We start from the raw sequence: 44,357 nt of genomic DNA, 5'->3' as shown, positions 1-44,357 counted from the left end.
TAGGTCTATCGCCAAGCGGTAAGGCAGCGGCTTTTGATGCCGCCATTCCCTGGTTCGAATCCAGGTAGACCTGCCATATTCAACGTTACTGATGTTTTACCAATTACATCAATAACTACAGATCAAGTTGCGGAAGTGGCGGAATTGGTAGACGCACCAGATTTAGGTTCTGGCGCCGCAAGGTGTGAGAGTTCAAGTCTCTCCTTCCGCACCATACTTGATTAAAGAATATAGAATGGCTACGTAGCTCAGCTGGTTAGAGCACATCACTCATAATGATGGGGTCACAGGTTCGAATCCCGTCGTAGCCACCATTAATATAGATTTTAGATGCGGAAGTGGCGGAATTGGTAGACGCACCAGATTTAGGTTCTGGCGCCGCAAGGTGTGAGAGTTCAAGTCTCTCCTTCCGCACCATCTAAAAATAATCTATACTTTGCGGAAATGGCGGAATTGGTAGACGCACCAGATTTAGGTTCTGGCGCCGCAAGGTGTGAGAGTTCAAGTCTCTCTTTCCGCACCATACTTTCCTTTATAGGAAAGCACTTAGTTGAAAGGCTAAGATTAGTAGGCTATCGCCAAGCGGTAAGGCAGCGGCTTTTGATGCCGCCATTCCCTGGTTCGAATCCAGGTAGCCCTGCCATTACACAACGTTGTTGAGGTTTTACCAATTACCTTGATAACTACAGAATAAGTTGCGGAAGTGGCGGAATTGGTAGACGCACCAGATTTAGGTTCTGGCGCCGCAAGGTGTGAGAGTTCAAGTCTCTCCTTCCGCACCATTCTTAAGAAACCCAGCATTGATTTGCTGGGTTTTTTCTTTTTTCTGATTCTGGACTCGGTAGATCTCTGATTTATCGAATTAAAAAAGCGAGCTCATGGCTCGCTTTTTTTCTATCTATTGCTTTTCTATCGACTGCTTTCTATGTGCTCAGAAGTCTTTTACATACCTAGCGCATACTTTAATACTTGGGCTTTGATCGGTCCTGAGTTTTCCGCCAGCTTCAATGCTGCATTACGAGCGAACTTCAATGGCCCTAAATCATTGCTAAAGCCTTTGTAGAACACATCCATGCCCGTTTGCATTAACAAGTTATCTGGTCGACGGGCGCGCTCATATTTGGCAAGCAATGCATCGTTAAGTTGCTCTTGCTGATCGGTAACCGCAAGCAGAACATCAGCATCTTTAAAGCCGAGATTCACGCCTTGCCCAGCTAGAGGGTTAATCGTATGAGCAGAGTCACCCACTAATACGCAATTCTTGTTTGAATAACTTTGAGCATGGCGACGAGTGAGTGGGAATGAGCCAAATTGTAGAACTTCAATATCACCCAACTCGGCAGGAAAATGACGTAGGACCTCTTCTCTTAACTGAGGTTTCGTCATCGCGCATAATTGTTTAATGCGTTTTGGCGAGTCATACCAAACCAACGAACCCTGCCCGACTTCTTTACCATCTTCAGTTAATGAGCATAACGGCAAGAATGAGCGTGGACCTGACGGAGTAAATTGTTGCCAAGTGATGTCTTGTTGCGGCAGTTCAGTTTTCACGTTGATCAGCATACAGTGTTGACGGTAGTCCCATGCGGTTACACCAATACCCGCCAATTGACGAACTTTTGAGTTCGCGCCATCGGCACCAATCACCCAATTTGCTTCAAACTGCTCGCCGCTTTCTAGCGTTACACGGTTTACCTCGGCAAACTCTATATCTTTCAATCGCTCAGGGCACATCACCGTTAAGTTGTCGTGTTGTGCGAAAGCTTGCCAAAGACCAAGTTGGATTAGTCGGTTTTCAACGATATAGCCTAACTGCTCCAACGAAAGCTCATCAGAGTGAAAACGTGTACGGCACTCAGGATGTTCCCACGTTTCCAAACGACGATAAGGGCACACTCGCATGCTTTCAATCGCAGACCATGCGCCTAATGAATCAAGTAGCTTCACCGACTGATGGGAAATTGCAGATACACGAATATCCAACGCTTGAGAAACCTCAAACGCCTTTGGTTCTGCACCTTCTACTACTACAACGCTTCTGCCTTGCTTGGCAAACCCAACAGCCACGGCGGCCCCGACCATGCCGCCACCGATTACGGCGATGTCATACTTGTTCATTTTTTGCTCTTCATCGTATTGATTAATTGGCGTTTTTTAATTGTACGTTCCATGGGTATTTTTACAAAATTCTTTAACAAAAAACCTTGCTGTATATAGGGCAAAAAACTAGATTTCATCAGGGTTTGCAGAGAATTCGTCAGATCACTAGTCAGGTGCTTTTTAAAGCAGTACAATACGCCGCTTACCGCCGTGATGGCGGCTATAATTTGAGCAATAGCTCTCCGATTTAAGTACAACTGAACGAGCGAAAGTGAGATGAGTAAGAAACTGCTAATTAAAACCTGGGGCTGCCAGATGAACGAATACGATTCATCAAAAATGGCCGACCTGCTTAATGCTGCAAACGGCTATGAGCTGACCGAAGAGCCAGAGGAAGCAGATGTACTTCTACTTAACACCTGTTCGATCCGTGAAAAAGCGCAAGAGAAAGTTTTCCACCAACTTGGTCGTTGGAAAACACTTAAAGATAAAAAGCCTGGCGTTGTTATCGGTGTAGGTGGTTGTGTTGCAACTCAAGAAGGCGATCACATTCGTCAACGTGCGCCATATGTAGATGTAATCTTTGGCCCACAAACGCTTCACCGTCTTCCTGAGATGATTAAACAATCTCAATCGGATGAAGCACCAGTAATGGACATTTCATTCCCAGAGATCGAAAAGTTTGACCGCCTACCTGAGCCTCGTGCAGAAGGTGCGACAGCATTCGTTTCTATCATGGAAGGTTGTTCTAAATACTGTACTTACTGTGTAGTACCGTACACTCGTGGTGAAGAAGTAAGCCGTCCAATGGATGACGTACTGTTCGAAATCGCACAGCTAGCAGAGCAAGGTGTACGTGAAGTAAACCTACTAGGTCAAAACGTAAACGCATACCGTGGCCCTATGCACGATGGTGAGATCTGTTCATTCGCAGAACTGCTTCGTTTAGTTGCGTCTATCGATGGTATCGATCGTATCCGCTTTACTACAAGCCACCCATTAGAGTTTACTGATGACATCATCGCAGTATACGAAGATACGCCTGAACTAGTGAGCTTCCTCCACCTACCAGTACAAAGTGGTAGCGACCGCGTGCTGACTATGATGAAACGTCCTCACACTGCGATTGAGTACAAGTCGATCATCCGTAAACTACGTAAAGCACGTCCTGATATTCAAATCAGTTCAGACTTTATCGTTGGTTTCCCTGGTGAAACAGACAAAGATTTCCAAGACACAATGAAGCTAATCAAAGACGTAGACTTTGACATGAGCTTCAGCTTCATCTTCTCTCCACGTCCAGGTACGCCAGCGGCAGATTACCCTTGTGACCTATCAGAGCAAGTTAAGAAAGAGCGTCTATACGAGCTACAACAAACAGTAAACACGCAAGCAATGCGCTACTCTCGTCAAATGCTAGACACTGAGCAACGCGTTCTGGTTGAAGGTCCTTCTAAGAAGAACCTAATGGAGCTACGCGCTCGTACAGAAAACAACCGTGTAGTAAACTTTGAAGGTAGCGCAGACCTAATTGGTCAATTCGTTGACGTGAAGATTACGGACGTATTTGCTAACTCACTACGTGGTGAGCTAGTACGTACAGAAAAAGACATGGACCTTCGTAGTGTGATTTCACCAACGCAAATGATGGCGAAAACACGTCGCGAAGATGAGCTAGGTGTAGCTACTTTTACGCCATAAGCTCGTACAAATAGCCATTGAGAGCCTGGTCGTTATCAGGCTCTCGTTAAGTGGCATAAAATGAGAGGCAACATTGAGCAATAAAATCGTAACGCTAGAAATCAATCTAGAACCTTCAGACAACCGCCGACTAGCAAGCCTGTGCGGTCCATTCGATGACAACATCAAGCATTTAGAACGTCGTCTAGGCGTTGAAATTAACCACCGTAGCGACCTTTTCACCATTGTCGGTAAACCTCATACCGCAGCGGCTGCGCTGGATATTCTGAAAACCCTTTACGTAGACACCGCTCCTGTCCGCGGCGAAACCCCTGATATCGAACCAGAGCAGATCCACCTGGCAATCAAAGAATCGGGTGTACTGGAGCAGAATACCGAATCGAACTTCGAACACGGTAAAGAAGTCTTCGTTAAAACGAAAAAAGGTGTGATCAAGCCTCGTACACCAAATCAGGGTCAATACCTGATGAACATGGTGACGCACGATATTACCTTTGGTATCGGTCCTGCTGGTACTGGTAAAACTTACCTAGCGGTTGCAGCAGCCGTTGACGCACTAGAGCGCCAAGAAATCCGTCGTATTCTATTAACTCGTCCTGCGGTTGAAGCAGGTGAGAAACTGGGCTTCCTACCTGGCGATTTGAGCCAGAAAGTCGACCCATACCTACGCCCTCTCTACGATGCCCTATTTGAAATGCTGGGCTTTGAGCGCGTAGAAAAGCTGATTGAACGTAACGTGATTGAGGTAGCACCTCTTGCTTACATGCGTGGTCGTACTCTAAACGACGCCTTCATCATTCTTGATGAGAGCCAAAACACCACTGTAGAGCAGATGAAGATGTTCCTTACGCGTATCGGCTTCAACTCTCGTGCAGTTATCACCGGTGACGTCACTCAAATTGACTTACCTCGCGGTGCAAAATCGGGGCTTCGTCATGCGATTGAAGTGCTAAGCGAAGTCGACGACATCAGCTTTAACTTCTTCCAAGCTGACGACGTAGTGCGCCACCCAGTTGTAGCGCGCATCGTTAACGCTTACGAGAAGTGGGAAGCACAAGACCAGAAAGAACGTAAAGAGTTCGAAAAACGCCGTCGTGAAGAACGTGATGCCAAATTGCTAGAAGCAGCCAAAGCTGAACTGAACGCACAAGTTGCGGCAACTAAGGAATAACCATGGCAATTGAACTTGATTTGCAACTGGCAGTCGAAAATGAAGAAGGCTTACCTTCTGAGCAAGATTTCCAATTGTGGCTAGATAAGACTATCCCTCTTTTCCAACCACAAGCGGAACTGACAATTCGTATTGTCGACGAGCAAGAAAGTCACGAGCTAAACCACGAATACCGTGGTAAAGATAAGCCGACCAATGTGCTGTCTTTCCCATTCGAAGTACCACCGGGTATGGAAATGGACCTACTAGGCGATTTGATCATCTGTCGCCAAGTTGTTGAAAAAGAGGCAGTAGAGCAGAACAAGCCTCTACTAGCACATTGGGCGCATATGGTTGTACATGGCAGCTTGCATCTGCTAGGTTATGACCATATCGAGGATGATGAAGCTGAAGAGATGGAATCCCTCGAAACAGAAATCATGCAAGGTATGGGTTATGAAGACCCGTATATTGCTGAAAAAGAGTAACTTTGGTTGCTCGACAGGGAAAGGCGAACCACCCAGATAACCATCTCGTGCTCGTCTTTCTATGTGAGCTATCACACATCTGATAGCGTTACTTAATTGAGAAACAATGAACGAAGATAATTCTCCCTCTTCTAATGAAGGCAAGAAAGAAAAGGCAGAAGGTCCGAGTAGAAAGTCCTTCTTTGAACGTCTAGGTCAACTATTTCAAGGCGAACCAAAAGACCGCCAAGAGCTTGTGGATGTAATCCGTGACTCTGAAATCAATGACCTGATTGACCACGACACCCGCGACATGCTTGAAGGTGTTATGGAAATCTCCGAAATGCGCGTGCGTGACATCATGATCCCGCGTTCGCAAATGGTTACTGTTGAGCGCACAGACGATCTTGATACTTTGATCGCACTAATCACTGACGCTCAACACTCTCGCTACCCAGTGATCAGCGAAGATAAAGACCATGTGGAAGGCATTCTACTAGCGAAGGACTTACTCAAATACTTGGGCTCAGGCAGTAACCCATTTGATATCGAAGAAGTAATTCGACCAGCAGTCGTGGTACCGGAAAGTAAACGTGTCGACCGCCTGCTAAAAGAGTTCCGTGAAGAACGTTATCACATGGCAATTGTTGTCGATGAATTCGGCGGTGTTTCTGGTCTCGTAACCATCGAAGATATCCTTGAAGAAATCGTAGGGGATATTGAAGATGAGTTCGATGACGATGAAGAAACCGATATCCGTAAACTAAGCAAGCACACGTTTGCTGTCAGAGCTCTGACAACCATTGAAGAGTTTAATGAGACATTCGGTACCGACTTCAGCGATGAAGAAGTAGATACCGTTGGCGGCATGGTAATGACTGCTTTTGGTCACTTACCATCGCGCGGCGAAGTAGTTGAAATCGAAGCGTACAGCTTCAAAGTAACTGCAGCGATAACCGTCGTGTCATTCAACTTCAGGTGACGATTCCAGACGAAGAAAAGCTGGTTGAAGCCACTCAAGAGTAACGCGATACCCTAACATCGGGAATATCAGAAAAATAAAATGATGAATGTACTCTTTCATCGCCTCAAGCGGCCCTTAGTGGCCGCTTTTGTTGGCGCCTCCACTACCCTAGCATTTGCCCCTTACCAGTTATGGCCAATCGCCATACTTAGCCCTGCTATCCTGCTTATTCTTCTTGCAAACCAATCGCCTAAGCGCGCGCTTTGGATAGGTTATGCCTGGGGGCTAGGTCAATTTGCAACGGGTGTAAGCTGGGTTTACGTCAGCATTGCTGGCTTTGGCGGCATGCCGCTGATTGCAAACGTCTTCCTCATGGGCTTATTGATCGCTTACTTGTCGGTTTACACTGGCCTGTTTGCATGGCTCAGCAACAAGTTCTTCCCAGAGTTTACCCTAAGCAAAGCGCTGCTTGCTGCCCCTGCATTATGGCTAGTCACCGACTGGTTACGTGGCTGGGTAATGACAGGCTTCCCGTGGCTATGGCTTGGCTACAGCCAAATTGACGCGCCATTCGCTAGCTTTGCGCCTATTGGTGGTGTAGAACTACTAACCCTGTTCATCATGATCAGCGCTGGCGCGCTAGCGTATGCTTGGATTAACAAACAGTGGTTGGTGGTCATCATCCCTGCCGTGTTGTTAAGTACTGGCTTTGGTATTCGCCAATACGATTGGGTAACACCGCGCGTAGGAGACTCCACTAAAGTAGCTCTTATCCAAGGCAACGTTGACCAAAAACTAAAATGGCTACCAAGCCAACGCTGGCCAACCATCATGAAATACGCAGACCTCACTCGCGAGAACTGGGATGCTGACATCATTGTATGGCCAGAAGCTGCGATTCCTGCGTTTGAAATCGAAGTACCATCTTTCCTAAGGAACATTGATGCAGCTGCAAAGATAAATAACAGTGCCATCATCACTGGTGTCGTTAACCAAGGTGAAGACGGCCAGTTCTACAACAGCATTTTATCTTTAGGTGTAACTCCATACGGCGACTACAGCTTTGATATGGACAAACGCTACCACAAACATCACTTACTTCCGTTTGGTGAGTTTGTACCGTTTGAGGATGTACTGCGCCCATTGGCACCATTCTTTAACTTACCAATGTCTTCCTTCAGCCGTGGCGATTTCATTCAACCAAACATTGTGGCGAATGGTAAGCATATGGATCCTGCGCTGTGTTACGAGATCATTTTCAGTGAGCAAGTGCGTCAGAACGTCACTGACGATACCGACTTCATCCTAACCCTGTCTAATGACGCGTGGTTTGGTCATTCGATTGGTCCACTGCAACACATGGAAATCGCTCGTATGCGTGCATTAGAGCTTGGTAAACCGCTGATTCGCTCTACCAATAATGGTTTAACCGCCGTAACTGACCATAAAGGTAAGATCATCGAACAAATTCCTCAGTTTGAGACCGCAGTACTACGCGCAGAACTTGTTCCTACAGATGGACAAACGCCATATCGAGTCGTGGGAACTTGGCCGCTGTATATTTGGGCTGGATTGAGTTTGATGCTCGCTTGGTGGTTACCAAGAAAGAAAAAGTCATAAACAAAAAAAGAGGCTCTTGAGCCTCTTTTTTATTTCGTTTGCTAACGTCCACTATGGCTTAAGAGATTGACGACTAAAGCCCGTATGATTGCACTTAATACATGGGATGATGATGGTTGGATGGTTGTACGTCGTTTTGTGACCACATTCGTCACAGACTAAAGTACCAAGACCAATCACCTCGCCCGCTTCATAAAGTCCTTGATGCTCTAGATCATCAAATAATTCTACCCACTCCACTTTGGTTCGGTCGGTAATATCGAGCAGACCCTGCCAGATTGAATCAGCAATCGTGAGGTAGAAAGGTCCGCTCTTTCCTTCTTCATAGCTGTCTGAAAACTCTTTCAAATCCGCTTTGACATAAGCAGAGATCAACGAGAGTTCATCTTTGGTCATGTCGTTGGCTGCATCCACCACTTTGCCCGACGTTTCGAACACTTTGTTAACTTCATCCGGACTGTGCTTCAAGGTTTCAATCACATCCTCGAGCATTTCCTCATAACCTGCTTTGCGTTTAGGCATAACTGACCTCCATCTTTCTACTGCCAGCACCAATTCAAGGTACATGGGTATAGATTGGCTATTGTTGTGATCCCTAGCTTTAGGTATTCTATGATGATCTATTAAAGTCTGTTCTAACCGAACTCACAAATTCCAAGATAACCGGATACCATCGATGCAAGAACAATACAATCCACAAGACCTTGAACAGAAAGTTCAAAAGCACTGGGATGACAACAAGACCTTTGTTGTAAGTGAAGACCCAAATAAAGAAAAATTCTACTGTCTATCCATGTTCCCATACCCAAGTGGTCGACTGCACATGGGTCACGTGCGTAACTACACCATCGGTGACGTAGTATCTCGTTTCCAACGCCTACAAGGCAAAAACGTAATGCAACCAATTGGTTGGGATGCGTTTGGTCTACCTGCAGAGAACGCTGCAGTTAAAAACAACACTGCGCCTGCACCATGGACTTACGAAAACATTGAGTACATGAAGAACCAACTTAAGCTTCTAGGCTTTGGTTACGACTGGAACCGTGAATTCGCAACGTGTACTCCTGAGTACTACCGTTGGGAACAAGAGTTCTTCACTAAGCTTTACAATAAAGGCCTAGTGTACAAGAAGACTTCTTCTGTTAACTGGTGTCCAAACGACCAAACTGTTCTTGCAAACGAACAGGTTGAAGACGGCTGCTGCTGGCGTTGTGACACGCCTGTAGAGCAAAAAGAAATTCCACAGTGGTTCATCAAGATCACTGAATACGCTCAAGAGCTACTAGACGATCTAGATAACCTAGACGGTTGGCCTGAAATGGTTAAAACCATGCAGCGCAACTGGATCGGTCGCTCTGAAGGTGTTGAGCTTAAGTTTGAAGTTAAGGGTCAACAAGACCTAGAAGTTTACACAACACGTCCAGACACACTAATGGGTGTGACTTACGTGGGTATCGCAGCAGGTCACCCTCTGGCAGCAGTAGCAGCAGAGAACAATCCTGAGCTTGCAGCGTTCATCGACGAGTGTAAGAACAACAAAGTAGCGGAAGCTGAGCTTGCGACAATGGAGAAGAAAGGTATGGCGACTGGCCTTACTGCTATTCACCCATTGAACGGCCGTGAAGTTCCTGTTTACGTAGCAAACTTCGTACTGATGGACTACGGTACAGGCGCTGTAATGGCAGTACCTGCACACGACCAACGTGACTTCGAGTTCGCAACTAAGTACGGTCTAGACATCGTGCCTGTTATCAAGCCAGTTGATGGCAGCGAGCTAGACATCTCTGAAGCAGCATACACAGAGAAAGGTGTACTGTTCGATTCAGGTGAATTCGACGGCCTAGAGTTCCAAGCGGCGTTCGATGCAATCGCAGCGAAGCTAGAAGCAGAAGGCAAAGGCACTAAGACAGTTAACTTCCGTCTACGTGACTGGGGTGTATCTCGTCAACGTTACTGGGGTGCACCAATCCCAATGGTAACCACTGAAGACGGTGAAGTTCACCCAGTACCAGCAGACCAACTACCAGTAATCCTTCCAGAGGACGTGGTAATGGACGGCGTAACGAGCCCAATCAAAGCAGACAAAGAATGGGCGAAGACAACCTTTAACGGCGAACCTGCTCTACGTGAGACAGATACGTTCGACACGTTCATGGAATCTTCTTGGTACTACGCGCGTTACTGTTCACCACAAGCTGACGACATCCTAGATCCAGAAAAAGCAAACTACTGGCTACCAGTAGACCAGTACATCGGTGGTATCGAGCACGCTTGTATGCACCTACTGTACTCTCGCTTCTTCCACAAACTACTACGTGATGCAGGCTACGTAACGTCTGACGAACCGTTCAAGCAACTACTGTGTCAAGGCATGGTACTAGCAGACGCGTTCTACTTCGAGAACGAGAAAGGCGGTAAAGAGTGGGTTGCACCAACAGATGTTGCTGTTGAGCGTGACGGTAAAGGCCGTATTACTTCAGCTAAAGACACTGAAGGCCGCGATGTTACGCACTCAGGCATGATCAAAATGTCTAAGTCGAAAAACAACGGCATCGACCCTCAAGAGATGGTAGATAAGTACGGTGCAGACACAGTGCGTCTATTCATGATGTTCGCATCTCCTGCAGACATGACACTTGAATGGCAAGAGTCTGGCGTAGAAGGTGCTAACCGCTTCCTAAAACGTGTTTGGAAACTAGTGAACGAGCACACATCAAAAGGCGCAGCAGAAGCAGTAGATGCAGCAGCACTTTCTGGTGACCAAAAAGCACTTCGCCGTGACGTTCATAAGACTATCGCGAAAGTGACTGACGATATCGCTCGTCGTCAAACGTTCAACACAGCAATCGCTGCGATCATGGAACTGATGAACAAGCTAGCGAAAGCACCTCAAGAATCTGCACAAGATCGTGCAATCCTTGATGAAGCGCTAAAAGCTGTAGTTGCAATGCTTTACCCAATCACTCCGCACATCTCATACGAGCTATGGGCTGCGCTAGGTGAAGCCGACATCGATAACGCTGTATGGCCAACGTTCGACGAGAAAGCACTGGTTGAAGACGAGAAAACTATCGTTGTTCAAGTAAACGGTAAGCTACGTGCGAAACTGACTGTTGCAGCAGACGCAACAAAAGAACAAGTGGAAGAGCTTGGTCTAAACGATGAAAACGTTACTAAGTTCACAGATGGCCTAACTATCCGTAAAGTAATTTACGTACCAGGTAAACTGCTGAACATCGTTGCAAACTAGTCTTTCGCTAAAAACGAAACACAGCTTGCAATAACTCAAAGCAACGCGAACCAATTCGCATGCTAGGAGTCATTAAACAGGGTAGTTCGCTACCCTGTTTATTTACCTTAAACCATTCACGCCGAGTGGTTTAAGGTAAATAACCCCTTCAATTTAGGATGAATACAATCAATGCGCTTTTTCTCTTTGATTAAACTACCAGTGGTATTGGTATTAGCGGGGCTTCTTTCTGCCTGTGGTTTTCACCTTCGTGGCGAGTATTCCGTTCCGGAAGAACTGCACACCATGTCATTTACAAGTTACGACAAATACAGTCCTCTGACACGATACGTGTACGCTCAACTAGAGCTCAATAAAGTAAACCTAGTAATGCCATCTTCTAAAATCCCCAACCTAACTCTTATTTCAGAAAGCATAGGAGAGCGTACACTTTCTCTGTATCAAAACAGCCGCGCGGCAGAAAAAGAACTTACTTATAACGTTGTTTATCGTGTGACAATTCCTGAAGTCGGTGCAAAAACCTTCACAACAACCGTTAACCGTAACTACCTCGATAACCCGCTAACCGCACTGGCAAAATCAGTAGAGCGTGACGTAATTGAAGATGAAATGCGCCAACAAGCAGCATCACAAATGATGCGCCAGTTAGGTCGTATCAAGGCTGAATATAACTCAGATGAAATCGTACTCAAGCCAGAAGTAAATAAGTCATAACTTATGCGAATTTTTGCCGATAAACTGGCCGAGCACCTAGCTAAGCATATCAAGCAAGTTTACCTAATTTTTGGTAATGAACCGCTGTTGATTCAGGAAAGCCGCCAAGCGATTCAGGATATGGCTCGCCAACAAGGCTTCGAAGAAAGGCATCGTTTTTCAGTTGATACCAGCTTAGATTGGAATCAAGTGTACGACTGTTGCCAAGCGCTAAGCCTATTCTCAAGCCGTCAGTTGATTGAGCTTGAGCTGCCAGAGAGTGGCGTGACCACAACGGTTAGCAAAGAGCTGCAAACTTTGTGTGACATGCTACATGAAGACATCATGCTGGTAATCGTCGGTAGCAAACTGACCAAAGCACAAGAGAACGCGAAATGGTTCAAAGCACTTAGTGCAAAAGGTGACTGGGTCAGCTGCCTAACACCCGATTTGCAACGCTTGCCGATGTTTGTGCAAGCACGCTGCCGAACCTTGGGATTAAAAGCTGATCAGCAATCACTGCAAATGTTGGCCCAGTGGCACGAGGGTAATTTGTTCGCACTATCGCAAAGTTTAGAGAAACTCGCTTTGCTCTATCCAGATGGCGAACTGACGGTTGTGCGACTCGAAGAATCACTTAGCCGCCACAACCACTTTACGACATTCCACTGGATTGATGCCCTACTTGCAGGTAAAGCCAACCGTGCACAACGCATCCTGCGTCAGCTGGAAGCAGAAGGTATAGAAGCCGTTATTCTGATCCGCAGTGTACAGAAAGAGTTCAACCAACTACTCAACATGCACCGAGATCTTACCCAAATGGGCATGATTCAGGTGTTTGAAAAACATCGAGTGTGGCAAAACAAACGTCCATTTTACAATGCTGCGCTGACTCGTCTGTCAGCCTCCCGAATTTGCGCGCTTTTATCTCTATTGGCACACGCCGAGATAAAAGCCAAAACCCAATATGATGAATCTGTGTGGCCAACTATCCATCAATTGAGCCTAGAAACCTGTTCGCCTGATATTAAGCTGGCAATTTAACTTTCAAAGCGTGATATAGTGCGCAACCAGTTTTAGCTCAGTTAAGTTAAAACACCCACAGATAGAAACGAAAATACCGAGGAAAACCGAGTGCTTCGCGAAGAACTTAAAGACTTTTTAGCCGATAAAGCCGACGACATGAAAGCGGAACAGATTGTTATTCTAGATGTAGAAGGCAAATCAAGCGTGACAGATTACATGATCATTTGTACTGGTACGTCTAAGCGTCACGTTTCATCTATCGCTGATCACGTCGCATCTGAAGTGAAGAAAGCGGGTCTAGAGCCACTAGGTATGGAAGGCGAAAATGAAGGTGAATGGGTTGTCCTAGACATGGGCGACGCCATGCTTCACGTGATGCAAGAAGAACACCGTGAGCTGTACCAACTAGAAAAACTCTGGGGTTAATCTTTTGAAAATTCAACTAATTGCCGTTGGCACAAAAATGCCCAAATGGGTCGAAGAAGGTTTTCAGGAATACCGCCGTCGCTTCCCACATGATATGCCACTCGAGTTGGTTGAAATCCCCGCAGGCAAACGCGGTAAAAACGCAGATATCGCACGCATTCTACAAAAAGAAGGCGAAGCAATGTTGGCTGCAGTACCAAAAGGTAGCCGCATCGTCACGCTCGATATTCCGGGTAAAAAATGGGATACCCCACAACTAGCAGAACAGCTAGAAGCGTGGAAACTTGATGGCCGCGATGTGTCGATTCTAATCGGTGGCCCAGAGGGTCTAGCACCAGCATGTAAAGCTGCCGCTGATCAAAGCTGGTCACTTTCGGCACTGACATTACCACACCCACTGGTTCGTATCGTAATGGCTGAGAGCTTATATCGAGCGTGGAGCATTACAGCTAACCACCCTTACCACCGCGAATAATAGCGACTTAGCAGTAGAGATAAGCGTTAATGATTCGTAGACGCCGCAGTCAAATTCGAGATTACCAAGCAGAAGCACGCCTGTTCGCCAGTCGTGCTGTTTTTGCATTTCTTGGTATTGTTGTCTTGATGGGCCTGTTAGTTGCTAATATGTACAACATTCAGGTCAACCAATTTCAAGACTATCAAACCCGTTCCAACGATAACCGCATTAAAGTGGTACCTATCGCACCTAACCGCGGCCTTATCTACGACCGCAACGGAGTGCTACTTGCTGAAAACCGTCCCGTTTATAACCTGGAGTTAACCCCAGAAAAGATTAAAAACATTGACGAGACAATCCAAGGGTTACAAACCATTCTGGAAATTACCCCAGAACAAATAGAACGCTTTCAACGTGAGCGTAAGCGTACACGTCGCTTCAAGTCTGTACCACTTTTGACCCAATTAAATGAAAAGCAAGTAGCCGTATTTTCTGTCAATCAATACCGTTTCCCTGGTGTTGAGATCAGTGCGACCTTGAAACGTTACTACCCATATGGCGAAGTTCTGACCCACGTCATTGGTTACGTATCACGAATTAATGACCGCGATATGCAACGCTTAGTTCGTGAAGAGAAAGACGCCAACTACCAAGCAACCCGCGATATCGGCAAGTTAGGTATCGAAAAATATTACGAAGACCTACTGCACGGCACGGCAGGCTACCAAGAGGTAGAAGTCAACAGCCGTGGTCGCGTCATCCGTACACTAAAGTATATCCCTCCAATTCCAGGTAGAGATATCGTCTTGAACCTCGATATCAACCTTCAGTTGTACGTACACCAGTTGTTGGATGCTCGACGTGGTAGTGCAGTAGTGCTTGATCCTCGTGATAACGGCGTACTTGCAATGGTATCGAGCCCAAGTTACGACCCAAATGCATTTGTACATGGTATCTCAGGCAAAGCTTACCGAGCTCTACTGAACGATAAGAACCGTCCTTTGGTGAACCGAACAACGCTCGGCATTTATCCACCGGCCTCGACCATTAAGCCATTCATGGCCGTGGCGGCTCTGGAAGAAGGTGTCGTCACACCTAAAACAACTCGTAATGACCCAGGTTATTGGCGTATTCCAAACTCAGATACTCGCCCTTTCCGTGACTGGCTGCGCTGGGGACATGGTCGTGTTGACATCATCAAGTCAATTGAAGAATCTGTAGATACTTTCTTCTATCAAATCGCCTACGACATGGGCATTGACCGTATCTCTAACTGGATGATGATGTTTGGCTTTGGTGACTACACAGGCATCGACATTTACGAAGAAAGTAAAGCCAACATGCCAACACGTGATTGGAAGATGGCTCGCCATAAGACTCCTTGGTACAAGGGCGATACGATTCCTGTTGGTATCGGCCAAGGGTATTGGACAGCAACGCCAATGCAGATAGCCAAAGCAACATCGGTTCTCGTCAATGAAGGCGCTGTAACCGCACCGCACTTACTCAAAGCAACCATCGACAATGGTGGTGATTTTGAACAGCAAAAAACATCTGAGTATGTGACCTACCCTCCTATCCAAAACGTGCCAGATAAATACTGGAATATGGCCAAAGAAGGTATGCGCTTGGTTAACCATGGTACCAAAGGTACAGCTCGCCGCTCGTTCTACAACATGACTTACCAAACAGCCGGTAAATCAGGTACTGCACAAGTATTTGGTCTTGGCGAAAATGAAGAGTACAACGCGGACGAAATTGCAGAACACTTACGAGACCACGCTCTATTTACGGGGTTTGCGCCATTTGACGATCCGAAAGTGGTGGTAACTGTTGTACTAGAAAACGCCGGCGGTGGCTCAAGTAATGGTGCTCCGGTGGTGAGAAAGATCTTCGACAGAGTCGTTTTGGACGACAACGTAGCTGCTGCAGATGATGACGCAGCGAAGAAAAAGGTATCGCACTAATGAAAATGGATCCTTCTACAGGTAAGAATCGAGCTTTATTTGAGCGTTTTCACATCGATTTACCGTTACTGCTAGGCATTCTGGCATTAATGGGGTTTGGTCTGGTCATTATGTACAGTGCTAGTGGCCAGAGCTTTGCAATGATGGATCGCCAAGCAATGCGCATGGTGTTATCACTGGCTGTCATGCTCGTATTGGCCCAAATATCACCCAGAACTTATGAAAGTCTCGCTCCCCTAATGTTTGTCGGTGGTGTCATACTACTTCTTGGTGTGCTCTTTTTTGGCGAGGCTTCAAAAGGTGCTCAGCGCTGGCTTAACCTAGGGTTTGTTCGTTTTCAGCCTTCAGAATTGCTGAAGCTTGCCGTGCCATTGATGGTTGCGCGCTATATTGGCCGAAAACCACTCCCACCAACATTGACCACGCTAATTGTTGCGCTTGTCATGGTGTTTATTCCCACCATTCTCATTGCGAAACAACCCGACTTAGGTACTTCCATCCTGATCGCAGCTTCAGGTATCTTTGTAATCTTCCTCGCTGGTATCAGTTGGAAAATCATCACAGGTGCCGCCATAGCGTTAGGAGGCTTCATTCCTATTTTGTGGTTCTTCCTGATGCGTGAATACCAAAAAGTACGTGTCCGTACTTTGTTTAACCCCGAATCAGACCCACTTGGTGCAGGCTACCATATCATCCAAAGTAAAATCGCCATTGGCTCTGGTGGTATTTCAGGCAAAGGCTGGTTACAAGGCACCCAATCACAACTTGAGTTTCTTCCCGAGCGACACACTGACTTTATCTTTGCAGTAATTGCAGAAGAATGGGGTATGATTGGCTTCCTTTGCCTATTAGCCATCTATCTATTTATCATTGGTCGTGGTCTTTACCTCGCTAGCCAAGCACAAACTGCGTTTGGTCGAATGATGGCAGGCAGTATTGTACTCAGCTTCTTCGTGTATATTTTTGTAAATATTGGCATGGTTAGTGGCATCCTACCTGTGGTAGGCGTACCTTTACCGTTGATCAGTTATGGCGGCACCTCAATGGTGACCTTGATGGCTGGTTTTGGCATTTTAATGTCAATTCATACACACAGAAAAGCATTCTCTAAGGCTACCTAGACATGCAAAACCGTTCTTTATACAGCTTAGTTTTCTCTGCTTTGATTTTGGCAGGCTGCTCAAGCCAAAAAGCACAAGAGGGGCGATACGAACTAGAATCAGATGTCGCTCCTGAAAAACCTTTGTCTGTCGAACATATTGAAGATGCACACCCTAAATATGAACCGTACAGTTTAGGGGGTAATAGTAATTACACCTTACGCGGACAAGACTACAAGATCATCCGTGATGCAAAAGGGTTTAAAGAAAAAGGCAAAGCATCTTGGTACGGTGAAAAGTTCCAAGGACATCTCACTTCAAACGGTGAGATCTACGACATGTATTCGATGACAGCGGCTCATAAAACGTTGCCATTGCCAAGTTTTGTAAAAGTAACAAATACAGACAATGGCAAATCAACGATTGTTCGAGTCAATGACCGAGGACCATTTCACGAAGGACGAATTATCGACTTGAGTTATGCAGCCGCTTTCAAGTTAGATGTCGTAAAAACTGGCACCGCCAATGTTGAAATCGAAGTTCTCAGTTTTGAAAAACCTACGGATGAGAAAGCACTCGCTGCGCACCCAAAGTACGTCATTCAAGTCGCTTCATCTAAATATGCAGATCGCACGCGAACTTTAGGCTCAGATATAAGTCAAAAGCTGGATACTGAAATTTTCCTAGAAAGTACAGACGATTTACATCGACTCTTTGTGGGGCCATTTACTGATTATGCTCTGACACAAAGTATGTTAGAGAAAGTTAAGTTGCTCGGCTATCCATCAGCATTTATTAAAAAACACACAACTGTTAAATGACCCGATTCATGAATTTCTATGCAGAGCCTCTCTTATATAACCGGGGATTCTGTTAAGATGACGACAGTTAACCAAAAAATTTGAATTACCATGAATAAAAATAAGTTTGTGAAATCTATTCTCGTTTCTTCGGTTGCTCTTTCTGCAACCTTTGCTCAATCAGCACTTGCATCACCAATTGTTGTTCCAGACGCGCCACAAATCGCAGCGAAAGGCTACGTATTGATGGATTACCATTCAGGTAAAGTACTGGCAGAAAAAGAGATGAACACTAAGTTATCTCCTGCAAGTCTAACGAAAATGATGACCAGCTACGTAATTGGTCAAGAACTCGCGCGTGGTAATATTTCAGAAGACGATGATGTAACCATCAGCAAAAATGCATGGGCGAAGAACTTCCCTGATTCTTCAAAAATGTTCATCGAAGTAGGTACAACCGTTAAGGTACATGACCTAAACCGCGGCATCATCATCCAATCAGGTAACGATGCTTGTGTTGCGATGGCTGAACATATCGCAGGTTCAGAAGATGCATTCGTTGATTTGATGAATGCATGGGCTGACACGCTAGGGATGACAAATACGCATTTTGCAAACGTTCATGGTTTAGACAACCCTAACCTATACTCTACACCTTACGATATGGCATTACTTGGTAAAGCACTGATTCGTGATGTGCCAGATGAATACCGTATTTACTCGGATAAGAAGTTTACTTACAACGGTATCACACAGTACAACCGTAACGGTCTGCTGTGGGACAAGAGCATGAACGTTGACGGTATCAAAACCGGTCACACCAGCAACGCAGGTTACAGCCTAGTAAGTTCAGCAACTGAAGGACAAATGCGTTTAGTTGCTGTAGTGATGGGTACTAAAGACGCAAACGCGCGTAAATCGGAAAGCAAAAAGCTACTGAGCTATGGTTTCCGCTTCTTCGAAACAGTGGCACCACATAAAGCGGGTGAAACCTTCGTAGAAGAGAAAGTATGGATGGGCAGCAAAGATACCGTCGCTCTCGGTGTAGATGAAGACACTTATGTTACCCTACCTCGCGGTCAAGCAAAGAACCTAAAAGCAAGCTTCGTACTTGAAAAAGAGCTAGAAGCCCCAATTAATAAAGGGGATGTAGTTGGTAAGCTATACTATCAAATTGATGGTGAAGATATTGCTGAGTACCCACTAATGGCACTGGAAACAGTGGACCAAGGCAGCCTATTTAGCCGCATGTGGGACTACATCGTGTTGTTGTTTAAGAGCTTCTTCTAACCGTCGCTTCTGACCAACAAACGAATCTACAAAGCCGCCAACTAGGGCGGCTTTGTTATCTATACTCAAAGGACACCAACACGCTTGGGTATGATCTTGAGTTAACCCTAATTTGACTGTACTATTTCGCACCGCAACGAATACCAACTGGAGTTACCGATATGCTAACCATCAACTCTGATGCAAAATTGAAAGACCTGCTTGAGTTCCCTTGTTCATTTACTTACAAGGTAATGGGTCACGCAAAGCCTGAGCTTCCAGAACTTGTTCTTGAAGTGATCCAGCGCCATGCTCCTAGTGACTACAGCCCAACAGTAAAACCAAGCGCTAAGGGTAACTACCACTCGGTGTCTATCAATATCACTGCAACCTCTATCGAACAGGTTGAAACTCTATATAAAGAGCTAGGTGAAATCGAAATTGTACGCATGGTTCTATAATTTTTTGATAGATTAAATTTTTTTTGAAAGCAGCCTCGGCTGCTTTCTTTTTATTTATCATACAGATAATCTAAACCACCCCATGTATCAGTTAAAAATCTGTTACTCAGCTGTAGAGCATTAGGGTTATCCGGTTTATAATCCAAAAACTTTATTTATTAGCGACAGGAATTTCCATGCAACACCAACTTGTTGTAAAACGACTTGGACGCCAAGATTATGAGCCTGTATGGAAGGCAATGCATGAGTTTACTGATCAACGCACAGACGACACACCTGATGAAGTTTGGTTGGTAGAGCACAATCCAGTATTTACACAAGGTCAAGCAGGTAAAGCCGAGCACCTTATCAACACTGGAGATATTCCTGTTGTACAAAGTGATCGTGGCGGTCAGGTGACTTACCATGGGCCGGGTCAATTGGTTGCTTACTTCTTGATCAATCTACGTCGCAAAAAATTAGGAGTGCGAGATCTCGTTACGCACATTGAGAACCTCGTTATTAACACTCTTAAGGCATACAATATCGATTCAGCTGCGCGACCTGACGCTCCTGGCGTTTATGTCGACGGTAAAAAAATATGTTCTCTCGGACTTCGCATTCGTAAAGGATGCTCATTCCATGGTCTGGCGTTAAATGTGAATATGGACTTAGGTCCGTTTTTACGTATAAACCCATGCGGCTATGAAGGAATGGAGATGGTTCAGGTAAGCCAAGTAGGCGGGCCAGAAGACATCGAAGCCGTGGAAAAACAACTAATACAAGAACTCGTTACTTTGCTTGATTATGAGCAAGTAGATTTCAGCACAGAAGCACCTTCTCAAGGTAACAAAGCATGAGCAAACCAATCCAGATGGAAAAAGGCGTTAAATACCGCGACGCCGATAAGATGGCATTGATTCCAGTAAAGAACATGCCTACAGAGCAGAAAGAAGTGCTACGTAAGCCTGATTGGATGAAGATCAAGCTACCAGCCGACAGCCAACGTATTCAAGACATCAAATCAGCGATGCGCAAGAATGACCTTCATTCTGTATGTGAAGAGGCGTCTTGCCCTAACCTAGCTGAATGTTTTAACCACGGTACGGCCACTTTCATGATCCTAGGCGCGATCTGTACACGCCGTTGTCCTTTCTGTGACGTTGCCCATGGTCGTCCGCTTCCTGTTGAAGCTGAAGAGCCAAAAAAACTAGCGAAAACCATCGCAGACATGAAGCTGAAGTACGTTGTCATTACTTCCGTTGACCGCGATGACTTACGTGATGGTGGTGCAGAGCACTTTGCCAACTGTAACCGTGAAATCCGTGAACTGAACCCACACATCAAGATTGAAACTCTGGTTCCTGACTTCCGTGGTCGCATGGACGTTGCGCTTGATCTAATGAAAGACAACCCGCCAGATGTCTTCAACCACAACCTAGAAACGGCACCTCGTCTGTACCGTAAAGCTCGCCCAGGTGCGAACTACAAGTGGTCGTTACAACTGCTACAAAAATTCAAAGAGCAGCACCCAAATGTACCGACTAAATCAGGCCTGATGATGGGTCTTGGTGAAACGAAAGAAGAGATCGTCGAAGTACTGAAAGACCTTCGTGCACATGGCGTAACTATGCTGACTCTTGGTCAGTACCTAGCGCCAAGCCGTCACCACTTGCCAGTAGAGCGTTACGTTCCACCTTCAGAATTTGACGAGTTAAAAGAGATCGCACTAGAACTTGGCTTCACCCACGCGGCGTGTGGTCCATTCGTTCGCTCTTCTTACCATGCAGATATGCAGGCTCAAGGTATCGAGATTAAATAAGCACTCGCTTATTTTGATAAGAGAAGGTTGGCTCAGTGCCAACCTTTTTTGTCTCTGCCGAATATAAAAGACTGTTATTCGGACAACAAACCTGTTTCTCAGAACTAAAAACGCGTCATTCCGAAGAACCCAAGCGATATCAGGAATCTCGTTTCAACACTCTCTAAGTAATAGTGACAATTAGAGATTCCCTATCCCGCTCGTTCCTCGCTTGTAGGGAATGACGCAGTTGGGCTCCTGAGCAAATCAAAAATATATCCAGAGTCTAATCATCTCTTTCGTTTTTCTACTTCCCCAAAAGCCTCCACACAACAAACCTATTTCTCACAACTAAAAACGCGTCATTCCGAAGAGCCTAAGCGATATCAGGAATCTGATTTCAGCACACTCTAAACAACAGTGACAACAAGAGATTCCCTATCCCGCTCGTTCCTCGCTTGTAGGGAATGACGCAATTGGGCTCCTGAGCAAATCAAAAGCATATTCAGAGTCTAATCATCTCTTTCGTTTTCCACTCAAATACTCCCAAGTTTCCCCATAACAACTTGTTTCTCAGAGACCAAAGCACGTCATTCCGAAGAGCCTAGGCGATATCAGGAATCTGCTTTCAACGTACTCTGAGCTGATACTTCCATACGCTAGAAAAACAAAAAGGCCCTCAAATGAGGACCTTTAAATTGGGTGAACTTTCGAAATAGATGGGTCGAGTTCTAGGAGAACACACGGAGTTTGCTTCTAGCAAATGAGTATGTTCGACAACGAAATCGGCGCACTCTATGAAGAAAGTTACGCGTAAACTGGTAGACGCTTACAAATTTCTAGAACTTTCTGTTTCGTCGCTTCGATAACTTCCTCGTTGCCGATGTTATCTAGAACGTCACACATCCAGTTTGCTAGCTCTTTCGCGTCATCTTCAGTGAAGCCACGACGAGTAATTGCTGGTGTACCGACACGGATACCAGACGTTACGAATGGGCTGCGTGGATCGTTTGGTACAGAGTTCTTGTTTACTGTGATGTTTGCTGCACCTAGTGCTGCATCTGCATCTTTACCTGTAATGTCCTTGTCGATTAGGTCAACTAGGAATAGGTGGTTCTCTGTACCGTTAGATACGATCTTGTAACCACGCTCTTGGAATTGGCCAACCATTGCTTTTGCGTTTTTCACTACACGAGCTTGGTAAGCTTTGAACTCAGGTTCCATTGCTTCTTTGAACGCTACTGCTTTACCAGCGATAACGTGCATTAGAGGGCCACCTTGACCACCAGGGAATACTGCTGAGTTCAGCTTTTTGTACATGTCTTCGCCCGCATTAGACAGGATTAGACCACCACGTGGGCCTGCAAGTGTCTTATGCGTAGTCGTTGTAACTACGTGAGCGTGTGGCACTGGCGTTGGGTATTCACCTGCAGCGATTAGACCAGCAACGTGCGCCATGTCTACGAATAGGTAAGCGTCAACTTTGTCTGCGATTTCACGCATGCGTTTCCAATCAACAATTTGTGAGTAAGCAGAGAAACCACCGATGATCATCTTAGGCTTGTGCTCAAGGGCTAGTTGCTCCATCTCATCGTAGTTGATTTGACCAGCTTCATCGATACCGTAAGGGATAACGTTGTAGTGCTTACCAGAGAAGTTAACTGGTGAACCGTGAGTTAGGTGACCACCGTGTGCTAAGCTCATACCTAGAACTGTGTCGCCTGGGTTTAGAAGCGCCATGTAAACTGCGCTGTTTGCTTGAGAACCTGAGTGAGGCTGTACGTTCGCGTACTCACAGCCAAACAGTTGGCATGCACGATCGATTGCTAGTGCTTCAGCTTTGTCTACGTACTCACAACCGCCGTAGTAACGCTTGCCTGGGTAGCCTTCAGCGTATTTGTTCGTTAGCTGAGAACCTTGTGCTTCCATTACACGTGGACTTGTGTAGTTTTCAGAAGCGATAAGTTCAATGTGTTCTTCCTGGCGAAGAGTCTCTTCCTGGATAGCTGCGAACAGTTCCGCATCGTAATCTGCGATGTTCATATCACGCTTAAGCATCTGTATCTCCTGACTCAGATTGGTACTGAAAGTTGCAAAAAAACTGAATAACGACCTAACGCAAACGTTTACGTCGAGCTAATGGCGCGCATTTTACATAATTTGATCTAGGTCATAAAGAGAAATTTGTAATTTTTCTCATGCAGTTTTTTCATGATGACAAGTAAGAATTATCATGACGATATCGCAATCGTTTGACCATGAACCACTGACTGTCAAATTTGTGCTTTACACCCTGTAAAACAACAATTACATAGGTTTACCGTAAATTTTACCCTCTAGCTACCGAAAAGATCATCTTTTTACTACTATGCATGCCCGATTTATCATCAACGACTGCATATTAGATGGAAAAACACTCAAGAAAAGAAGACTGGATGGCAATTCTTACAGGTACCTTTTTGGTAGCTCAAGGGGTTTTCTTTCTCCAATCCGCTAACCTCTTAACCGGAGGCACAACTGGATTGGCTCTGCTTATTAGCCAATTTACACCTTTTACGTTTGGTGTGCTTTACTTTTTAGCCAACTGTCCTTTTTACTTGCTAGCATGGAAACGCTTTGGCCGTCATTTTGCGATTAATAGTGCAATTTCTGGCGCTTTGGTTTCTATCTTTGCTGATAATCTGTATTTACTGATTTCGCTCGAATCGATTAATGAGATTTACTGCGCCGTAGCTGGTGGGCTATTGATGGGCTTGGGCATGCTGATCCTATTCCGCCACCGCTCAAGTTTGGGTGGTTTCAACGTATTGTGCCTGTTTATCCAAGACAAGTTCGGCATTTCGGTCGGGAAATCTCAGATGGCGATCGACGCGTGTATCTTGTTTGCGTCTTTCTTCTTCGTCACTCCGTGGGTTATCGGCTTGTCGATTCTTGGCGCGTTCGCGCTAAACCTTGTCCTTGCGATGAACCACAAGCCGCATCGCTATTCTGTAAGCTACGGGTCATAGGATGAAAAAATAAAAGGCTTTGGGGAGCACTCCAAAGCCTTTTGTTTAGGATCGAAATCCTTAGGGGTACTTTTTATTTGCTTTTATTCTTCAATCAGCAAGATGCGAGTTTCGTAAGGACGCAGTACTTGGTGATTGGAAGCAATCGCGCTGGTCGCATTTTGATAGTTGGAAAGCAGGTTTTTGGCTTTACTCATATCAAAGCGCTCTGGTAACACACACTCCACTTCTTCGCCGTAGTAGTTGTTAATACACAACAGCGTTTGCTTATCGTTCTGACGAGCATAAGCAAAAATACGTTTGTGCTCTGGCAGCAGGTCCTCGTAACGACCATCAGTGATCACTTGAACCTGTTTACGCAGTTCAATCAAGCGCTTGTAGAAGTAGAACACCGAGTTCAAATCGGCGATCGCGGCTTCCGCATTAATCTCTGAATAGTTCTGAGCCACCTCTAGCCACGGCGTGCCCTCAGTAAAGCCCGCGTGTTTCGCGCTGTTCCATTGCATTGGCGTACGTGAGTTATCACGCGACTTCTGTGCCAAAATCGCCATCATATCGTCGTGAGATACGCCATCGCGATTAACCATGATGTCGTACATGTTCGTACTTTCAACATCGCGATATTGGCTGATTTCGGTATAACCCGGATTGGTCATGCCGATCTCTTCGCCTTGATAAACGTAAGGCGTGCCTTGCATCATGTGTACCGATGCCGCAAGCATTTTGGCAGATTCGACTCGGTATTGTTCGTCGTTACCTAATCGGCTCACAACGCGTGGTTGGTCGTGGTTACACCAAAATAGCGCCCCCCCCACCCTTTGCCATTTAAACCAGTTTGCCAATGGTTGAAGATCTGCTTCAGTTGGATGAAATCAAACGGCGCTTTCGTCCACTTATCACCATTCGGGTAATCGACTTTTAGGTGGTGAAAGTTGAACACCATCGATAGCTCTTTGCCATCTTGCGCTGAATACTGCTGACAATGCTCTAGCGTGGTGGAAGACATTTCACCCACGGTCACGCTGCCATATTTTTGGAATACAGCTTCACTGATCTCTTGAAGGTATTCGTGCACACGTGGACCGTCAGTGTAGAAACGGCGACCATCACCAATATCGTCACTTGGGAAATCTTGTTGCTTGGAAATAAGGTTGATAACGTCAAGACGGAAACCATCGACACCTTTATCTGCCCAAAAGCTGATGACTTCTTTCACTTCTTCACGCACCACTGGATTTTCCCAGTTTAGGTCCGCTTGCTCTTTAGCAAACAGGTGCAAATAGTATTGGCCCGTTTTTTCATCCAATGCCCAAGCATTGCCTCCAAACTTAGATTGCCAGTTGTTTGGCTCTGCGCCATCAACCGGATCTTTCCAGATGTAGTAATCACGGTATGGGCTGTTTTTGTCACCCAGTGCTGATTGGAACCACTTGTGTTCTGTCGAAGTATGATTGACCACGATGTCCATGATGATTCGAATACCCAGTTGGTGAGCCTCTGCCAACAGGGTATCGAAATCTTGCATAGTGCCGAAATCTGGGTTGATCGCGTAATAATCGGAAATGTCATAACCGTTGTCGATCATTGGCGATTGATAAACCGGCGTCAGCCAAATCGCATCCACACCAAGGTGTTTTAGATAATCTAGTTTAGAAATGATCCCTTTAATATCGCCCGTGCCTTTACTTCCACTGTCACAAAAGCTTTTTGGGTAAATTTGGTAGATGGTTGCGGTTTTCCACCAGCTCTCATCATGCTTGGTCATTGCCATTTCTAACGCTCACTTACCATTAAACGGAAACTTAAAAATCTTAAAAAAACGAAGAGATAAACGAGGCAGCCAAATCGCTGCCTCAGTTCGAATTACGCGCTAGCGGTTTCTAACTCGCCTTTCATTTGCGCACGCTTATACAACACAAGGGTCAGTGCCACTGGTACAACAATCGCCACCAACATCGCCAGAGCAAATACGCCCCAGAACTGTGGTTGGATAGACAAGATGCCCGGCAAACCGCCCACACCGATACCGTTCGCCATCACACCTGCGCTACCACAGATAGCAGCGGCAATCGCACTACCGATCATCGCGCTCAGCATTGGGAATTTGTATTTCAAGTTGATGCCGTACATCGCAGGCTCAGTCACACCAAGGTAAGCAGAGATAGCCGCAGGCACTGAGATATCACGCTCGCCGTGTTTTTTACTGATGATAATGATGCCAACTACTGCAGATGCTTGAGCAATGTTTGAAAGTGCAATCAGAGGCCAAATTGGCGTGCCGCCTAGCTCTTGCATCAGTTGAAGGTCAACCGCATTGGTGGTGTGGTGAATACCGGTAATCACCAATGGCGCGTATAGGAAGCCGAAGATGGTGGAACCAATCATCGCGAAGTCACCCGTCATGGCAGCTTTCGCAGCGAAAGCAACGCCGTCACCCAACATACGACCGAATGGACCAATGATAGAATGCGCAAGAATCACAGACACAATGATAGAAACAAACGGTACCACCACTAGGTAAAGGTAAGACGGAATAATGCGTTTTAAGTTAGTTTCAATAAATGCCAGTGCAATACCGGCTAACATCGCTGGAATCACTTGCGCTTGATAGCCCACTTTCTCGATGGCGAATAAGCCAAAGTCCCATACTTCAGGCACTTGCTTACCAATCAGATAAGCGTTCATTAACTGTGGCGAAACCAGAGTGACACCCAATGTAATACCCAGAATCGGAGTACCGCCGAGCTTTTTCACTGTCGACCAACACACACCAACCGGTAGGAAGAAGAAGATCGCCTCACCAATTAGCCATAAGAAAGAGTGTACCGTAGCCCAAAACTGGCTGATTTCCGTTAACGTTTGGCCATCAAACATCTTGATGTCGCCAATCACGTTACGGAAGCCAAGAATCAAACCACCGGTAATGATCGCTGGTAACAGTGGTACAAAAATTTCAGCAAGGTGGGATATACCACGCTCAACGATATTCATGTTTTGACGAGCAGCGTTCTTAGATTCATCTTTGCTCGCTTCACTTTTGCCGCTAAGCTCGATCAGAACTTTGTAAACCTCATCAACTTCAGTACCGATTACGACCTGAAATTGACCGGCATTGGTAAAGCAGCCCTTCACCATAGGTAGTGCATCTAACTGTTTTGTATCGGCTTTGTCAGTGTCATTCAACACGAAACGCAAGCGAGTTAAACAGTGGCTTACACTGGCAATATTGTCCGATCCCCCGACCAGCTCAATAAGACGCTGTACGTCTTGACGCGCAATCTTACTCATAACTTTGTCCACCCTGTATTGGATACATTCAATTCATCGTTTTATTTTTATAATGGGAACATTCCCACTCGATGATTTTAATAGTGCCATTTCGCATTCAAAAACAAAATGGGAACAGTCCCATTAATTGAGAATGATCACAGTATAATTTTAGAGCAGATCATCGAAACGTGGATTAATGGCGGATAGGCTTCTGGGTAAAGTGCACCACAGACTCATCACCATTTAATTGATTAATCAGCATGTTAGCGGCTTTTTCACCAGCATGAGAGTAGCCAGGATCCACACTAAAGACATTCGGGAAGAGAAAAGAAAGTAGTTCATTGCCACCCACACCAGTGACCACCACATCTTCACGTCCCATTTCTTGCAGACGTTTAATCACACCGAGAGCGATGGTGTCACTCGCACAAGCGATGGCTTGCGTATCGGATTGAAGGACTTGATCCACCAGATGATAAGCACTTTCGTGGTTGAGCTTGCCGGTTTGAAAGCAAGGTTCGATGCGCTTTTTCTCACACCAAGCTTGGTAAGCATTAAGGCGAGCAAGACCTGTGGTGCGGTCTTCTGGATCAACACCAATGTAGGCAATACGAGAAATAGATTGTTGTTCCAAGTGGGAGAGCGCCATATCGATAACACCTTGGTTATCGTAGTTGATCGAGGAAACCATTTGCGTGTCCATCGCGATCACGACAATGCGATTGCCCCACTCCGCTAACGCTTGCTCATCACATCCAGTAAAGCCAAACACGATCACCCCATCGACATTGCGACGTTTAAGCACATCCAAATGCTCATTGGTTTTATCGCGATCGAACTGGCTCTCCATGATCACCACGTCGTACCCTGCTGAGTACAATGCATTAAGCATGGTGCCAACGGCCCGGTTTTCTGATGGCGAATCCAAACGAGAGATGATCACACCGATCACCTTTTGACTGCCACCACGCATCGACTGCGCCGACTTTGATGGGACGTAGCCTGATTCACGAATGATTTGCTCTACCTTCTCACGCGTTTGCGGTTTTACCTTGGGATCATTGGTAAGCACACGGCTGACCGTCGACTTGCCCACGCCAGCCAATTTCGCGATATCAAGAATGGTGAGTTTTTTGCTCATAAGTGTTCAGACTAAAAGAAGGAATCAAACAAAAGGGAAGCAGCGGCTTCCCTTATCTCAGTCAGTAATGGCGATTACTTATTTAGGTACGCAGGCACATCTGCAATGCTATCTAATACTACTGTTGCGATAGCTTCACCTTGTTCTGTTACTGGCTTACCAGTGCGAACCAAAATCTTAGTGCCAACGCCTGCCGCTTCTGCTGCCATCATATCTTCGGCTTTGTCGCCGATCATCACAGATTTCTCCATGTCGATCTTCAAGAAGTCACGTGCAGAAATGAACATGCCTGGTTTTGGCTTACGACACTCACAATCTTGCTTGTACTCACCAATGCCATGTTCAGGATGATGTGGGCAGTAGTAGATGCCATCGAACTCAACGCCATTATCAGCGAAGTTCCAGTCCATCCACTGAGTCAGAGATAAGAAACGGTCTTCGCTGAATTTACCACGTGCAATGCCGGATTGATTGGTCACAAGCACCAACAGGTAGCCTTTATCTTTCAGCGCTTTCGTCGCTTCAAAGACACCGTCAATGTACTCAAAATCATGTTCGTCATGAACGTAGCCGTGGTCAACATTGATCACGCCGTCACGATCGATAAAAACAGCAGGTTTTGCCAAAACGTATTTCTCTATTTACTCGGTTTCATCAGATTATTACATACCTTATAAGCACTCACACTATCTAATTGGCGTGAGTGAGCGACAAAACAGTTGATTTGTCGCCCGAGAATCGGTAAATCTTGAATATCCCTCTTTTATATTCCTTTCCGCCAAACATCCTCTGTTTTATTTTCCCAACAGAACACCCATACATTTAGACGTCTAGACGTAAAAATATCTATTGACTTAAACCAGCTTAACCCATAGCATCAACTGAGAATTGAGATAGAGTTCAAAATTTACTCCTGTTAAAAGCCGTTTTTAACAGCGAAATTCCCAGTATCTCTGTGCAGGTTGAAACATGATAGAAATAAAAAACGTCAATAAAGTGTTCTACCAAGGCAGTAAGGAAATTCTTGCCCTTAAGGACATTAATCTAGATATCGCAAAGGGCACCATCTTTGGTGTTATCGGCTCATCGGGCGCGGGTAAAAGTACCCTGATCCGTTGTGTAAACATGCTGGAAGCACCAACTTCGGGTTCCATCATCGTAGATGGCGTTGACCTAACCAAATTAAGCAAAAAGCAATTGGGAGAAACTCGCCGCAACATCGGGATGATCTTCCAACACTTTAACCTGCTGTCGTCTCGCACCGTTTTCGACAATGTCGCACTCCCTCTTGAGCTAGCAGGTAAAGACAAAGCGCAAATCACAACAAAAGTGACAGAGCTTCTTAAGCTCGTTGGTCTTGCAGACAAACATGAAAGCTACCCAGCAAACCTAAGTGGTGGTCAAAAGCAGCGTGTGGCGATTGCTCGTGCATTGTCATCAGACCCTAGCGTGCTGCTATGTGACGAAGCAACCAGCGCGCTGGACCCTGCAACGACTCAGTCCATCTTGGAACTACTAAAAGAAATCAACCGCAAGCTCGAAATCACCATTCTTCTAATCACTCACGAAATGGAAGTGGTTAAGAGCATCTGCCACGAAGTGGCGATCATCGGTGATGGTGAACTAGTGGAAAAAGGCACCGTTGGTGAAATCTTCGCGCATCCGAAAACTGCACTGGCACACGAGTTCATTCGCTCTACTTTGGATCTTTCTATCCCAGAAGATTACCAAGCACGCTTACAAACCACGCGCGTAGAAAACAGCTACCCATTGGTTCGCCTAGAGTTTACTGGCGCAACCGTGGATGCCCCTCTGATGACGCAAATCGCACGTAAGTACAACATCGACGTGAGCATCCTAAGCTCTGATCTGGATTACGCTGGCGGCGTGAAGTTCGGCATGATGGTTGCGGAGCTGTTTGGCAACGAAGAAGACGATAACGCAGCGATTGAGTTCTTGCGTGAGCACAACGTGAAAGTAGAGGTACTTGGCTATGTCCTTTAATACGATTTCTGAATGGCTGAGCCTAAACAGCAACCTACTTTTGGGCGCAACATGGGAAACCCTTTACATGGTTGCCGTTGCAGGCATCGTTGGTTTCGCAGTGGGTATTCCACTCGGCGTAATTTTGCACACCACTAAAAAAGGTGGCTTGCTGGAAAACACCAAACTTAATCGTGTGCTTGGCGCCATCGTTAACATCGGTCGCTCGGTTCCTTTCCTAGTACTGATGGTTGCGATTATTCCAGTAACCAAACTGTTGGTTGGCACCTTCATCGGTACAACAGCAGCGATTGTTCCTTTAACTATCGGTGCTATCCCATTTGTGGCGCGTCTCATTGAAGGCGCACTACTAGAAGTACCATCAGGTTTGGTTGAAGCCGCGCAATCTATGGGCGCGACGCCAACACAAATCATCACAAAAGTTCTGCTTCCTGAAGCAATGCCGACTATTGTTAACTCAGTAACCATTACTCTAGTAACGCTAGTGAGCTACTCAGCAATGGCGGGTACGGTAGGCGGCGGTGGTCTTGGTGACGTCGCTATCCGTTATGGCTTCCACCGTTACGACGTAGTGATCATGGCAGTAACAGTCGTGATGCTGATTGTTCTAGTACAAATTATTCAGTCTATCGGTGATGCAATCGTACGCCGCGTAGACCACAGATAAGAATTGAAAATACCAATTATAAGGAGATAAAGATGAAATTTAGCCTTAAGAGTCTTTTGACTGTTGCAACTGCTGCTTCTGCACTGGTTCTTGCTGGTTGTGGTGACAAAGAAGTCGACGTGAACAAAGTAAAAGTTGGCGTAATGGCAGGTGCGGAAGCTCAAGTTGCTGAAGTTGCAGCAAAAGTTGCTAAAGAGAAATACAACCTGGATGTTGAGCTGGTTACCTTTACCGATTACGTAACACCAAATGCAGCACTAGATGATGGCTCAATCGATGCGAACGCATTCCAACACAAGCCATACCTAGATCAGCAAGTGAAAGATCGTGGCTACAAACTAGTAACCGCTGGCAACTCTTTCGTATACCCAATTGCTGGTTACTCTAAGCAAGTAAAATCAGTGGATGAGATCGAAGACGGCGCACGCATCGCGGTACCAAACGATCCAACAAACCTAGGTCGTTCTCTACTGCTTCTTGAGCAACAAGGTCTGATCGAGCTACGTGATGGCGTTGATCTGCTAGCAACGGTACGTGACATCGTAGGTAACCCGAAAAACATCACAATTGTAGAGCTAGATGCAGCACAGCTTCCTCGCTCTCTTGATGACGTAGCGGTTTCCATCATCAACACGACTTACGCAAGCTCAATCAACCTAACACCTGAGCGTGACGGTATCTTCGTTGAAGACAAAGAGTCTCCATACGTAAACCTAATCGTAGCTCGTGAAGACAATGTTCAAGCTGCTAACGTGCAAAACTTCGTTAAGGCATACCAAACAGATGAAGTTTACGAAGCTGCAAAAGACATCTTCAAAGGTGGCGTAGTTAAAGGCTGGTAATCCCCCCCTTTCTACAAGAATTAAATATTCAAAAGGGCGCTCATCGAGCGCCCTTTTTGCATCTGTTTTCATTGCGGCTTTATACCGCTAGAACAGCTGAATTTCCTCTGCTCAACGTTCTTTTGCTCCTGTTCTGGCTGCATATCCACCTGAGGATGTTTAAACACATAAGGCGCTAAAAACGCAGTAAAAGGAATAGTAAGCACAATCCCCACACTACCCGCCAACGCGTTCACCACTGCGAGCCCCACCAGCGGCATATTCATAAACTGACTCGCAGGCATGTTGAGCCCCCACACCATCATAATGGTCGTCAATGAACCACCAGCAAACGCCAAAATTAAAGTGTTGGTCATGGTGCCCATGATGTCTCGACCAATATTCATCGACGCTCTAACCAACTGCTTTGGTTTGAGTTTCGGGTCAGTTTGTTGCAGCTCCGCGTACGCTGATGCAATCGAGATTGCCACGTCCATTACTGCACCAAGCGCGGCCACGACAATAGTCACGAACATCAACCAGCGAATACCCATCTTAACCGACGTTAGGTAAATCACGTCTTCGCCTTTGTCGAGGTAAATGCCCGACAAGTGTGCCATTTCGCCGAACCACTGCGCCATTACACCCGCGGCTATCACGCCCAATAACGTGCCGCCCATGGCGCATAAACTCTTGCGGTTATAGCCAGAAACGAGAATAAAGCTGACCACGATGATCACCACCATCAATAAGATGCTGACCAACATCGGATTCCAACCCGCAAAAATACTCGGCACCAACACGCCAACGATCAAGGCCGCTGTAAAATAGAGCGCGACCATCGAGTTGATGCCCTCTTTCTTACCAAAGCTCAGCAGCAGCGCGCAGAACAGAGCAAGCATCAGGTAAATCGCGTCTGAGCGTTTGTGGTTATACGCCCAATAAACGGTGCCATTGGTGGTTTCGCGGATCATCATGATGAAAGTATCGCCTTCACTGACATAAACATTGTGCTGACGACTGAGTGGATTGGTGACTTCCACTTCCAATCCTTCGCTCTCACCTTCTAGGATTTTTGCCATGAAGACTTGTTTGCCTGTCATCACATCTGGCACCAGCGGATCAGGTGCCACATGGTTCGAGATCGAACGCGTGACAGTCGCTTCAACAAACTCTTGTTGCTGACGAGATTTAGGACGGAAATCTTCACTCCACGAAGAAGAAAACTGAAAAATAAGTGTGGATATAAGGATAATCAGTAGGGTGAAACCCCACTTGTTATAGATTCTTTTGATCATGAAGCACTCTTCTACATCACTCACTCCAACAGGCTTTGCCTCTGGTGAGTAAAATTAGGCGCGGTAACCTCTACCGCGCCCACATGCAGGATTAATGAGCTGGGTTACAGCCTGCTACCTTCTCATCAAGGGTTGTCGCGTCTTTGTTAGGGTTAACAAAGTAGCTCGACGAATCATTGATGTTCACAGACTTAACAATCGCTGGGTATTTCGGGTTCTCTAAATCAATCGAGACACAGATTTCCATGTTCTTCAATTGCTCCCAAAGTGCTTTACCCTCACCTTCACGCAGCATAGTAATCTCTCCGCTTGGTTGGTATTGCGTGAATGCCCAGTTACCAACATTATCGCTAAAATCAGCAACATCAATGCCATGGTTCTTCTCAACATATGCAGTCAGCATATCGCGAATTGCGTAAACTGGCTCATTCACAGAGTCGTAGAACACGTCATCTTTGTCTGCCCAACCAAACTTCTGAATTTGCGAACCAAAGCGGTAGCTGTTCATCGCCACTTTGTAAGTCGCGTTTGGATCAAACTGTTCGCCACCAATGCTAGTAATGCTTACTCGGCTACCTTCATTCGTCACCGCGTTATTTTCATCCAACTCAAGTGATGGCTTGCTTAGATCTACCGTGAACTGGATGTCACCATCGAACTGATCGTAAAGATAAGCTGGCGCGCCTTTCTTGAACGATACGGTAATATCACCCGGTTTATATTGGTTGAAGTAAGAGTAAGACCATTCGATGAAGCGTTTCAGATTCGCACCTGTCATCTCAACACCAAGCAAGGTGTTGTCGTACTTGTACAAGTTAGTCGATTTACCTTTGGTGTAAACTTCATTATCAATTAAGTTAGATTGATCAGAGAACAGTGATGCTGCCGATACAACAGCCCCTTTGCCCTCACCAACAGCAGCTTCGATTTGCTGCATTTGAATCTGGTTAATCACATCCATCAAAGGCGTATCAACCACTTTCGCAAGGTGAATGGTCGAGTACAAACGCTCTGCAGTGTAGTTGTAATCCGTCGCTGTCGCTTCATCTTGGAAGCCCGTTGCGCTTGGCGTGAAGTTACCAGTCACACGACCGAGCTCACGTGTTGCATCTTCAACCGAAATATCATGCACGTATTGGAATTTCGCTTGTATCGCTTGATCTTCTTCCACTTTCTTAGTGCCAATGTTGGTCAATGTCGTGTCCGCCATTGTCCACTTGCCATCAACTTTTTTCAGCTGAATCTCAGCTTTAGCAAGGTAAGCACCCCATTTACCTGGCTCAATAATCTTCACACTTTGCTTACGATTTTCTTGGTTGTATTCACCAGATTTAGCTTTATCTTCGATTAGAGAATTATCGCCACCAATTTCTGACGTTGCTTTGCTGATTGGTGTCACCGTGCCATCAGCATTCACTTGCTCGATGTAGTTTGCGTGTTCGTGCCCCGCTAGGATGACATCAAATTTGTCCGCCATTGCTGAAGCAATCTTATAAACACCCACACCACCATCTTCTTGTCGACCAAGGTGAAGCGCACCAACAATCACATCTGGATTGTATTTAGATACCAATTGGTCAACGGCTTCTTTAGTCGCATCCAATTCGTTCTCAAACTTCAAACCTTTGAAGTGATCCGGTGCAGACGCTTCCCAGTTAGGTACGTTTGACGGTGTTAGACCAACGATTGCTACTTTAACCCCTTCCACTTCAAACATTTGGAATGCACGAATGTAGTTCACATCGTTGCTTTCCCATTTGATGTTAGAAGACAGCACCGCACCATTAAAGTGATTTAAGTTACGATCGATAAACGAGCGCTCAAAGTTGAATTCATGGTTGCCCGGTACCCAAACGTCAAAGCCAAGCGAGTTCATGCTCTCGACCACTGGGTGAGTTGGATCGTCGTTAAATAGCTGTGCAGAGTTACCTTGAACCGTATCACCGATATCAATCAGAATCATATTTGGGTGCGCAGCTTTTTGATCTGCCAGTAATGTCGCAACACGCGTAACACCAGCATCGTCATCTTCCGCATTCAACGCGTAATCAAAACCAAATAAACGACCATGTAAATCCGACGTCGCAGCAATAGCGATGGTTACTTCATCGGCTTGTGTTACTTCACCTTTTACCACTACATCAGGCGTGTTAGTTAGCGTTTTACCCTCTGCGACAACTGGACTGTAATCCGACGGTACTTCTACATATTTTGTTTCATCATCGTTACAGCCAGCCATCAAGCCGACTACAGCAATACAGACTAAGCTTCGTTTAAATAAAGTCATCTCAATTCCTTCCAGATTATTTTTATATATATTTTCGGAAGGGGCCCTCTTCCCAAAACCTTAAATAGGATAAGGATATTATTTGAAATTTTTGAGAAGCAAACGTTTCAATGCTTACAAAGCATGCATATGTGTTACATTTTTCTTTGAACGTGAACACAGGTCACAAACTAGGGGATGAGAGGTATCTTCAGAAAAAATACTTTCAAAAACAAAGTATTGATAGAGTGAATAATAAGAAAATCTGTTAAGTAACCGTGACACAATTACATTAGATAGAAAAAAGCTGGCATAGGCGCCAGCTTTAAAAAATAAACTATTTGATGTGGTCCCAAGAGATATTGGAGACAATTCGGCAATCGTCGCACTTAAAGTAGAAGATGTCGTGTAGTGGCTCATCGAGTAACCACTCACCACCACATTTTGGACACTTGCGTCCTTTTTCCGCTTCAAGCGACTCACCACCAACTCGGTATTGGTAGTAGTAAGTCGGGATCTTGGTGATGTATTCAATGCGACCACGTAAATCCCAACCACGACGGAACAGGACACTGCCCGCGTCGCAAATCTCGTGCAGCGCCGCATGTTCAGCACGGCAACCACCCGCCATTTGGATTTCATCGCACGCTTGCCATTCCGTTTGCCATTTCACTACCGCTTTATGGTCACCATTCAATGTCGCGCCATTGCGGTAAAGTGGAATAGGCAACAAGGTCTCGCCACTGCGCAGCGGAGAACAAGTATGTACGTATGTGGTGTACAGCACTTGCCAGCTTGGCGTTTCTTCCTCTGCCGCTTCTTCTGAGTTCAAATCACGACCCAACATGCGCATTTTCGGCGCAAGCAACGACGCTTCCGACAAACGATTCATGCACACTTTGACGAAATCAGAATGGTAGCGAGGGTGTAAACTGTCTTGCTCTGGGCAAACCACACGAACATAAAACTCGCCGTCACCCATTACGATAGGGAACTCACGTCCAAGTACCTGGCCGTTGTAGCGCAACGCATCCATCAGACCATTGATCGCTTTATCAACGGCGCTTACGGTCGTGTTATCAAAACACTCAAACTGCAACTCAACAACGTACATGCTTACACCGCTGCCTCTAGTTTGCTTAGGAACTCTGCTAGCGTCTCCGCCAGTATATCGCGTTTGTCTGAGCCTAGGCGCTCAAGAATCACATTACCAGTTAGGTTACAGATAGAAATCACATCCAGCTCTGCGTCTGTAGCGGCGATAAATACCGTCGGTTTTAGCTTTAGACGACGCTGAGTGACTAGGTGACCAAGAATATTCTCTTGCAGACGGGTGAAATCATCGTCACTCCACACTTGCAGCAGCGTCAGTTCGTTACCTTGCCAAGTTGCGTCCATATCAGCGCTGTACTGAGAACCGTAGAAGGTTTTGATGTCTTCATGCAGCGTCAGCTCAATTGCGTCCTCAACGTTAGTGAAATCCGCCATTTCTTCACGTGGGAATGCTTTCCACAATACGGCCCCGTCGCGTTTCTCTTCTACACATGGAGAAACAAGATCAGCAAGCTCTTCACTGCGTGGCAGTTCGTTATGCTCGTCTTGCCAAGCTTGTTGATAGCGCAGGCTAAAGTCCTGTAGAGCCTGAGTAACGGTTTGGGTCATGAAGGTCTCCTGGTTAGTTTTTATCAGGTCGCGGTGTCTGCCGGATGGCAATTAATCAGCGGATTCAGTAAAATTCTCGCCATTCTAATCGAAAATGACCACAAAGTATGAGCAAATATTCTGACGCTAAAGAGCTTGCTGGCCTAACTCTGGGTAAAAAGACCGAGTACGCAAATCAATACGACGCAAGCTTGCTGCAACCTGTACCTCGCAGCCTAAACCGTGATGACCTTGAACTTGGCGACAGCCTACCGTTTATGGGGCACGACATTTGGACGCTGTACGAGCTATCTTGGCTAAACAGTAAAGGCTTGCCTCAAGTTGCCGTTGGCGAAGTCTACATCCCTGCGACCAGCGCGAACTTAATTGAGTCAAAGTCGTTCAAGTTGTACTTAAACAGCTACAACCAAACGCGTTTTGCTACTTGGGAAGAAGTGACTGAGCGTTTAGCGCAAGATTTATCAGCATGCGCTGGTGAGCAAGTACTTGTGGAAGTAAACCCAGTAACTCACTACACCAACCAGCCTATCGTAACCATGGAAGGCGAGTGCATCGACGGTCAAGATATCGAAATCACCAGCTACGATTTTGACGCCGCACTTCTTGAAGGCGCGGCAGGCAAAGAGCAAGTAGAAGAAACCCTTCACAGCCACCTACTGAAATCAAACTGCCTAATCACCAACCAACCTGACTGGGGCAGCGTAGAAATTCGCTACCAAGGCGCTAAGCTTGATCGTGAGAAGCTGCTTCGCTACTTGGTTTCATTCCGCGAGCACAACGAGTTCCACGAACAGTGTGTTGAGCGTATTTTCACTGATTTGATGAAGTACTGCCAACCAACGAAACTAACGGTATTCGCACGTTACACTCGCCGTGGTGGTTTGGATATCAACCCTTACCGCTCAACGGATCAAGACAAGCCAGCACACAATAACCGCATGGCGCGTCAGTAATCTGAGTAGATAATTAAAAGTGCTTGAGTTCCACACTCAAAAACTAATTGCTTAAATACTCAAAAACGCCCAGCTATCTGTTGGATTGCTGGGCGTTTTTCTCTACTATTGCTTATTCAAAAACACGTACATTACGACACAGTTCGAGGGAACGAAAAGGATGTTTTGGGACAGTTCGCGTCTATTTAGGCTGATTGGCTTTCTTTGCTTATGGTTAGCGCAGCCACTTCACGCGACCATTTTATCTTCTACTTTGCTTAATGAAGCTCAGCAATTAGCTGAGATTGAACCATCGCAAGCCAAACAAGCCGCCAAAAACTACCTTTTACAACGTGAGTTGACTGACCGAAAAGAAAACGGTAGCCCTTCTGCCATGTCTCGTGAAGAGACCGATCGTAGTATTCGCACTCCCAGCAGCACGATTGAAGCTCATAAAATCATCGCGCAAGCTGAATATGCTATGGGTAACATTAAGGGAGCCATCGACAATCTAAACGAAGCTGAACGACTTGCCACCGAATATCAACTTCCTTACCTAAATCTAGATGTGCAACTGATGCGCAACCAAATGCTTTGGATGAATGATAAAAACTATGCGGTGGCGGAAGATAAACTCGATCAAGTCGAGCAGCAGATCGAACAAGCTAACCCAGTTTTGCAACGGACAGACAGTGTACGATACCGTTTAGTAATGCAGCGTGCATTGCTCGCCTCTCACAGCGGCAATTTTGTCGAAGCGGATCGTTGGTATGCGGAGGCCAAAAGCATGCTGGCTGATAACCGCTCTGACATCACATTAATTGACTACCACACTGCTGTCGGCGAGTTTTACCTCAACTACAAGAAATACAACTTAGCATTATCAGAGCTGCTTTTTGGTTACTGGCAATCGATTGAAAGCGATAACGGTGCTCGCCTTGCAAAAGTTAATCGGCTACTAGCACGCCTATTCCGTGAGAGACGAGTCTATGACAAAGCCATAGAGTACCTCTCGCAAGCTGCTGACTTTTATGATAGCTACCCGAACTCACCTATTTTAGCGGATGTTCTCGAGCAAATGGGGGATGTTTACTTCTATCAAGGCAAGTTCAATCTTGCCCTCGTTCATTACTTCAATGTTCTGGACCATGACAGCACAGCAAAAAATATTGAACGTATCATCAAGATCCGCCTCAGCCTCGCCGCTACTTACCTTCAACTGTACAACTACGCACTGGCAGAACAGTACCTCGATCGCTCTTTAGACTTACTTGAGTACGTAAAGATACCTTATTTGGAAGCAAAAGCGTCATTGCTTAAGTCCGGTCTAGCGTATCATCAAAATGACAGTAAGAGTGTGATCAACAATGCCCAGAAAGCGCTCGATCTCATTGAGAAAGCGCCGGACGATACTGGCTTCATCAAACAGCAATCATACCGATTATTGGGTCTAGGTTATGAGCAAGCCGGCGAATATCAGCTTTCTTTGCAAGCGTATAAAAAATACACCGGCTTAGTTCGCTTAGAGCAAAAGCAACTTAACCAGATCAGTGAGGATGCCTTCCGCCAGCAAAAAGAATTTGCCGAACAGAGTATCCACTATGTAGGCCAAGCGGATCGCTTGGCTCAAGTAGAAATGGAGCATCGCAAGTTTCAGAAAATATCGTTCGCGTTGTTTATCACTGTTTTGGTGATGTTTTTGTTTATCATGCGTCGTGGCGTAATCATGCAACGCCAATCGAATGAGATAGAAAAACTACGTAACGACCTATTTACCCACTCTCGATCACGCTTACGCAACTTGCGTATGCTCAACGTCAAATTATCGCGCTCACTGCAGAAATCCAGTGAAACTTTCGAGCAATGGCAAATGGGAGAGTTAATCCACGAACCTCTCAACGACCGCTTACGCTTTGTGATGATCGATTTACCATTCCTGCGCAGTATGTATGTTCAGCACGGCTACAAAGCAGGTTTGGAGCTAGAACGCGCATTCGGAGAGTTCTTAGCGGAGCGCATTAACAAACCGACTCGTTTGTACCACTTCTCAGATGCAAACCTGCTATATATCGAGCCAAATGCTGATCGTGATGCTTCCGCAGAAGCCACTTTTGAGAAATTCCAAAGCTGGGTGGATGAGTTTGCCGAGCAGCACAATGTAAATCGAATTATCCGAATGGGCATTAGTGACTACCCATTCTTACCTCGAGCTTATACCGCAATCAACGATGAGGAATTGCTTGATTTGCTGCTATTGGCTACACACATTGCCCGAGAAGTCAGCTTAAAAGACAAAGCAAGTCACTGGGTATTTTTGAAAGCCATTGACAATGCGCCAGCAGCGAGCTTTGCAACTGGTGACATACGTACCGCATGCCAACACGCCATAAACCAAGGGCTAATAAAGATCCACTCTTCGTACCAGAATGAGGACAACCTCAAAAAAATATTAAAAAGTGGGTAATTAAACAGCGGTTGAGCACGATACCTAATGACGCTATAAAGTTTTTTGTTATTATCAATTAATTGTCAGCAGTACATGGACTTAGCCACAGTTTTTTCATGGGAATCTTGGAATCCGATATTCAGTCGCAGCTTCATCAGCTGAGTTGTCAACTTGACCAACTCAGGCTGGCACATCGTGATACTTCGCTCAAATTTAAGCGAGAGCAGCAAGTTCTGAAGCGAGTTGTGGCATCATTGACCTCTGCATGCCAGGGCTCAAGCACGCAAGTCACAAACTACTTGCTTGAAATTCAGCGAGAATTAGAACATCAACAAGACATAACCTCACTGATCCCCCGCCTTGCAGTATTGGAACGAGTACTCAAACAACAGTCTATGGCGATGGAAAAACAAAACGGTTACCTTGATGAGCAGATAAAACACAGTGGTGAAACGCTCCAGCGAATCACAGGTTTGCCTGCGCAACTGAAACGTGAACTGCGGAATCTAATGAGCTTTTCAGAGGTTCACGCAGGCAAAAAAGTGGACCAAGCAGTAAAGCTTCTCAGCATTTACGAACGTGCGCTTAAAATAATCACCTCCAACTCACGCCTTAACCTAGGTGAACTTGAAAACTCACCTGACAAGTCACAACTAGAGTGTCTTGCCTCTGATCTGCAATACACAATTACAGAACTAGACTTTGAAGGCGAATCTGGAGAGCAACTACTCGATATTCGAGCCAAGCTTCTGCTGGGTGTTAACGCAGAGTCACTAATCGAACTCACGTTGAATACGCTAAAACTGGTTGTTGAAGCAACCAAGTTTGAGCGTAAGTCTTCTGAGCAATTCCTCGATCAGTTGAATACTTCTCTCTCTTCCAACTTAAAGACTGCACATCAAAATGTCGATCAGCATCAAACCTATTTTGAGCACCGACAAGACTTAAACTATGAGCTCTCTTCGTTGGTGGATCGCACCCAAACGACGCTCGATCAAGCAGCGGAACTGGAAGCTCTCAAAGCTGATATGTCACCATTGCTAGCTCAAATCGCTTCATTAACTGAAAGGTTAAAAATGACAGAGGAGCGTGAGCAGGCTCTTCAAGAGCGCCTAGGCTACAGTAAAAATCAGCTTGAAGCCGTATTCGAGACTACCCAAGATTATCGTCGTCGATTGGAAGATCAAGCTCAGCGGATGCTGCTAGATCCACTGACTAAGGTGTACAACCGAGCGGCATTCAATGATCGCTTGGAATTAGAATACCGTCGCTGGATTCGCTCTCAACAAAATTTGCGCGTCGTGCTGTTTGATGTCGATAACTTCAAAGCGGTTAATGATAGCTATGGTTACACAGCAGGTGACAAGGCATTGAAGATCCTTGCTCGCACGATGAGAAAACGCATCTCCGATACCGATACTGTCGGACGCTTTGGTGGAGAAGAGTTTATCTTGTTGATCCCTGACCAAAGCGAAGAATACACGCTTGATTTACTCAAGCAGATCCAACGAGATGTGAGCCAACTGCCATTTAAGTTCCGAGAACAGAACATCATGATTACGCTGACCGCCGTCTCAACCAGCTTTAAAGAGTCAGATAGCCCTGAGTACGTCTTAGATCGATTAGGTAGTATGCTAAAAGAGACGAAACAAAGAGGTACCAACCAAGTAAGTTGGAACTAGCCGATTGTTCAAAAAAGCACCAAACAGACTGCAATTGCAGTCTGTTTTACTATATAGCCTACAAAATTCAACGAGTTATCACGTTTCTTCATTACCAGTCTGCTAAGCTGTTTAAACAACAAAGTCAGCCAACCACTGAGTAGAACGACACGTATAAGCTAAGTATGTGAGTTGGTTTTTTCCCTCAAAGAAAGCAATAGCAAGGAGGCCTTATGATTACCCATATAAGCCCCGCAGGTAGCATGGATTTGCTATCACAACTCGAAGTTGAGCGTCTTAAGAAAACAGCATCAAGTGATCTTTATCAGCTCTACCGTAACTGTACGCTTGCGGTCCTCAACTCGGGAAGCCACACCGACAACTCAAAAGAGCTGTTAGATAAATACCTATCGTTTGATGTGAATGTAGTGCGTCGTGAACGAGGCATCAAGCTTGAGCTTGCTAACCCACCTGAGCACGCGTTCGTTGACGGTGAGATCATCAAAGGTATTCAAGAGCACTTGTTTTCTGTGTTGCGCGACATCGTATACGTGAACATGCACTTGGCGGACAACCAGCGCCTCAACCTGACTAATGCCACTCACATTACCAACCTCGTATTTGGCATCTTGCGTAATGCTGGCGCTCTAACTCCTGGTATCGAGCCAAACCTTGTTGTGTGTTGGGGTGGCCACTCAATCAACCCAACCGAGTACCAATACACTCGAGAAGTGGGTAACGAACTGGGTCTACGTGAACTGAATATCTGTACGGGCTGCGGTCCTGGCGCGATGGAAGGTCCAATGAAAGGCGCCGCTATTGGTCATGCCAAGCAACGTTACACAGACCAACGCTATCTTGGTTTGACAGAGCCATCAATCATCGCAGCTGAGCCACCAAACCCAATCGTGAATGAACTGGTGATCATGCCAGATATCGAGAAACGTCTCGAAGCCTTCGTTCGTATGGCGCATGGCATTGTTATCTTCCCTGGTGGTCCAGGTACAGCCGAAGAGCTGCTGTACATCTTGGGTATCATGATGCACCCAGAAAATGCCGACCACCCAATGCCAATCGTGCTGACGGGCCCGAAAGAGAGCGAAGCCTACTTCCGCTCTATCGATGCTTTCATTGCAGACACGCTGGGTGAAGAAGGTCAGAAACACTACCAAATCGTGATTGATGATCCTGCAGAAGTTGCCCGCATCATGAAACGCTCAATGGACGAAGTGCGTCAACATCGTAAAGAGAAAGGCGACGCATACAGCTTTAACTGGTCACTGAAGATCGAGCCTGAGTTCCAACTACCGTTTGAGCCTACTCACGATGCAATGGCAAGCTTAAACTTGAACATCAATCAGCAGCCACAAGTTCTGGCAGCAAGTTTGCGTCAAGCCTTCTCAGGTATCGTAGCAGGTAACGTCAAGGCTGAAGGGATTAGAGAAATCGAACGGAAAGGTCCGTTTACCATCAATGGCGATCCGGTCTTAATGAAGAAACTCGACAAGCTATTAAAGGACTTCGTAGAACAACATCGCATGAAACTACCAGGTGGTACAGCTTACGAGCCATGTTACCGTATTGCCCATCAGGAAAATGGTGGTCGATAGATAACTCAGCTTTGGTTACACTAGGGGCATTACGCCCCTTTTTTATTGCTAAGTCATTATGTCTATTCATCTTGTTATCATTGATGCCCTAAACCTGATCCGCCGTGTGCACTCTGCACAACCCGATCCAACTGACATAGCAAGAACCATCACCACCACAGGCAGAACGCTGACTCGCATCCTGTCTGAAGCACAACCAACCCATATCATTGCGGTATTCGATCACCACGAGCAAGATCGCGGTTGGCGCGCAGAAATCCTACCGGACTACAAACAAAACCGAAAGCCCATGCCAGAGCCTTTGATGAAAGGCTTAGATGCGATTCAACAAGCGTGGTGG

The 44,357-nt window shown here is 45.9% G+C and carries 34 protein-coding genes, 7 tRNA genes and 3 pseudogenes (1 of these 44 only partly in view); 33 read left to right on the top strand and 11 right to left on the bottom strand.

What is annotated here, in order from left to right:
* Window position 1 precedes the first annotated feature (1 nt).
* The 7 genes from B853_RS03390 (at window position 2) to B853_RS03360 (ending at window position 782) form a co-directional block, all read left to right on the top strand.
* A tRNA-Gln gene (locus tag B853_RS03390) sits at window positions 2–76 on the top strand.
* Window positions 77–129: 53 nt separating this feature from the next.
* A tRNA-Leu gene (locus B853_RS03385) sits at window positions 130–214 on the top strand.
* A 23-nt stretch (window positions 215–237) separates the two neighbouring features.
* Window positions 238–314, top strand: a tRNA-Met gene (locus B853_RS03380).
* A gap of 18 nt (window positions 315–332) precedes the next feature.
* Window positions 333–417, top strand: a tRNA-Leu gene (locus tag B853_RS03375).
* A 21-nt stretch (window positions 418–438) separates the two neighbouring features.
* Window positions 439–523 (top strand) — tRNA-Leu (locus B853_RS03370).
* A gap of 46 nt (window positions 524–569) precedes the next feature.
* A tRNA-Gln gene (locus B853_RS03365) sits at window positions 570–643 on the top strand.
* Between the two features lie 54 nt (window positions 644–697).
* Window positions 698–782 (top strand) — tRNA-Leu (locus B853_RS03360).
* A gap of 160 nt (window positions 783–942) precedes the next feature.
* On the opposite strand, the gene B853_RS03355 is transcribed toward B853_RS03360, so the two are convergent.
* Window positions 943–2,118 (bottom strand): 2-octaprenyl-3-methyl-6-methoxy-1,4-benzoquinol hydroxylase, encoded by a 1,176-nt coding sequence (locus B853_RS03355; RefSeq protein WP_038886058.1) that lies wholly within the window; start codon window positions 2,116–2,118, stop codon window positions 943–945.
* A gap of 258 nt (window positions 2,119–2,376) precedes the next feature.
* Here B853_RS03355 and miaB point away from each other — a divergent pair, with 258 nt between their 5' ends.
* From miaB to lnt, 5 genes and pseudogenes are all read left to right on the top strand, one after another.
* Complete coding sequence (gene miaB, locus B853_RS03345) at window positions 2,377–3,801, top strand: tRNA (N6-isopentenyl adenosine(37)-C2)-methylthiotransferase MiaB (RefSeq protein WP_038886056.1); 1,425 nt, start codon at window positions 2,377–2,379, stop codon at window positions 3,799–3,801.
* 73 nt (window positions 3,802–3,874) lie between these two features.
* Window positions 3,875–4,972 (top strand): PhoH family protein, encoded by a 1,098-nt coding sequence (locus tag B853_RS03340; RefSeq protein WP_010446465.1) that lies wholly within the window; start codon window positions 3,875–3,877, stop codon window positions 4,970–4,972.
* 2 nt (window positions 4,973–4,974) lie between these two features.
* Window positions 4,975–5,439, top strand: coding sequence for an rRNA maturation RNase YbeY (ybeY, locus tag B853_RS03335; RefSeq protein ID WP_005425552.1), 465 nt, complete (start codon window positions 4,975–4,977; stop codon window positions 5,437–5,439).
* Window positions 5,440–5,545: 106 nt separating this feature from the next.
* Window positions 5,546–6,444, top strand: a pseudogene (corC, locus tag B853_RS03330) (CNNM family magnesium/cobalt transport protein CorC).
* A 37-nt stretch (window positions 6,445–6,481) separates the two neighbouring features.
* A complete protein-coding gene (gene lnt, locus B853_RS03325; RefSeq protein ID WP_038886054.1) occupies window positions 6,482–8,002 on the top strand; it encodes an apolipoprotein N-acyltransferase in 1,521 nt (506 codons plus the stop codon).
* Between the two features lie 51 nt (window positions 8,003–8,053).
* Here the strand turns inward: lnt and B853_RS03320 are convergent, their stop codons facing one another.
* Window positions 8,054–8,524 carry a zinc ribbon-containing protein gene (locus tag B853_RS03320; protein WP_010446446.1) on the bottom strand — a complete coding sequence of 157 codons (471 nt, stop codon included), beginning with the start codon at window positions 8,522–8,524 and terminating at the stop codon, window positions 8,054–8,056.
* Between the two features lie 154 nt (window positions 8,525–8,678).
* On the opposite strand from B853_RS03320, the gene leuS reads away from it, so the two are divergent.
* The 12 genes from leuS (at window position 8,679) to lipA (ending at window position 21,252) form a co-directional block, all read left to right on the top strand.
* Window positions 8,679–11,252 carry a leucine--tRNA ligase gene (gene leuS, locus B853_RS03315; RefSeq protein WP_038886052.1) on the top strand — a complete coding sequence of 858 codons (2,574 nt, stop codon included), beginning with the start codon at window positions 8,679–8,681 and terminating at the stop codon, window positions 11,250–11,252.
* Window positions 11,253–11,423: 171 nt separating this feature from the next.
* Entirely contained in the window at window positions 11,424–11,966 is a 543-nt protein-coding gene (locus tag B853_RS03310) for an LPS-assembly lipoprotein LptE (RefSeq protein ID WP_010446442.1), read from the top strand.
* Window positions 11,967–11,969: 3 nt separating this feature from the next.
* Window positions 11,970–12,989: a DNA polymerase III subunit delta gene (gene holA / locus B853_RS03305; protein ID WP_038886050.1), complete on the top strand. Its 1,020-nt coding sequence runs from the start codon at window positions 11,970–11,972 to the stop codon at window positions 12,987–12,989.
* A 90-nt stretch (window positions 12,990–13,079) separates the two neighbouring features.
* Window positions 13,080–13,397: a ribosome silencing factor gene (gene rsfS, locus B853_RS03300; protein WP_029560931.1), complete on the top strand. Its 318-nt coding sequence runs from the start codon at window positions 13,080–13,082 to the stop codon at window positions 13,395–13,397.
* Between the two features lie 4 nt (window positions 13,398–13,401).
* Window positions 13,402–13,872 (top strand): 23S rRNA (pseudouridine(1915)-N(3))-methyltransferase RlmH, encoded by a 471-nt coding sequence (gene rlmH, locus B853_RS03295; protein WP_010446437.1) that lies wholly within the window; start codon window positions 13,402–13,404, stop codon window positions 13,870–13,872.
* 29 nt (window positions 13,873–13,901) lie between these two features.
* Window positions 13,902–15,821: a penicillin-binding protein 2 gene (gene mrdA / locus B853_RS03290; protein WP_038886048.1), complete on the top strand. Its 1,920-nt coding sequence runs from the start codon at window positions 13,902–13,904 to the stop codon at window positions 15,819–15,821.
* Window positions 15,821–16,942 (top strand): rod shape-determining protein RodA, encoded by a 1,122-nt coding sequence (rodA, locus tag B853_RS03285; protein WP_038886046.1) that lies wholly within the window; start codon window positions 15,821–15,823, stop codon window positions 16,940–16,942. The genes mrdA and rodA overlap by 1 nt, the downstream gene beginning before the upstream one ends.
* Window positions 16,943–16,944: 2 nt before the next feature.
* A complete protein-coding gene (locus B853_RS03280) occupies window positions 16,945–17,742 on the top strand; it encodes a septal ring lytic transglycosylase RlpA family protein (protein WP_010446430.1) in 798 nt (265 codons plus the stop codon).
* A 90-nt stretch (window positions 17,743–17,832) separates the two neighbouring features.
* On the top strand, window positions 17,833–19,011 hold the full coding sequence (locus B853_RS03275; protein ID WP_010446428.1) for a serine hydrolase: 1,179 nt from the start codon (window positions 17,833–17,835) through the stop codon (window positions 19,009–19,011).
* Window positions 19,012–19,172: 161 nt separating this feature from the next.
* A complete protein-coding gene (ybeD, locus tag B853_RS03270; RefSeq protein WP_038886044.1) occupies window positions 19,173–19,451 on the top strand; it encodes a DUF493 family protein YbeD in 279 nt (92 codons plus the stop codon).
* Between the two features lie 176 nt (window positions 19,452–19,627).
* Complete coding sequence (gene lipB, locus B853_RS03265; protein ID WP_038886042.1) at window positions 19,628–20,290, top strand: lipoyl(octanoyl) transferase LipB; 663 nt, start codon at window positions 19,628–19,630, stop codon at window positions 20,288–20,290.
* On the top strand, window positions 20,287–21,252 hold the full coding sequence (lipA, locus tag B853_RS03260; RefSeq protein ID WP_010446422.1) for a lipoyl synthase: 966 nt from the start codon (window positions 20,287–20,289) through the stop codon (window positions 21,250–21,252). The genes lipB and lipA overlap by 4 nt, the downstream gene beginning before the upstream one ends.
* 786 nt (window positions 21,253–22,038) lie before the next feature.
* Here lipA and glyA read toward each other — a convergent pair.
* The gene (gene glyA / locus B853_RS03255) at window positions 22,039–23,289 is read right to left on the bottom strand and encodes a serine hydroxymethyltransferase (RefSeq protein ID WP_038886041.1); all 1,251 of its coding nucleotides are present in this window, start codon (window positions 23,287–23,289) and stop codon (window positions 22,039–22,041) included.
* A 347-nt stretch (window positions 23,290–23,636) separates the two neighbouring features.
* Between glyA and B853_RS03250 the strand changes: the two genes are divergently transcribed.
* Window positions 23,637–24,239, top strand: a complete 603-nt coding sequence (locus B853_RS03250) for a YitT family protein (protein WP_005530699.1) — start codon at window positions 23,637–23,639, stop codon at window positions 24,237–24,239.
* An 83-nt stretch (window positions 24,240–24,322) separates the two neighbouring features.
* Here B853_RS03250 and treC read toward each other — a convergent pair.
* From treC to gmhB, 4 genes and pseudogenes are all read right to left on the bottom strand, one after another.
* A pseudogene (treC, locus tag B853_RS03245) lies at window positions 24,323–26,010 on the bottom strand (alpha,alpha-phosphotrehalase).
* Window positions 26,011–26,102: 92 nt separating this feature from the next.
* On the bottom strand, window positions 26,103–27,527 hold the full coding sequence (treB, locus tag B853_RS03240; RefSeq protein WP_010446414.1) for a PTS trehalose transporter subunit IIBC: 1,425 nt from the start codon (window positions 27,525–27,527) through the stop codon (window positions 26,103–26,105).
* 175 nt (window positions 27,528–27,702) lie between these two features.
* Window positions 27,703–28,650: a trehalose operon repressor TreR gene (gene treR / locus B853_RS03235; RefSeq protein WP_038886036.1), complete on the bottom strand. Its 948-nt coding sequence runs from the start codon at window positions 28,648–28,650 to the stop codon at window positions 27,703–27,705.
* Window positions 28,651–28,724: 74 nt separating this feature from the next.
* Entirely contained in the window at window positions 28,725–29,276 is a 552-nt protein-coding gene (gene gmhB, locus B853_RS03230; RefSeq protein WP_005381961.1) for a D-glycero-beta-D-manno-heptose 1,7-bisphosphate 7-phosphatase, read from the bottom strand.
* A 343-nt stretch (window positions 29,277–29,619) separates the two neighbouring features.
* On the opposite strand from gmhB, the gene metN reads away from it, so the two are divergent.
* From metN to B853_RS03215, 3 genes are read left to right on the top strand one after another with little or no spacing between them, the layout of a single operon-like run.
* Window positions 29,620–30,654: a methionine ABC transporter ATP-binding protein MetN gene (metN, locus tag B853_RS03225; protein WP_010446409.1), complete on the top strand. Its 1,035-nt coding sequence runs from the start codon at window positions 29,620–29,622 to the stop codon at window positions 30,652–30,654.
* On the top strand, window positions 30,644–31,321 hold the full coding sequence (locus tag B853_RS03220; protein ID WP_005432672.1) for a methionine ABC transporter permease: 678 nt from the start codon (window positions 30,644–30,646) through the stop codon (window positions 31,319–31,321). Before metN ends, B853_RS03220 begins: the two co-directional genes overlap by 11 nt.
* Window positions 31,322–31,353: 32 nt before the next feature.
* Entirely contained in the window at window positions 31,354–32,163 is an 810-nt protein-coding gene (locus B853_RS03215) for a MetQ/NlpA family lipoprotein (RefSeq protein ID WP_010446406.1), read from the top strand.
* Between the two features lie 87 nt (window positions 32,164–32,250).
* Here B853_RS03215 and B853_RS03210 read toward each other — a convergent pair.
* The 4 genes and pseudogenes from B853_RS03210 to syd all read right to left on the bottom strand — a co-directional run bounded on the left by B853_RS03210 (window position 32,251) and on the right by syd (window position 37,368).
* Window positions 32,251–33,440 (bottom strand): annotated as a pseudogene (locus B853_RS03210) (YibE/F family protein).
* A gap of 91 nt (window positions 33,441–33,531) precedes the next feature.
* Window positions 33,532–35,727, bottom strand: a complete 2,196-nt coding sequence (locus B853_RS03205; RefSeq protein WP_038886033.1) for a bifunctional metallophosphatase/5'-nucleotidase — start codon at window positions 35,725–35,727, stop codon at window positions 33,532–33,534.
* A 316-nt stretch (window positions 35,728–36,043) separates the two neighbouring features.
* The gene (locus B853_RS03200; RefSeq protein WP_038886031.1) at window positions 36,044–36,820 is read right to left on the bottom strand and encodes a Zn-ribbon-containing protein; all 777 of its coding nucleotides are present in this window, start codon (window positions 36,818–36,820) and stop codon (window positions 36,044–36,046) included.
* A gap of 2 nt (window positions 36,821–36,822) precedes the next feature.
* The gene (syd, locus tag B853_RS03195; protein WP_038886029.1) at window positions 36,823–37,368 is read right to left on the bottom strand and encodes a SecY-interacting protein; all 546 of its coding nucleotides are present in this window, start codon (window positions 37,366–37,368) and stop codon (window positions 36,823–36,825) included.
* Window positions 37,369–37,475: 107 nt separating this feature from the next.
* Between syd and queF the strand changes: the two genes are divergently transcribed.
* The 5 genes from queF to xni all read left to right on the top strand — a co-directional run.
* Window positions 37,476–38,321, top strand: coding sequence for an NADPH-dependent 7-cyano-7-deazaguanine reductase QueF (queF, locus tag B853_RS03190; protein ID WP_038886027.1), 846 nt, complete (start codon window positions 37,476–37,478; stop codon window positions 38,319–38,321).
* 160 nt (window positions 38,322–38,481) lie between these two features.
* Window positions 38,482–40,764 (top strand): tetratricopeptide repeat protein, encoded by a 2,283-nt coding sequence (locus B853_RS03185; protein WP_038886025.1) that lies wholly within the window; start codon window positions 38,482–38,484, stop codon window positions 40,762–40,764.
* Window positions 40,765–40,862: 98 nt separating this feature from the next.
* Window positions 40,863–42,428: a GGDEF domain-containing protein gene (locus B853_RS03180; protein ID WP_038886024.1), complete on the top strand. Its 1,566-nt coding sequence runs from the start codon at window positions 40,863–40,865 to the stop codon at window positions 42,426–42,428.
* 212 nt (window positions 42,429–42,640) lie between these two features.
* Window positions 42,641–44,017 carry a nucleotide 5'-monophosphate nucleosidase PpnN gene (gene ppnN / locus B853_RS03175; protein ID WP_010446376.1) on the top strand — a complete coding sequence of 459 codons (1,377 nt, stop codon included), beginning with the start codon at window positions 42,641–42,643 and terminating at the stop codon, window positions 44,015–44,017.
* A gap of 58 nt (window positions 44,018–44,075) precedes the next feature.
* Window positions 44,076–44,357 carry the 5' portion of a flap endonuclease Xni gene (xni, locus tag B853_RS03170; RefSeq protein WP_010446374.1) on the top strand. It continues 501 nt past the right edge of the window, so 282 of the gene's 783 nt are visible here — the first part of the coding sequence; it begins with the start codon at window positions 44,076–44,078; its stop codon lies beyond the right edge, outside the window.

It is taken from the genome of Vibrio rotiferianus CAIM 577 = LMG 21460, assembly GCF_002741985.1.
Taxonomy (GTDB): domain Bacteria; phylum Pseudomonadota; class Gammaproteobacteria; order Enterobacterales; family Vibrionaceae; genus Vibrio; species Vibrio rotiferianus.
This window is presented reverse-complemented; position numbering and strand designations above follow the sequence as displayed.

What these genes read in the sequence shown, in the direction of transcription:
- B853_RS03250 (WP_005530699.1), top strand. Translation starts at nt 23,637, where the DNA reads ATGGAAAAACACTCAAGAAAAGAAGACTGGATGGCAATTCTTACAGGT.
- leuS (WP_038886052.1), top strand. Translation starts at nt 8,679, where the DNA reads ATGCAAGAACAATACAATCCACAAGACCTTGAACAGAAAGTTCAAAAG.
- B853_RS03200 (WP_038886031.1), bottom strand. Translation starts at nt 36,820, where the DNA reads ATGTACGTTGTTGAGTTGCAGTTTGAGTGTTTTGATAACACGACCGTA.
- lnt (WP_038886054.1), top strand. Translation starts at nt 6,482, where the DNA reads ATGATGAATGTACTCTTTCATCGCCTCAAGCGGCCCTTAGTGGCCGCT.
- ybeD (WP_038886044.1), top strand. Translation starts at nt 19,173, where the DNA reads ATGCTAACCATCAACTCTGATGCAAAATTGAAAGACCTGCTTGAGTTC.
- B853_RS03355 (WP_038886058.1), bottom strand. Translation starts at nt 2,118, where the DNA reads ATGAACAAGTATGACATCGCCGTAATCGGTGGCGGCATGGTCGGGGCC.
- syd (WP_038886029.1), bottom strand. Translation starts at nt 37,368, where the DNA reads ATGACCCAAACCGTTACTCAGGCTCTACAGGACTTTAGCCTGCGCTAT.
- glyA (WP_038886041.1), bottom strand. Translation starts at nt 23,289, where the DNA reads ATGCTTAAGCGTGATATGAACATCGCAGATTACGATGCGGAACTGTTC.
- queF (WP_038886027.1), top strand. Translation starts at nt 37,476, where the DNA reads ATGAGCAAATATTCTGACGCTAAAGAGCTTGCTGGCCTAACTCTGGGT.
- lipA (WP_010446422.1), top strand. Translation starts at nt 20,287, where the DNA reads ATGAGCAAACCAATCCAGATGGAAAAAGGCGTTAAATACCGCGACGCC.
- B853_RS03220 (WP_005432672.1), top strand. Translation starts at nt 30,644, where the DNA reads ATGTCCTTTAATACGATTTCTGAATGGCTGAGCCTAAACAGCAACCTA.
- B853_RS03180 (WP_038886024.1), top strand. Translation starts at nt 40,863, where the DNA reads ATGGGAATCTTGGAATCCGATATTCAGTCGCAGCTTCATCAGCTGAGT.
- B853_RS03215 (WP_010446406.1), top strand. Translation starts at nt 31,354, where the DNA reads ATGAAATTTAGCCTTAAGAGTCTTTTGACTGTTGCAACTGCTGCTTCT.
- metN (WP_010446409.1), top strand. Translation starts at nt 29,620, where the DNA reads ATGATAGAAATAAAAAACGTCAATAAAGTGTTCTACCAAGGCAGTAAG.
- B853_RS03280 (WP_010446430.1), top strand. Translation starts at nt 16,945, where the DNA reads ATGCAAAACCGTTCTTTATACAGCTTAGTTTTCTCTGCTTTGATTTTG.
- rodA (WP_038886046.1), top strand. Translation starts at nt 15,821, where the DNA reads ATGAAAATGGATCCTTCTACAGGTAAGAATCGAGCTTTATTTGAGCGT.
- B853_RS03320 (WP_010446446.1), bottom strand. Translation starts at nt 8,524, where the DNA reads ATGCCTAAACGCAAAGCAGGTTATGAGGAAATGCTCGAGGATGTGATT.
- B853_RS03185 (WP_038886025.1), top strand. Translation starts at nt 38,482, where the DNA reads ATGTTTTGGGACAGTTCGCGTCTATTTAGGCTGATTGGCTTTCTTTGC.
- ybeY (WP_005425552.1), top strand. Translation starts at nt 4,975, where the DNA reads ATGGCAATTGAACTTGATTTGCAACTGGCAGTCGAAAATGAAGAAGGC.
- ppnN (WP_010446376.1), top strand. Translation starts at nt 42,641, where the DNA reads ATGATTACCCATATAAGCCCCGCAGGTAGCATGGATTTGCTATCACAA.
- lipB (WP_038886042.1), top strand. Translation starts at nt 19,628, where the DNA reads ATGCAACACCAACTTGTTGTAAAACGACTTGGACGCCAAGATTATGAG.
- B853_RS03205 (WP_038886033.1), bottom strand. Translation starts at nt 35,727, where the DNA reads ATGACTTTATTTAAACGAAGCTTAGTCTGTATTGCTGTAGTCGGCTTG.
- miaB (WP_038886056.1), top strand. Translation starts at nt 2,377, where the DNA reads ATGAGTAAGAAACTGCTAATTAAAACCTGGGGCTGCCAGATGAACGAA.
- B853_RS03275 (WP_010446428.1), top strand. Translation starts at nt 17,833, where the DNA reads ATGAATAAAAATAAGTTTGTGAAATCTATTCTCGTTTCTTCGGTTGCT.
- treR (WP_038886036.1), bottom strand. Translation starts at nt 28,650, where the DNA reads ATGAGCAAAAAACTCACCATTCTTGATATCGCGAAATTGGCTGGCGTG.
- treB (WP_010446414.1), bottom strand. Translation starts at nt 27,527, where the DNA reads ATGAGTAAGATTGCGCGTCAAGACGTACAGCGTCTTATTGAGCTGGTC.
- B853_RS03310 (WP_010446442.1), top strand. Translation starts at nt 11,424, where the DNA reads ATGCGCTTTTTCTCTTTGATTAAACTACCAGTGGTATTGGTATTAGCG.
- mrdA (WP_038886048.1), top strand. Translation starts at nt 13,902, where the DNA reads ATGATTCGTAGACGCCGCAGTCAAATTCGAGATTACCAAGCAGAAGCA.
- holA (WP_038886050.1), top strand. Translation starts at nt 11,970, where the DNA reads ATGCGAATTTTTGCCGATAAACTGGCCGAGCACCTAGCTAAGCATATC.